This is a genomic window from Sphingobacterium psychroaquaticum, from assembly GCF_900177625.1.
Taxonomy (GTDB): domain Bacteria; phylum Bacteroidota; class Bacteroidia; order Sphingobacteriales; family Sphingobacteriaceae; genus Sphingobacterium; species Sphingobacterium psychroaquaticum.
Genome location: NZ_FXAU01000006.1, coordinates 173014 through 230684, shown reverse-complemented (window position 1 = coordinate 230684; position 57671 = coordinate 173014). Strand labels below are relative to the sequence as shown.

The 57671-nt window shown below is 44.0% G+C and carries 45 protein-coding genes (2 of these 45 only partly in view); 13 read left to right on the top strand and 32 right to left on the bottom strand.

Features of this window, described 5'->3' with window-relative positions; translation table 11 throughout:
* The 4 genes from B9Y69_RS15490 to B9Y69_RS15475 form a co-directional block, all read right to left on the bottom strand.
* On the bottom strand, positions 1-902 hold the 5' portion of the coding sequence (locus B9Y69_RS15490) for a RagB/SusD family nutrient uptake outer membrane protein (protein ID WP_085473882.1). 766 nt of this gene lie to the left of the window's left edge; 902 of the gene's 1668 nt are visible here — the first part of the coding sequence; the start codon lies at positions 900-902; its stop codon lies off the left edge, out of view.
* 3 nt (positions 903-905) lie between these two features.
* On the bottom strand, positions 906-4298 hold the full coding sequence (locus tag B9Y69_RS15485; protein WP_234991274.1) for a TonB-dependent receptor: 3393 nt from the start codon (positions 4296-4298) through the stop codon (positions 906-908).
* Between the two features lie 219 nt (positions 4299-4517).
* On the bottom strand, positions 4518-5675 hold the full coding sequence (locus tag B9Y69_RS15480) for a FecR family protein (protein ID WP_085473881.1): 1158 nt from the start codon (positions 5673-5675) through the stop codon (positions 4518-4520).
* A 92-nt stretch (positions 5676-5767) separates the two neighbouring features.
* Positions 5768-6373: an RNA polymerase sigma factor gene (locus B9Y69_RS15475; RefSeq protein ID WP_085473880.1), complete on the bottom strand. Its 606-nt coding sequence runs from the start codon at positions 6371-6373 to the stop codon at positions 5768-5770.
* Between the two features lie 230 nt (positions 6374-6603).
* Here B9Y69_RS15475 and B9Y69_RS15470 point away from each other — a divergent pair, with 230 nt between their 5' ends.
* Both B9Y69_RS15470 and B9Y69_RS15465 read left to right on the top strand, forming a co-directional pair.
* Positions 6604-6984: a (deoxy)nucleoside triphosphate pyrophosphohydrolase gene (locus B9Y69_RS15470; protein WP_085473950.1), complete on the top strand. Its 381-nt coding sequence runs from the start codon at positions 6604-6606 to the stop codon at positions 6982-6984.
* Positions 6985-7089: 105 nt separating this feature from the next.
* Positions 7090-7776, top strand: coding sequence for a hypothetical protein (locus B9Y69_RS15465; RefSeq protein WP_085473879.1), 687 nt, complete (start codon positions 7090-7092; stop codon positions 7774-7776).
* Between the two features lie 332 nt (positions 7777-8108).
* Here the strand turns inward: B9Y69_RS15465 and B9Y69_RS15460 are convergent, their stop codons facing one another.
* Complete coding sequence (locus tag B9Y69_RS15460) at positions 8109-9524, bottom strand: aldehyde dehydrogenase family protein (RefSeq protein WP_085473878.1); 1416 nt, start codon at positions 9522-9524, stop codon at positions 8109-8111.
* Positions 9525-9674: 150 nt separating this feature from the next.
* Between B9Y69_RS15460 and B9Y69_RS19300 the strand changes: the two genes are divergently transcribed.
* Positions 9675-9845 (top strand): hypothetical protein, encoded by a 171-nt coding sequence (locus B9Y69_RS19300; RefSeq protein WP_166785151.1) that lies wholly within the window; start codon positions 9675-9677, stop codon positions 9843-9845.
* 17 nt (positions 9846-9862) lie between these two features.
* Here B9Y69_RS19300 and B9Y69_RS15455 read toward each other — a convergent pair whose 3' ends face one another.
* The 3 genes from B9Y69_RS15455 to B9Y69_RS19225 form a co-directional block, all read right to left on the bottom strand.
* The gene (locus tag B9Y69_RS15455; protein WP_085473877.1) at positions 9863-10528 is read right to left on the bottom strand and encodes a response regulator; all 666 of its coding nucleotides are present in this window, start codon (positions 10526-10528) and stop codon (positions 9863-9865) included.
* 11 nt (positions 10529-10539) lie between these two features.
* Positions 10540-12156, bottom strand: coding sequence for a tetratricopeptide repeat-containing sensor histidine kinase (locus B9Y69_RS15450; protein ID WP_085473876.1), 1617 nt, complete (start codon positions 12154-12156; stop codon positions 10540-10542).
* Positions 12157-12339: 183 nt separating this feature from the next.
* Positions 12340-12486: a hypothetical protein gene (locus B9Y69_RS19225; protein WP_159451866.1), complete on the bottom strand. Its 147-nt coding sequence runs from the start codon at positions 12484-12486 to the stop codon at positions 12340-12342.
* Positions 12487-12901: 415 nt separating this feature from the next.
* On the opposite strand from B9Y69_RS19225, the gene B9Y69_RS15445 reads away from it, so the two are divergent.
* The gene (locus B9Y69_RS15445) at positions 12902-13516 is read left to right on the top strand and encodes a hypothetical protein (RefSeq protein ID WP_085473875.1); all 615 of its coding nucleotides are present in this window, start codon (positions 12902-12904) and stop codon (positions 13514-13516) included.
* Positions 13517-13607: 91 nt separating this feature from the next.
* Here the strand turns inward: B9Y69_RS15445 and B9Y69_RS15440 are convergent, their stop codons facing one another.
* The 8 genes from B9Y69_RS15440 to B9Y69_RS15405 form a co-directional block, all read right to left on the bottom strand.
* A complete protein-coding gene (locus B9Y69_RS15440) occupies positions 13608-14786 on the bottom strand; it encodes a thiolase family protein (protein ID WP_085473874.1) in 1179 nt (392 codons plus the stop codon).
* A 911-nt stretch (positions 14787-15697) separates the two neighbouring features.
* Positions 15698-16879 carry a DUF5009 domain-containing protein gene (locus B9Y69_RS15435; protein WP_085473873.1) on the bottom strand — a complete coding sequence of 394 codons (1182 nt, stop codon included), beginning with the start codon at positions 16877-16879 and terminating at the stop codon, positions 15698-15700.
* 9 nt (positions 16880-16888) lie between these two features.
* Entirely contained in the window at positions 16889-18238 is a 1350-nt protein-coding gene (locus B9Y69_RS15430; protein WP_159451865.1) for a glycosyl hydrolase family 18 protein, read from the bottom strand.
* Between the two features lie 26 nt (positions 18239-18264).
* Positions 18265-19248 (bottom strand): glycosyl hydrolase family 18 protein, encoded by a 984-nt coding sequence (locus B9Y69_RS15425; RefSeq protein WP_085473871.1) that lies wholly within the window; start codon positions 19246-19248, stop codon positions 18265-18267.
* Between the two features lie 18 nt (positions 19249-19266).
* Positions 19267-20850: a SusD/RagB family nutrient-binding outer membrane lipoprotein gene (locus tag B9Y69_RS15420; protein WP_159451864.1), complete on the bottom strand. Its 1584-nt coding sequence runs from the start codon at positions 20848-20850 to the stop codon at positions 19267-19269.
* 66 nt (positions 20851-20916) lie between these two features.
* Positions 20917-24468, bottom strand: coding sequence for a SusC/RagA family TonB-linked outer membrane protein (locus tag B9Y69_RS15415; RefSeq protein ID WP_085473869.1), 3552 nt, complete (start codon positions 24466-24468; stop codon positions 20917-20919).
* A 123-nt stretch (positions 24469-24591) separates the two neighbouring features.
* Positions 24592-25737 (bottom strand): FecR family protein, encoded by a 1146-nt coding sequence (locus tag B9Y69_RS15410; RefSeq protein ID WP_085473868.1) that lies wholly within the window; start codon positions 25735-25737, stop codon positions 24592-24594.
* A gap of 102 nt (positions 25738-25839) precedes the next feature.
* Entirely contained in the window at positions 25840-26412 is a 573-nt protein-coding gene (locus B9Y69_RS15405; protein WP_085473867.1) for an RNA polymerase sigma-70 factor, read from the bottom strand.
* 219 nt (positions 26413-26631) lie between these two features.
* Between B9Y69_RS15405 and B9Y69_RS15400 the strand changes: the two genes are divergently transcribed.
* On the top strand, positions 26632-27816 hold the full coding sequence (locus B9Y69_RS15400) for an acyl-CoA dehydrogenase family protein (protein WP_085473949.1): 1185 nt from the start codon (positions 26632-26634) through the stop codon (positions 27814-27816).
* A 5-nt stretch (positions 27817-27821) separates the two neighbouring features.
* Positions 27822-29930 (top strand): 3-hydroxyacyl-CoA dehydrogenase NAD-binding domain-containing protein, encoded by a 2109-nt coding sequence (locus B9Y69_RS15395; RefSeq protein ID WP_085473866.1) that lies wholly within the window; start codon positions 27822-27824, stop codon positions 29928-29930.
* A 321-nt stretch (positions 29931-30251) separates the two neighbouring features.
* On the opposite strand, the gene B9Y69_RS15390 is transcribed toward B9Y69_RS15395, so the two are convergent.
* The 11 genes from B9Y69_RS15390 to B9Y69_RS15340 form a co-directional block, all read right to left on the bottom strand.
* Positions 30252-31703, bottom strand: a complete 1452-nt coding sequence (locus tag B9Y69_RS15390) for a bifunctional 2-methylcitrate dehydratase/aconitate hydratase (RefSeq protein WP_085473865.1) — start codon at positions 31701-31703, stop codon at positions 30252-30254.
* A gap of 35 nt (positions 31704-31738) precedes the next feature.
* Positions 31739-32893: a bifunctional 2-methylcitrate synthase/citrate synthase gene (gene prpC, locus B9Y69_RS15385; RefSeq protein WP_085473864.1), complete on the bottom strand. Its 1155-nt coding sequence runs from the start codon at positions 32891-32893 to the stop codon at positions 31739-31741.
* Positions 32874-33773, bottom strand: coding sequence for a methylisocitrate lyase (gene prpB, locus B9Y69_RS15380; RefSeq protein ID WP_085473863.1), 900 nt, complete (start codon positions 33771-33773; stop codon positions 32874-32876). The genes prpC and prpB overlap by 20 nt, the downstream gene beginning before the upstream one ends.
* A 737-nt stretch (positions 33774-34510) precedes the next feature.
* The gene (locus tag B9Y69_RS15375; RefSeq protein WP_085473862.1) at positions 34511-35419 is read right to left on the bottom strand and encodes a sugar phosphate isomerase/epimerase family protein; all 909 of its coding nucleotides are present in this window, start codon (positions 35417-35419) and stop codon (positions 34511-34513) included.
* A gap of 5 nt (positions 35420-35424) precedes the next feature.
* Entirely contained in the window at positions 35425-36747 is a 1323-nt protein-coding gene (locus tag B9Y69_RS15370) for a Gfo/Idh/MocA family protein (protein WP_085473861.1), read from the bottom strand.
* 1 nt (position 36748) lies between these two features.
* The gene (locus B9Y69_RS15365) at positions 36749-38263 is read right to left on the bottom strand and encodes a RagB/SusD family nutrient uptake outer membrane protein (protein WP_085473860.1); all 1515 of its coding nucleotides are present in this window, start codon (positions 38261-38263) and stop codon (positions 36749-36751) included.
* 13 nt (positions 38264-38276) lie between these two features.
* The gene (locus B9Y69_RS15360; RefSeq protein WP_159451863.1) at positions 38277-41522 is read right to left on the bottom strand and encodes a SusC/RagA family TonB-linked outer membrane protein; all 3246 of its coding nucleotides are present in this window, start codon (positions 41520-41522) and stop codon (positions 38277-38279) included.
* Positions 41523-41703: 181 nt separating this feature from the next.
* The gene (locus B9Y69_RS15355; RefSeq protein WP_085473858.1) at positions 41704-42978 is read right to left on the bottom strand and encodes a FecR family protein; all 1275 of its coding nucleotides are present in this window, start codon (positions 42976-42978) and stop codon (positions 41704-41706) included.
* Positions 42979-43050: 72 nt separating this feature from the next.
* Positions 43051-43662, bottom strand: a complete 612-nt coding sequence (locus B9Y69_RS15350) for an RNA polymerase sigma factor (protein ID WP_085473857.1) — start codon at positions 43660-43662, stop codon at positions 43051-43053.
* A gap of 161 nt (positions 43663-43823) precedes the next feature.
* A complete protein-coding gene (locus B9Y69_RS15345; protein ID WP_159451862.1) occupies positions 43824-45062 on the bottom strand; it encodes an acyloxyacyl hydrolase in 1239 nt (412 codons plus the stop codon).
* 117 nt (positions 45063-45179) lie between these two features.
* Positions 45180-45539: a DUF4180 domain-containing protein gene (locus B9Y69_RS15340; RefSeq protein WP_085473856.1), complete on the bottom strand. Its 360-nt coding sequence runs from the start codon at positions 45537-45539 to the stop codon at positions 45180-45182.
* A gap of 151 nt (positions 45540-45690) precedes the next feature.
* Here B9Y69_RS15340 and B9Y69_RS15335 point away from each other — a divergent pair, with 151 nt between their 5' ends.
* The 4 genes from B9Y69_RS15335 to B9Y69_RS15320 all read left to right on the top strand — a co-directional run bounded on the left by B9Y69_RS15335 (position 45691) and on the right by B9Y69_RS15320 (position 48418).
* Positions 45691-46710, top strand: a complete 1020-nt coding sequence (locus B9Y69_RS15335) for an acyltransferase family protein (RefSeq protein ID WP_159451861.1) — start codon at positions 45691-45693, stop codon at positions 46708-46710.
* Between the two features lie 156 nt (positions 46711-46866).
* On the top strand, positions 46867-47145 hold the full coding sequence (locus tag B9Y69_RS15330) for a hypothetical protein (RefSeq protein ID WP_085473854.1): 279 nt from the start codon (positions 46867-46869) through the stop codon (positions 47143-47145).
* 33 nt (positions 47146-47178) lie between these two features.
* On the top strand, positions 47179-47367 hold the full coding sequence (locus tag B9Y69_RS15325) for a YqaE/Pmp3 family membrane protein (protein WP_085473853.1): 189 nt from the start codon (positions 47179-47181) through the stop codon (positions 47365-47367).
* Positions 47368-47542: 175 nt separating this feature from the next.
* A complete protein-coding gene (locus tag B9Y69_RS15320) occupies positions 47543-48418 on the top strand; it encodes a hypothetical protein (protein WP_085473852.1) in 876 nt (291 codons plus the stop codon).
* Position 48419: 1 nt separating this feature from the next.
* Here B9Y69_RS15320 and B9Y69_RS15315 read toward each other — a convergent pair whose 3' ends face one another.
* The 5 genes from B9Y69_RS15315 to B9Y69_RS15295 all read right to left on the bottom strand — a co-directional run bounded on the left by B9Y69_RS15315 (position 48420) and on the right by B9Y69_RS15295 (position 52093).
* Positions 48420-48851 carry a Dabb family protein gene (locus tag B9Y69_RS15315; RefSeq protein WP_085473851.1) on the bottom strand — a complete coding sequence of 144 codons (432 nt, stop codon included), beginning with the start codon at positions 48849-48851 and terminating at the stop codon, positions 48420-48422.
* A 139-nt stretch (positions 48852-48990) separates the two neighbouring features.
* On the bottom strand, positions 48991-49425 hold the full coding sequence (locus B9Y69_RS15310; protein WP_085473850.1) for a PepSY-like domain-containing protein: 435 nt from the start codon (positions 49423-49425) through the stop codon (positions 48991-48993).
* 190 nt (positions 49426-49615) lie between these two features.
* Entirely contained in the window at positions 49616-50071 is a 456-nt protein-coding gene (locus B9Y69_RS15305) for a PepSY-like domain-containing protein (RefSeq protein ID WP_085473849.1), read from the bottom strand.
* A gap of 72 nt (positions 50072-50143) precedes the next feature.
* Positions 50144-51421 carry a sensor histidine kinase gene (locus tag B9Y69_RS15300; protein ID WP_085473848.1) on the bottom strand — a complete coding sequence of 426 codons (1278 nt, stop codon included), beginning with the start codon at positions 51419-51421 and terminating at the stop codon, positions 50144-50146.
* Entirely contained in the window at positions 51422-52093 is a 672-nt protein-coding gene (locus B9Y69_RS15295) for a response regulator transcription factor (protein WP_085473847.1), read from the bottom strand. It abuts the gene before it with no gap.
* A gap of 124 nt (positions 52094-52217) precedes the next feature.
* Between B9Y69_RS15295 and B9Y69_RS19220 the strand changes: the two genes are divergently transcribed.
* The 3 genes from B9Y69_RS19220 to B9Y69_RS15285 all read left to right on the top strand — a co-directional run.
* Complete coding sequence (locus tag B9Y69_RS19220; RefSeq protein ID WP_159451860.1) at positions 52218-52382, top strand: hypothetical protein; 165 nt, start codon at positions 52218-52220, stop codon at positions 52380-52382.
* Complete coding sequence (locus B9Y69_RS19435) at positions 52366-52848, top strand: DUF6169 family protein (RefSeq protein ID WP_085473846.1); 483 nt, start codon at positions 52366-52368, stop codon at positions 52846-52848. Before B9Y69_RS19220 ends, B9Y69_RS19435 begins: the two co-directional genes overlap by 17 nt.
* 222 nt (positions 52849-53070) lie before the next feature.
* A protein-coding gene (locus B9Y69_RS15285) for a translocation/assembly module TamB domain-containing protein (RefSeq protein WP_085473845.1) crosses the window boundary here: on the top strand, positions 53071-57671 show its 5' portion. Its footprint extends 673 nt past the window's final position; only the first 4601 of its 5274 coding nucleotides appear in the window; the start codon lies at positions 53071-53073; its stop codon lies off the right edge, out of view.

The window sequence follows — 57671 nt, the reverse complement described above, 5'->3', positions numbered from 1 at the left end:
TTGCGCATCACGCCCAGAATACATTCCTTCGAGAATGGGCCTACCTGGTAATCGCCACGAAACAGATCCTGGAAATCTGGCAACAGGTTTAAGCCCCCGTTTTTAACCACATCGCCTGCCGCATCCTTAGCCAAGGTATATTCGGCTTTTGCATCTCCCGTGAGCACCCCTTGCTCCATCAATCCGCCTAAAAACAGTGCGGCTCTGGCCTTCAAGGCTAAGGCAGCATCTTTCGTGACGCGCCCTGTTTCGGCACTTGTCAAAGCAGAACTACGTGGTAGGTTGCTTTCCGCAATAGCCTCATCCAAGTCTTTATATACTTGCGCCCGGAGTTCGGCCAACGATGCTTTTGCTTTTCGCGTGGATGGATCTTCCACCTGGATGACCAAAGGCACTTCCTTGAAAACGACCAGCAGATCGAAATAATACCAAGCACGTAAGAACTTAACCTCAGCGATATAACGTTTTACCGTTTCTGCTGATACCGGCTTGCCGTCCTGGATGAGGTTGGCCCCTTCCTTCACAAATCCTTCTAATGCAATATTACAGTTACCGATTCCTTTAAAGCGATTGGCCCAGGTTTCAAACAACAAGGCATTGGAAGCCAAGGGACGACCGCGCCCCACTTCGGTCGTCTGCGGGCGATCCCCCGGATCGGACCCACCGGCTCCAGCATTATCGACCACCTCATCGCCGATCGCTACTTTATTGACCGTAAAGCCCCAGCCATCCATCATGGGCTGGTAACAGCTTGTCAGGAGTTTCATGCCGGCCCCATCGGTCTTAAAAAATTCACTTTGATTCAAGATCCCGTATGGATCTCTATTTAGATAGTCCTTTTTACATCCCATCGGTATTAATAAAGCCGATAGCACGCAGGCTTTTAGAATTCTTCTTTTCATTACTTAAAAGCTTAAGTTAACACCAAACATGTATGATTTTGCGACCGGATAGTATCCTTGGTCGACGCCCATGCTGAGCGGCGATCCACTACCAATTTCCGGATCAAGCCCCGTGTACTTGGTAAACGTAAACAGGTTGTATGCCCCTGCCCATACGCGTAACCGCTGTATACGTGCCTTTTGCAACCAAGCGTCGGGCAAGGTATAGCCCAGCTGCACACTCTTGATACGCAGGTACGAACCATCCTCGACCAACCAATCCGAAATCTGTAGGTTGTTCTGATTCGCTGCACTGATCTTAAACTGGCTGTTGGTCGGGTTCGTTGGAGACCATGCTTCAGCCATCAGGTCTTTTGGTGCATTGTACCATCCCACACCCGATTTCATATCGATCTTCGCAATATTCATGATATCATTACCCAAGGTTCCCTGACCTAAAATCTGAAGGTCAAACCCTTTGTAATCGGCCCCTAAACGGAAACCATAGGTCAGGTCTGGAAATGGATCTCCAATATCCGTCCGATCCAGGTTATTGATCTTCCCGTCTTTGTTGATATCTACAAAACGTAGATCTCCCGGACGCGCGCCCTCTTGGACGTAACCATCGACCTCTGCTTGGCTCTGGAAGATACCATCGGTCTTGAAACCGTAGTAGTAGCCGATAGGCTTACCTTCTTCGGTCATGGTGGTGGTATACGATATCCAGCCGCCACCCGTGATCGGCTCGCCGCCGCCTAAGCTTAGGACTTTGTTTTTCACGGTAGACGCATTTGCCGCAATGGTATAACCAAATTCACCGACTTTATCTTTATAGGCGATATCAAACTCTAAACCGGAGTTTTGTACACCACCGGCGTTGGACCACGGACTATTTGGGAAGCCCAGGTATGCTGGCAATGGCACATTAAGCAACATTCCATCGGTTGTCTTTTTGTAGTAATCGAAATTGAAATGAAGCTTATTTTTCAAGAAAGCAAGTTCCAGACCCACATCCAGTTGCTCGGTCTGCTCCCACTGTATACCGGCATTACCGATGTAATTACTACCACCGATCAACTGCGGATTGCGCGGCCCGAAGAGGTAGTATCCCATATTGCCTGAATAGGTGGTTAGGTATGCTCCACGGCTGATATTCTGGTTACCGATCATCCCCCAGCTTAAGCGTAGTTTACCGGCATCCAGCCATGGCATTGATGCCATAAAAGGCTCTTCAACGAAGTTCCAACCGGCAGAAACAGAAGGGAATGTTCCCCATTTTTTGCCATTCCCAAAATTTGAAGAACCATCGTGACGTAAGTTAGCTGTCACCATGTATCTATTTTTGTAGGAATAAAAAGCACGTCCAAAGTACGAGTTCAGGGCATTTTCCCATTTCGTACCCGATGCTTGCGGGTTGATCGATCCTGCATCGATAATCCACTGGCTTGGATCATTAGAAACTAAGCCCTGGCGCGAAGCACCTGAAGACTCACCTTTCCACTGTTCGGCCGAGGTTCCTGCCATCAACGAGAACTTATGGTCCAGAATCTGTTTTTCAAAGGTCAATGTGTTTTCCCAAACGTAGTAGTTGGTCAATGAGTTGGATGCACCAACGGTCGCATCGTTGTTAAACTGATTTCCGTTCAGGTAATATTTAGGTTGGAAATAGTTGGATACGCTTCTTCCCAGATCGAGACCCAAGCTACTCCGGTATTTTAACCACGGCATGATCTTGATATCCAACGCACCGCCAGCTTTGATCGCAATTCCCTTCCAACGGTTATTTTTATAGATATCGGTCTGTGCTACGGGGTTTTCCTTATTCGTCATCAGGATAGGGCCATACATAGACCATGGATTGTTAGGATCTATTTTATCCAGGAAGAATCCATCTTTCAGGAATCCCGGAATATCTTGTAGATCGCGGCGATATACCTGTGAAATAGGATCGGCCACGAAAGCAATAAATGCGGTATTGAAGCCCGGGCTTCCTTCTAGCACATTCCCACGCCCCTCACTGATCAACCCGAAATTACCGGACAATGTCATCCATTCGCGTAGGTTATGGTTGAAGTTGGTACGCCATGACATACGGTCGTAGTCGGAACCATTGATAATCCCCTCTTGATCCATATAGTTGAAGCTCGTTCTATAGGCTAAATCTTTGATCCCTCCGGACACCGCAAAATCATAGCTCTGTACTACTGCATCTTTATTATTGATTTCTTTCCACCAATTGGTACCTTCCTCGGAGCCCGTGTTGGTTTTTAAGAATTTCAATACTTCGGCTTTATTCTGCTCCGAGAAGTACGGATCCAAACCGGCATTTACATTCGCCAAGTTTTTATATTCCATAAACTCCTTGGCATTCATCATATCATAAGTTTTTATGGGATTCTGGAACCCTACGTAGCTATCGAAAGAGATTAGATTGCTTAGCTCATTGCTCCGCTGTGCACCTTTTGCGGTGGTGACCATAATCACCCCATTGGCCGCACGTGAACCATAGATTGCTGTTGCCGAAGCATCCTTCAGCACTTCCATGCTCGTAATATCGTTGGGGTTCAACCAACCGATATCGGTTTGAGGCAATCCATCCACCACGTAGAGCGGGTTGTTGTCATTGACTGTTCCGATCCCCCGAATACGTACCGCTGGAGGTGTCCCTGGACTTCCTCCGGTAGAGGTTACCTGCACCCCTGCGGATTGTCCCTGAAGCCCTTCTACGGCATTGCGGATCGGCATATTTTTAATCGCGTCGCCATCTACTTTAGAAACGGCTCCGGTAAGATCTCTTTTCAATTGGGTACCGTATCCCACGACGACCACTTCCTCCAAATCGCGTAACTGCTCTTGCAGTACAATGGAGATGTCGGCTTTTCCTTGGGTCGGTACTTCTTGAGATAAATAACCGAGGGCACTAAACACCAAGGTGCTGTTCTCGGTCGGTACTTCAAGCGCGTATCGTCCATCCTGATCGGTACTGGTACCTACCGCGGTCCCCTTTAGGACAATACTGATGCCCGGCAGCGGCTCCCCTTTGGCGTTGGTTACCCGTCCGCGTACCTGCTGCTGCTGTTTTACTTCTTCGCGCAACGCCGCGTTGGTCCCCGCTGTAGTGGCGTTGATCTCACGTAGCGTGATGACCTTCCCGTTCACCTGATAGGTAAAAGGTTGTCCCGCAAAAAGCAAAGGCAAAGCATCCACGATAGCCTTTCCTTTGAGCTTAATCGAAACAGGTCGCGCCTTACGCAGCAAATCTTCTTTTGCGACGAAGGAGTAATTGGTTTGTTGTTGGATCTGCACCATGATGTTCTTGAAAGAAGCATCGCGGAGATCGAGGTTTACTTTTTGGGCTAAGCTATTTGCACTTAGCTGAAAGGTAAACACCAACGTGAGGAAAAACGTTAATTTCATAATTAGCCACATTATATTTGGTCGGCCGCCGAACCAATGCACACGTAAATTCCTCATGCGCATAGGTATGGCATAAACAATATTATTCATACTTTTGTAGTGTTAGGTTTATAAATTAAGTGGTTACACAACTCTTCTTGCATTACCTAGCATCGACCGGGCGTGTTCGCAGCACCTCCGGTTTTTTTTATGCTAGACAATGGTTATCATTTTGTTTTGTTAACGTTTTGATACCATAATCCTCCTTCCGTTTATTTTGAACTGAATTGTATTATAATTGTCCTTAAGGGTTTGTAGCACATCATTGAGCGGCACATCACGCTGAATCATACCGAATACGCGATCGGATGTGATACCAGCAGGAAGATCACTGAACTCCACATCATACCAACGCTCCAACTGCCGCAAGATCTCAGGCAGGTCGTAGCTGTTGAGCATAATGATCCCATCTTTCCAAGATATATACTCCTGGGGATCGACCGTGCGCAGGGCTAACGCTTCGGTCCCCGTCGTGAAGGCTTGTTGTCCTGGTTTAAGTCGCAAACTGGTTGGATTATTCGGACTTTGAATCTCTACAGCACCTTGTTCCAAGGTGGTATGCTGCATCGCTTCATCGGTGTAGGCATGCACATTGAAACGGGTGCCCAATACATGGATCTGTTGCTTTTGGGTTTTCACAACGAAGGGTTGCAATGGATTGTGCGCGACTTCAAAGTAAGCCTCTCCATCGACCTGAACATGGCGTTCACGGCTATCGAAATGCAAGGGATAGATCAACTCGGATGCGGCATTAAGCCATACCTTGGTACCATCGTGTAATGTCACGGTATATTGTCCAGCCCGTGGTGTCGTTAGCCGTACCTGTTGTACCTCCCCTAGCCCTTCGACTGGTGAACCATCCGCATAAAACAAGGCATCGCCCTTATTTACGATCCCTTCTTGATCTTCGCGCAACACGACGACTTGTCCATTGTCCAGCGTAATCGTGGCGCGGTTACCACCGGGTTGTATAATATTCTCATGAACGACCTGCGGCGAGCTAGTCGTTCCTTCTGTATTCAGGTATCGATATGTACCAAAACCGATCGCTCCAAAGAGGAGTGCTGCAGCGGCATAGGCCAGCCAGCGCTTAAATTGGAAGTTGTTTGATGGTTTTGTCTGCTGAAACAGCTTCTTTGCAATTTGATCGCCCATAGCAGCCACGACCGTTGCATCCGCATCGGGTTCCTGATCCAGCTCCTGTAAGATAAGCTCGTGCAACACTTCGCTATGATCCGTCAGATGGAAATAGCGAAGTAACTCGTCCAGCTCGGCTTCACTCACCGACCCATCGAGATATTTTTTGAATAAATTGTTAATGTGCGCTTTATCTTCCACTGCTTTTTTCTAGGCTTATACACACGAAGGAAAAAAAGCAGCGGCTCCAGAAATAAAAAAAACACAAAAACCTCTATATCAACAGAATAATTTTAAAAAATTTGATTACAGAGATAGATGGCGAATAGGAAACCGATGCTATCAGCACTATTATGAAGCTGCCGTAATGTAAGGTTGGCTTTTCGAATATGGTCGTTTACGGTGTTCTCCGAAATATGCAACAGCTCGCTTACTTCTTTATATGATTTCCCTTCCAACTTACACAGCGTAAATACGGTACGTCGTTGTGGGGGTAATTTATCAAGTAGGCTATTCAGTATTTGTTTGTTCTCCGCCGAGCAGATATGCTCTTCGACATGCATATAAATGCGCTGCTCAATAGGCTGCAAAGCGGCACGCATCCGTTTATCGTAATACGCACGACGAATGACATTCTTCGCCATATTGGCTGCAATAGCGAAGAGGTAGGCTTTGAACGGTTTTTCGCAATCGATTTGATCACGTCCTTTCCAAATATTCAAGAACAGATCTTGTACCTGCTCCTCCACGAGCTCACGCGATTTTAGGATACGCAGCAAATTACCGATCAGCCGATCTTTGTAGATATGGTAGATCTGTTCAAAGGCATCATGATCCCCTTGTTTCAATCGATACACAAGCTCTCGCTCGTACTGATTGTCTGTTGGTTGCCTATTCATCGCTATGCATTTTAGCTATATGCTACTGAATTAAGAGGTTATCTAACAAGCTGCTTTTTTAAGCCGCCGCATGAAGGTTATTACTATTGTATAATTTAGTGTTTACGTTTCCTTACTGTAGCTTAACGCTTTTGAAAGCAAGTATCGAACGATCGACACCTGTTGTAGGGAATTCTTTCCAAACATATAAAAAAAATTACAAAGGGATATACTTTTGTTATCTTTATCCTATGCTCCATGTTACCTGCGCCCTTATCGAACACGAAGGAAAGATCTTGATCTGTCAACGCTCTGCTCAAATGAAGCTACCGTTGAAGTGGGAATTTCCGGGCGGAAAGGTGGAAACCGGTGAAAGCTATGAAACCTGCTTAATGCGGGAAGTGGAAGAGGAACTCGGACTGCGGGTTGTGGTAGGTGAACCTATGACGCCGGTTGAGCATCATTACCCTGAATTTTCACTCCTGCTATACCCTTTTCGTTGCCGGTTGGTGGGCGGCACCTTAGTGGTAGCAGAACATGCACAGGTTCGCTGGGCGGAACCGGAGGAACTCCTCCAATTCGATTGGGCAGCGGCCGATATCCCTATTGTACGCGCCTATCTTGAAGAGTAAATAAGTCTTATCCGACTTATTTCTTGGCTTTTACGGGCTGGATACTCCTGCCATTCCTCATACCTTCGCGCTTACTAAAATTCATACTTAGACACAAGAAAGCGCATGACAATCACCGTACGTAGAACGTATAAACCGCTGGCCCAAAGCGAACATTTTTTACATCATCCTTTCACAGGAAAACAAGAGCTTATGACCGTTGTGATCTACCAACAAGCGGTAGATAGTGGGGTAATATATCGGGTTACCAATCGGCTGAGTGGAACTTGGCACGGGGAAGACACCCATCAAATCCCGTCCTCTCGCTGGACACCCGAGATGAAAGCGATTCTGACGAAACAAAAACTGGAGGTTAACAAAAAACCGACATCGACCCAGATCTTGCTCTACGGTTGGGTATTGATCGCGCTATTCATTATTCCTGCCCTAGGCCTTTCCTACAACGAATACCGCAGTACGGCTAACAGCAATAAAAAGGAGGTACTGATGCATAAAGCAGCACATAACCCACAAGCTAATGACCTGTATTTCGGCGGCTATGGTATTACGCCAGAAGACGGCTCTATCCGGACAGGGTATGCCTGGATTAAAGTGGTTGATGTGCAAGGTGACAGTCTAACGGTACAGTTGGGCACCGATAACGGCTACAAAGAGGAAATTTTATCCAGAAACTACAACAGTAGTATCTTTGACGCGACTAGGTATCGTGTTGGAGGTAGGCTTGAACACGGCCTATTGCAGTTCACCTCTAAAAATAATGGCTTAACGTTTATTTTTATGGATAGTAAATAATTCCCGTAGATTTCCGTGTCTTTTTATACGATGGAATCATCTATGTATGATGTGTATCGAATTCCCGTACACAATGACAAAGCGTGAAAACATATGTATTTTAAGGACTTAATTTTTAAAAAGTAAATCTCGGATAATCGTGTTGTAAGGTTTACCCTTTCGGGAACGAAAGAAATATTAAAAAAAAGTGTTACCACATGTAATATTTGAACGCAAACTACCGTTATATAGGTAATTCATAATTTAAGTTAATAATTGGTTAGTAGTAAAAACCTGGAGCGCCCTGCTTCAGGTTTTTTTATTTTGAGTCACGATATGTTTCCTTGGTGGCACTATCCCATCAGTTTCCGTACAAAGCGTAGAATTTTTTGGGTTTTCTCACCGTATGGAAACCAAAACAGTTTGGACATGGGCTGTATGGTAACATCGGCCACGGCGCGTTCGTGGGAGAAGGCCTTAAAACCAAATTTACCGAGCGACTGCCCAATACCGGAATTATTCACCCCCCCGAACGGTAGGCCTGGATGCATCAAATGAATCAGCGTATCGTTGATACAGGTTCCTCCAGCTGTTGTATGGGCCAAAACGTAATCAATAAAGCCATCGCTTTTACTAAAAATATACAAGGCCAATGGTTTTTCTTTTTCTTCGATAAGCTGCAAGGCATCGCCTATATCATGGTAATAAACTAGTGGAAAAATGGGACCGAATATTTCGTCCTGCATCAGGCTATCGCTCGCTGCCACATCGGTAAGCACCGTCGGTTCGATATAATTTTCTGCCGCATCACTCCGTCCACCAGCAATCAGTCGAGCCCCGGACACCTGCGCCTGACGTAAAGCGTCCGTCAACCGCTCGAAGTGTGCCGCATTAATAATACGAGCAAAATCTGCCGACTGCTGTGGGTCTTCCCCAAAAGCATGCTTTAACTCCTCCTGAAAGACGCGTTCGATATCGTCCTTCAATGCGACGTCAACTAGGGCATAATCGGGTGCAATACAGGTTTGCCCCGCGTTGACAAATTTCCCCCAGATCAGGTTCCGAACGACCTGTTGAAGGTTTACATTTTTATCGATAATAGCGGGCGACTTCCCGCCAAGCTCCAACGTAATATCAGCGAGATGCTCTGATGCGGCTTTCATAACAATCTTCCCCACCGCCGGCGATCCGGTAAAGTGGATATGATCAAAACGCAAGCCCAGTAGATGTGACGTTTCAGCGACTTCACCTTCCACAACGAACACCTGCGTTTCTGGAAATACGGCACCGATAATTTTACGAAGTACCTGGTTGATATGTGGGGTATGCTCGGTCAGTTTGACTATAGCGGTATTCCCTGCCGCCACACTGCTGATCAGGTGCGCCATCGGTAAGTTAAACGGATAGTTCCACGGTGTAATAATTAGGGTGTTTCCTTTCGGCTCGTAGTGTAAATAAGGTTTCACATTGAAAAGTTTCCATACTCGTTTAACCGGTTTATCGCGCATCCACTTCGGTAGCTTGGTGATGGTTTCTTTAATCGCCATCTGAATCGCCATGATCTCGGTCACCTCGGTCTCGGTATGGCTTTTACGAAAATCTTTGTAGATGGCTTCTTTAATAGCAAAATCGTACTCGTCGATCACGGCGGAAAGCGCTTTCAATTTTGCGATCCGCTCATTGGCGGTCGTTTGTTTAAATAATGCCTTGCTGCGCTGTTGCAACGCATACACACGATCTATTTCTGGTATTGTAGTATAACGAGTCATAGAATTTCCTCCCTTTAGACCGTAAGATACAAAAAATAAAACCGTTTGATAAATAATGAGTTACTAACTTTCTATGGGGTATCCTCGTTTTTCTTTATCTTTAATTGAAATAAAATAACCCGATTTTTAAACTTACTTAATTACACGCTTATGTTTTTTTGGGCATCATTTATCTACCTCGCGTATTTGGCCGTTATCGCTTTGATTATCTATGTTACGTACCGCATTATCGATGGTTGGATTAGTCGAATTATTGCAGTTCGCAAGGAGCAGAACCAGGCTTTGCGCGACATTGCAGAGGCCTTGCGGGATCGAGATTAGGGGATATAAAGGCTGATTTAGATCAGCCCTACATCTTTGCAATAGGCAATCAGCTGTTCGTTTTTAGAAAACTCCATCACCTCACGCATGAGGTTGAGTCGTTTTTCTACGCTGCTCAAACCAGAAGGTTTAATATCGCGCTGCTGGAGATAACTCGGAATATTTTTTTGCTGTATACCTTGGGCAAGGAGGGCAATAATATTAAGATCCAGATTTGTAAACTCATGAGAGTTTTTCTCATTGATTGACTCTTTTACCTCAGGAGATTGGTAAGATTTCAGGCTATAAACTGCATCCAAAGCCTCTCTTAAATGTTGTGCGTCGCGCCGCGCCTTGCGGACATATCCATTGACCAACTTCTTGTTAAACAAGCTATCCACGACTTCTGACCGACTTTCTGATGACAGCACAATAACCTTAAGATCGGGTTGTAATTCTTTTACCGCACGAATCAGCTCGATACCACCGGTCAACTGTTGCGGCGTATTGTCATCTTCAAAAATCAAATCCGTAATCAATAAGTCGTAGGGTTCTCCATCACGAAGTGCATTTTTAAGCCAAGTATAGGCATGGTCGCAGTAATATACATATTTCGTGTTTTGAATCCCTAACTCTAGGAGAGTCTTTTGAACCGAGATATTTGCGATCTCGTGATCTTCGGCAATGAGAACTTTTTTGAACATCTATAATCATTTTAACGAAGCGGAATCGCAACCTCTACACGGAGTCCCTTTCCCCCTTCACTAGCAAAAGTAATAGCGCCCCGCATATTTTTAATACGGTTTCCCGTACTGGTCAACCCATTTCCATAGACCACATCGTCTGGTAACCCTATACCAGTATCTTGGTAATGGATCTTTAAGCAATCATCTGTCCTTTGGAAACGTACCACTACACTATTCGCTTCGCTATGTTTCTTCATATTGACCATCAACTCCTGTAACACGTGGCGGATCTCCTCTTTTACATTGGAGGCCACAGCTTGCCAAACTGTCGACTCATTTCCTGCAATCAAGACACGGTGACTACCTGATGCAAATGATTTAAGTAAATCTGTCACCTGCTCGTTAAATGGTTTTTGACTAAGATCTTCACCCTCTGCTTCGTATGATATGTCTCTTGATTTATGGTACATATCTTCCAGCTTATCCAATATACCCTCACGATCGAGCTCTTCTTTATGCTCAATCTCCGTCATTACCCGATAAATCCCGTTAGCGACGACATCATGTACTTTTCGCGACGTTTTAAGCTGATTGGCTTTAATATTATTTAGTGCATCCTGTTTTAGGCGTTCCTTACGCTTTTTGTAATATAGGATTCCACCTGTCACCACGAGTACCAATAATACACCAAATCCCATACTGACTATACGCTGACGGATTAGTCGCGTCGCCTTCTCGGCATTTTCCTTCTCTAATCTCAGGTTATCTGTGATATTTTTTTCTACTTCGTAGCGAATAAGGGCAAATTGGTTTTTTGCTGCCGCACGAACCTGTTGCATGCTATCACTAAGTCGGTGATAAGTCTCAAAGTGAACCTTAGTCGAATCGACTGATTGTAACCGAATTAATCGCTGTAGCGCTTTCACCTGATCATCAGCACTCTTGTTTTTCTTAGCCGTATTATACTGAAGTTGTGCGTAGTAGCTTGCGGAATCAGGCTTCGTCTGACTGTAGTAATCAGATAGCGTAGCATAGCTTGAATTTTGTCCCCAAAAGTCTTTGTTTTCTATTCGCATCGTCAAGGCTCTTCGTAAATCATTACTCGCATTATATCCGGGATCATCAAGCCACATGGCCTTCGAAAGATTCGTCAAAACGCGCGCATATGCATTGGTACCTACTTCCTCGCCCTTTAAGGCCTCTTTAAACGCAGCAATAGCGGAAGGAAAATCTTCCATATCGTGGTATACCAGTCCAATATTATTGGTATAAATACGAATATGAGCAGAATCGTCCGCAAAGCGAATAGCCTGTTTAAAGAATTGAATAGCCTTTGGATATTCCTTTAGCTCTCGAGTCGCTCGCCCCAAATTATTATAATTTGAACTGAGATAAACACGATGGGACGTATCTTGTGCCTTCAGGTAATTGAGCGCACTTAAGGCTGTCTCTTGTGCCCCAAAATAATCATTTCGCTCTTGTTGAACGATAGCCATATTGACCAAGCAGTTACCAACCCCTAGACTATCCTTTTGTTCCAAAAAAAGTTGTTTTGCTTTCTCAAAAAAGAGAAAAGCGCTATCCGATTTCCCATCTTCCAAATAGATATACGCTTGATCAAAGAAAGGATTGTTTAATGTCTTCACATAGGGTGTTTCCTTTTTATTCGAGCAGGCGAAAAAAAGAAAAAGTAAGACAAAAAGATAGCAATAATTCAAACCAGGTTAATTTTACTCGAAAATAGTAAAAAAAGCGTACATTGACTTTACACCTGATTCCAAAAAAGGAAAAGATAGCCCTTTAGCTACCTTTTCTCCTTATCTTTGATATTACGGTTTTTTCGGCGGAACTACGGCTCCACTATCACCTCCATCACCCTCCTGAGGAGCTGTCGGTGTTTCTATTGGACCTTTCGCACTGCTCGTGTTTGACTGTGCCGGTTGACCAAAAAGAAGAGCTAGAATAAAATACCACATATTTCAAAAAATTGAAAGTCAAAAACTAGGTAGGTCCGCGTGCCCCTTGCACGGGATTACTACATTCGTTTTCAGAAGGCCTTCTGAATTTTTTGGGAAGTGGGAGCTTCTATCGCGGGAGGCAGGAGCTGCTTCCCAAACCGGCTAATGACTACCGCGATATATTCTCTTTTGAAATCATCCTCGTCTCTCACCTAGGAGATCCGCGTTGTTCTTACCAACTGATTTCGGAAACAAACATAAATCAGATAAAAAGCTTACTATCAACAATTTCCAATCATTCCTTTTATTCCATATTCTTTCCAACATTTCCAATGAAATTCCAAACATGACATAAATGAGGGTATGGCCAAAGTGATTTTGATTTACGGTTTCCCGTAATTTCGACCCCTAGCGATGGTTTAATTTTGTGGTAATGTTTGAGCGATTCCAAGAAGCAGCACGTACTGCATACCTAGATTTAAAGAGTAACAACAAGCTTGATTTTAGTCGAGAATGGCCTTCGACAGGTGAGCTAAAGAAGTGGTGTTTGCGTACCTATGCCCGTGGTTTATCGCAGGATGATATTCGGGTATTTCATCTTTTTTTTAATGATTCTCATCATGATGATGACCTGGAAAGGGTGATCATGCGTTTTAGTTCAGATAAATTCAGACCACTCCGAAATTTTATCATTGGAGAAACACAGCAGCCCGCTGAGAAGGCCATTAAACTCCTTGCGGTATTAATAAATTTGGAGCCCAGACCCTACAAAAGTAGTGACTGGGTCCATATAGAACGGACGTGTATTGATCAGCACGAAGACGTGGTGCCTACCACCAACGAAAACACGATACTTCCGAAAAAAAAATCGATAATTCGACAAAGCAAACGACGGTTTTATTTGATCAGGGGGAGATTGCTGACTATCGCTTGTTCGGTTTCAGTGTATATGACCGCTCCAAAGGGAAATAAATCAGAAAAAATAAAGGGAAGCTTATGGCGTTCAATCGCGCGGATGAGCGCCTATACCATGAAGTTATTTCTTTGAAGAAATAGAAATAAAAAAAGAGACACCTGGCTTTCGCCCGATGTCTCTCGCAGGGACTTCCTTTACAGAAATCCCCATAATATTGTGTCTTTTACGCCTTTCTTAGGATCATCGCAGAAGCACCACCTCCACCATTACAGATGGCAGCCAAGCCATAGGTACCGCCTTCTTGCTGGAGAATACTCGCTAATGTGACTACGATACGGGCACCCGAACACCCCAATGGATGCCCCAAAGATACCGCACCGCCATATACATTTACCTTTTCTTCGGGGATATTTAAGATTTTGGCATTCGCTAGCGCTACCACAGAAAATGCTTCGTTGAACTCAAAGAAATCGATATCATTTATAGAAAGACCAGCTTTTGCCAGTACCTTTTCTGTTGCCAAACTAGGTGTTGTCGTGAACCATTCTGGCGCCTGCTCGGCATCGGCATAAGCCACTACTTCTGCAAGGGGTTTTAACCCGAGGCTATTCATTTTCTCTTCGCCCATCAGGATCAACGCTGCCGCTCCGTCGCTAAGTGTGGAAGCATTTGCTGCTGTAATCGTTCCTTCCTTTTTAAACGAAGATCTCAAATTTGCTATCTTATCGAAATTAACCTGTGTATACTCCTCATCGTGCGCGACGACCTGTTCTCCTTTGCGCGTCACGACCGTAGTCGGAACGACCTCATTGGAAAACTTACCATCTGCCCATGCCTTTGCACTGCGTTTATAGGAACGAATAGCATACGCATCTTGGGCGGCTCTGTCTATTCCATACTTATCCGCACACAGTTCACCAAAAGCGCCCATCGCATCTTGGCTATAGGCGTCGCTCAATCCGTCCTTTTGAAGACCGTCCAACAAGGGTTGGTGACCGTACTTCGCTCCCCAGCGCGCGGAAGTAACATAGTAAGGTACTTGGCTCATGCTTTCCATCCCCCCCGCAACAACGACCTCGGCATCCCCAAGGCGAATCGCCTGAACACCCTGCGACACAGCTTTCATCCCACTCGCGCATACTTTATTGATGGTCGTGGCTATCACACTATCCGGTAACCCGGCAAACTTCGATACTTGTCGCGCTGGTGCTTGCCCTAAATTTGCTTGCAACACACAGCCCATCAGCAACTCGTCCACCTCATTTCCTGATAGTCCGACACTACCTAGCGTCGCTGAAACACACTGACCACCTAATTCTGTAGCAGATAAGCTGGAAAGTACCCCTCCAAAACTTCCGATAGCGGTACGCTGTGCCGCGACAATAAAAACCTTTTTTGACATCTTAATTTCTTTCGTTTATAATAGGGAGTCGACTTGACTTCGCACAAAACAATAGCATAGTAGCCAACACCGATACAGGTTAAAGGTAAAGAAAAAAGAGCCATTTAACGAAAGAAATTCTTTTCAATTAGTTCGTAGTTGGTGGTGGGTAGTTGGTAGTTGGTAGTTTATAGTTGATGGTTTATAATGTCTTGCCCTTCTCGTCATATCGACGACAGGAGATATCTATCAACTATATAGGTAAACTAACCTGTAGACTAAGTACACTCACTTATAGACAAGTCTGTATGGCAATACCGCCCATATCCAAAGTATAGCTTGTAGATCCCTCCTCGTACCTCGTTCGGGATGACGTAAAGGGAGCGTAAACAGCAAGGAAGCCTATAAAAAAAAACGGCCCTTCTCGTCATATCGACGACAGGAGATATCTATCAACGATATAGGTAAACTAACCTGTAGACTAAGTACACTCACTTATAGACAAGTCTGTATGGCAATACCGCCCATATCCAAAGTATAGCTTGTAGATCCCTCCTCGTACCTCGTTCGGGATGACGTAAAGGGAGCGTAAACAGCAAGGAAGCCTATAAAAAAAACGGCCCTCCTCGTCATATCGACGACAGGAGATATCTATCAACGATATCGGTAAACTAACCTGTAGACTAAGTACACTCACTTATAGACAGATCTGTAGGCAATACCGCCCATATCCAAAGTATGGCTTGTAGATCCCTCCTCGTACCTCGTTCGGGATGACGTAAAGGGAGCGTAAACAGCAAGGAAGCCTATAAAAAAAACCGGCCCTTCTCGTCATATCGACGACAGGAGATATCTATCAACTATATAGGTAAACTGATCTTGAATAGTGCTTAGACCTCTACAAACTAAAAACTATAATCTGTCAACTAAAATCAAATTTTCAATTTCCATGATCGCTTTTCCATCCAGGCGGTTATTTGTATGATGAGCCACGCAAACAATAACGACTTCGCGAGTCCGATCACTCCTGTCGTCATAAAGGCTGGAAGCTGTGTATACACCGGAGCCAGCAGCGCATAGAACACATAGGGCACCAGATAGCAGGTAAGCGTACTGGAAGCCGCCGCGCGAATCGAGTTATACCAGCCTATGTGAGTCTTTCCTTTGGTGAGATAAACCGTAACAAGAAACAACAGTATCCCAATCCCTCCACACAGCATCAGCCAGGAAGGTGTTGCGTGAATCTTAGAGATCCCCCATATGGGTCGCGTTAACATGCCTGCGACCAAAAGCACGACAGCTACCGCTGTTCCGCCAGCATAGAACGCCAGCGGTTTATCCTTCAACTTATTATAAGCAACAGTGGAAAGAACACCTAGCATACAGAAGGCAGCCATCGTGCTATTTTCGGCCAACCACAGATACGGGCGCAGTGCACCAAACTGCGCCCAAAAATCATATTCTCCAGCAACTGTAAAGCCGAAGAAAAGTAATGTCGATACCACCAATACCCAAGTATGACGGTAGAAAAACAGATAAACCAATGCCGCGCAGAGGTAGCCCCAACCAATAAGACCTAAAATACCCCACCAGTATACCCCCATTGCAGGTATACCACGTGCACCGTCGTTTCTTTCAAAAATAAATGCTAAACCAAGTAAAAGGACCACGCCAGCAATACGGTACCAGAAGACATGCTTCATATCCTTGGGATAGACGCGCCATAGGAGAAAAAAACTAAGGATCAACAAACAAACCCACCACGATTTATGGAGGTACGCCCCTTCGTTATAGCTTTCTGCATTGACCAGAAATACCCCCATCACCAAGAGCGCGATGGTGCGTGTTGCAATATGCTTTAACACAGCATATGTAGACGATCCTTTAGCTATTTTATTCGCGATCGCGTATGGAATAGACAACCCAACAATATACAGAAATAGCGGAAAGATTATATCCGAAAACCCCATTCCATCCACATCCGCTGCAACATGCCCAATCCAACTCGGAATATTGGAGAGGGTCCAAATATCGTTGACAAAAATCATGAAGAACATCGTTGTTGCTCGAAGTACATCTATCGCTAGAAACCGGTTTACTGTAGTTGTCGCCATTTTATTTATTTACTTGAGGTTCGCTTTAATTGTTGCCATCAAAGAGCGACTATCCTTTACATCGTAATCGCCTGCCCACAGGTATGCCCCCTTAAAGCCTTCTGCTTTAATGTAATCGGCCTTTTCCTTGACGATTGTTGTACCATTATAGTACACCCCTTTTCCGATATTCGCTATATATTCTTTTTTATACGCGTCGGGGTCCTTACTCTCGTTCAAGATATCTGCAAAACTAACACTCGAATAAGATCCCCATCCCAAGTTGTTTCCATTGGCATCCAATGCGTCATAACGAATACCATAAGCCGGAATCCCAAGCACCAACTTGTTCTTCGCATACCCTTTATTAACCCATGTTGCCGCCGCAGTCTTTAGGAAAGCGAGCGATGAAGACTGTCCCAAAGGTGCTCCAGGCCCAACATGTGCTCCGTCGTCATAACTCCGAACATGTATCCAATCGGCTTTAGAAAGATCCGTATAGTTCCAGTGTAGATAATTGGTCGTTACTGTTGCTGTCACCAGAGATCCAGGTTTTAACGCAGCCTTTAAAGCATTGATAAATGGCCCTACGGCTGCTGCATTGCGACCAGAAATAGCCGCATCATCATTACTTAGGTCGGTCATTAAAATATCGATTCCATCTATATTTTTGCTATTGACATAAGCTGCCAACGTGCTGACCAACTTTGGCATCAAAACAGGATCGGAAATTACACTACCGAAATCATTGTTATTGTATAATGCCCATCCATCCACGCCTGAGAGGCGTCCCGACACACTCAAAAGAGTTGGAATACCTTTGATATGCGAGCGAGCGACCAATTCATCCATGATCTGATTGAGGTCACCTTTCGAAAAATCAACGCCACCTTCAGGCAAGACGCGTGCACCGTTAAAAGCGACATGCGTTACTTGACTCCAGTCAACAAAAGAAGCATTTCCCTTATCTGTCAGATAAGATAAAGCGACCTGATCGAACGGTTTCGGCGTATAACTCCCAGGGCTAACGAGCACATTAACGATACGGGTGGATGTATTCCCTTGAAACGATGCTTCCAACGTCACCTTAAACTCGCCCCCACCACTTGGCGGGGTAAAAGTAAAGGAGGTGTCGCTCGACACATGTTGCCCATTGACTTTCCAACTGATATCCATCCCTTTGCTTGGAGATGGCGAAAACACCAGTTTTCCAAAATGTACCGTCTCCCCTTCTTTCAATATTCGATTAGGGGAAGTAAAAGTATTGGCGTTATCAAATATCCGGGGGTAAAAATTACCCTCAAACGTATTATCTTTATCGGAACAGCCGAGCTGAAATAAACAGATCACCAAGGCCACAGTTGCTACAATTTTTTTCATTTTTTTTATTTTAAAATCCATCGTCCTCATCTACTTGTCGTGGGGTATAGGTTATCTTGAATAATCTGGAGCAACGCATGTGGTGCATCCGCATCGCCCAGAAGATGCCACACCATTACACCACCTGCCCCTTGTTCCCTAGCGTAGATCGCTTTGCTTGCTATGGTCGCCGCTCCATTGTAATAAAAAGTACCCTGCTGCGGAATTACAATTTCATCGGTATGAACCGCCTCAGGATATTGCGCAACCAAAGCTTTATAGGTGATATCATCCGCGATACTGGGACCAAAGCCATACCCATAAAATGGTAGTCCGATAACTAATTTCTCAGGTGCCACCTGACGTACATCGCGCCAATGCGTAAAATCTTTTACCATATGCGCATAGGTCGCATGTGGGCCTGCATTCGATTTATTCCATGGTCCGGTATAATCGTAAGACATGATATGCACTAAATCATAACGCGCCAACGCCTTATCGGTTATCCGGTTCGAGGTCCATGTTGCTACAGCTGCGGTCATTAGCTTTTTCTTTGCCCGCAATAGGTCCGATAGTCCCACCACAAAGGATTCATAGTTCTCATCGATAAAGTCTCCTTCCAAATCCACATCAATACCATCCAAGCTATAGGTATCCACCAATTTTCCGAAATTCACAATCAAAGCTTTTTGCTTCGCCGGCTTCAATAAATCCTTAAGGTGTTCGGGCGGACTTCCACCAGCAAAAGAAGCAAATACCTTGACATCATGCTGATGCGCTAACTTGACGGTCTCGCTCAACCCTAGAACAGTCGGAAATGTGCCTGTTGCATCTGGATTGATAAACGCAATATTAAGGTGTGTAATTTTCGTAAAATCTAATTTCTTCGCTGCTTCAAGCAATCCGGTGTTGGCGAATAAATACCCAACAACAAAGGCCTTACGCGGCGGGTTCTCTGTGGTTGTATGCTCTTTGCCACAGGCCGTAAGCAAATGCAAACAACTGATCAAAAGCAAGATATATCTTTTCATTTTTTCTTTCTTTTAGGTTTATGGCTTATCCCACCAAACACGATTTGTCCATGTATCTCCTCCTGGTCCAAGCGCTTCAATTGCTGGAGCAACATTCGCCCGATTCTGTTCAGTTTCATTGATCGGGTATTCCAAACGACGCGGAATCTGATTTGTCGTAGACTCTCCCGTAAGTCCAGGCGTCAATGCTGGAAACCCAGTTCTGCGCCAGTTTGCAAACGCTTCTGTACCGTTCATTAAAAAAGTAATCCACAACTGCTTATTGATCAATTCTATTTCACGCCCCGGGATCAGACTATTGCCCTGAATGAAGGTGTTGATCTGCTGATCCTCAATATTCGGTCCGCCTGGATACAGACTTAGGTGTTTGATGGAAGCCCGCATTCCGTTGGCGTAATGTGTGGCTGCGGTCCCACCCCAATTACCTCCCCAACGTACACTTGCTTCCGCCAATAAAAATGACACCTCCGCATAGGTCATATGCAGGAATGGTGCATTATTACGGATCAAGAAATTAGCTAACTGTACTTTTTGGTCGTTGTTTACGATTTCAATCGTTTTGCCATTCGGGAGTTGAATCTTCATCGGGTTTAACCAATCATCCCAAATATAGTCGGTTGGCTTCACGCCATAGTATCCAATCTGAGCTTTTACCTGTTCGGTAATATCAATACGATCAAATGGGCGATTGATGATATCGATGTAGTAGCGTAAGAAGTGCGGCATGCGCGGGTCGTTTGTACTTTGGAGCTGCTCCACTAAAGTACGGCTCACGCGCGGCAATACTTCCGACTGTCCGATGGCCGCGGAGAGTCCATTTCCGCGCATATCGGCATAGGTATTTTGGATATCTTCATGATGCAACAAACAGATGTCTGCATTGCTTGTAAAAACACCCGCCTCAAATGCAGCAGCGGTTTCTTGACGTGCTTTATCGGGATTGATCTTCACCAAGCGCATTGCATAGCGCAAACGCAGAGAGTTCGCAAATTTTTTCCAGGATTCGATATCTCCTTTATAGAAGAGATCACCACGCACCTGATCTTTAGATGGATCTAACTGCTCCGCTGCAGCCTTCAACTCCGTAAAGAAATCGTTATAGATATCCTCTTGGCGATCGAATTTAGGACGCGTCACCCGGTCGATATACGCCTTTCCTGCCTCCGAGTACGGAATATCACCATACATATCGGTAAGTCTCGCAAACTCATACACCTTCATAATACGGCACACCGCATTCAGGTTGCTTTGTTCCGGATCATTGGCCGTTCTTTCTACCGCGGAAACCATGTTCACCACACCACTGCGGTAGGCGAAATCCCATAACGACGACAGATACTGCCGATTATAAATATACATCTGTCCCCAACGGTTCGCCCAGATTCCCCCCACATGTTGAACAATGGGCATGGTAAGACAAAGGTGAACTTTCTCATTTGACTCCAAGTCACCGGAAAAGCGCAGTTGCGTATTAGTCAACTGTAAGGATGGATCCAGATCACTGGAGCGTGTCGGATCAATATTGGTATCACCAAATTTATTGCAGGATACTGTTGTTAAACAGCACGCTATAAAAACAGTTATAATTGATTTTGCTTTCATTTTCATAACATTTAAGCGCCGATATTTCATGCAGAAAAAGCAGAAGTGCGGACGCAATACATAGACCTAAAACCTGAAATTTAAATTTACCCCCCAGCTCTTACGTGTTGGCAAAGAACCATACTCCAGACCTTGTCCGTTACCGTTATTATAATTGGAATCTGGATCGATATTCGGCACATCCTTAAACAAAATAAACGGATTTCTACTCACGACACTGACCTGCATCCCCTGAATGCCCCAGCGCTTGGTCAGCGTACTTGGGATACTATAGCCGAAAGTAATCTCACGCATTTTCACATACGATGCGTCGTAGATATATGGGCGAGCCACACCACCGTCCTGAACAATCTGTGCCCAGTATACCGATGGATCTACCGCTCGTGCATTCTCGGTAAACACTTCATTACCGTTTCCGTCAATCGTGCGGATTACCCCTTTAGGGACGAGTCCACGAACCATACCGGCCTTCGCCCAATCGTCACTCGTCATATGGGCAGCTTGACGATCTTCTTCTGATTTAATCCATTCATCACGTCCTTCCAAGGTAGTTTCCAAACTACCGCGGCTAGCAGCGAAGAGGTTTGTCATAGAAAACATATCAGCGCCATATTTGACATCAATAATAAACCCAAGACTAAAGTCTTTATAACGAACCGAACTGTTTATACCGCCTGTCCAATCAAAAATCCCTTTCCCGACCAACTGACGCTCCGTGGATTGCAAAGGCAACAGCGTAATAGGGTCCAAGATCAAGTTACCTTGCGGATCACGCTGTTCATCGAATGCCAAAATCGATCCATAAGGTGCATCTGGCTTAGCGACCACGGCCACACTCATCCAGCGGGCATCCGATAAGGTTAAGAATGGAACCCGATCAGAAAGGGATTCAACCACATTCTTATTTCGTGCAAAGTTGACACTGAGGTCCCATTGAAAGTTTTCCTTTTGAATGGGCGAACTATTCAACATAATCTCTACACCTCTATTGGATACAACACCGGCATTGATTAACTCCCGATCAAATCCCGAAGAAAATGCGATAGGTACCGCATTAATCTGGTCTCTTGATTTTTGGGTATAATACGTTACATCCAACCCTATACGGTTATTCAAAAACTTCAGCTCCGTACCAACCTCAAAAGAGCGAGTCCGTGTAGGGAGCAAATTTTTAGGGGGCAGATTCTGCGTATTAACACTCCCAAAAGCCTGCCCTTTAAAAGAAAGTGGGTTGATGGAATAATATAGATCCAAGAGGTAAGCCTCCGTATCTCCCCCAACCTCTGCGGCCGATGCTCTAAGCTTACCAAATGAAAGGATACGCTTATCAATTTTAAAAGCATCGCTAAACACAAAGCTGGAGGAAACAGATGGGTACACATAGCTATTGTTTTCTACCGGAAGTGTGGAAGATGCATCACGACGGATACTGGCATCCACATACAAGAAAGATTTATAACCTAACGAGAGGAGTCCGTACATCGAGTTGAGGTGTCTCACATAGCTACTTGGCACAATACTTTTATCGGTAAAGCTCGTCGGTGTAACGGCATCTCTCGCGGTCATATTCGTGAAAAGCATTTGCTGACCTTTGTTATTTACGCGTGAAATACTCCCGCCCAGACGTGCTGTTAGGTGTAAATCAGGCGTCAGCTTCTTTTGTGCCGTGACCAACACATCCGCTTCGGTGGTCACAAATTTACGATCCATCTGCTCTAGCGCTCCTGTTACAAAACCAGGGGTCGTCCGGGGGTTAAATCGCTCAAAATCAAGAAAGGTAATATCCGTAGAAGCGCGTCCCTGGAGATTCAACCAAGAGGTCGCATTATAATTAAGTTGAGCCGCCCCCATTAGACGGTCTTTATCACTTTTATTATACATCTCATTAAGCACCCAATAAGGGTTTAAACGATATGCGCCTCCGCCCCACTCAATGTAGGATCCATCTGGATTCTTAAATGTGTTTGCAAAAAGCGACTGATCCACATTACTTGCCAAACCGATAAAGGAGTTTCCGATATTACTCGGGCTATCGGCCAATGCAGGGCGATTTTTAACATGCTCATTTAAATACATAGCACGCGCTTCCAATGTTAGTTTAGAACCAAACTTGGAGGTACCATTCAAGGTAAATGTATTGCGACGAAGTCCGCTCGAAGGAATAATATCATTCACCCGAAGATCAGCCGCTGAAAAGCGGAATGAAGAATTTTCATTGCCATTTGTAAAAGACAAATTATTGCTAAAGGTCGATCCTGTACGAAAAAAACCGCCGATATTATCCTTGATATAAGCATATGGACGCTTTACACCGTCGTAGGAGTCGACCAACACATCGGGATCCAAACGTGCTCCAAAATTTTGGAACAAGGTGGTACGAGCTTGCACTACGGAATTTGGTATATTTTGTTTTGTTCCTTGTCCGTATAAATGCTGATATCCATCATAGGTTGTCAGCTGTGTTTCAAAGGAAGAAGTGCTATTAAACTCAATGCCCAGCGCTTGGTTTCTGGTTCCCTTCTTTGTGGTGATGAGGATAACCCCATTAGCGGCACGGGTACCATAAAGCGCCGAAGCAGAAGGGCCTTTTAGCACCGATATTTTATCGATATCATCTGGATTAATCGCCGATATAGCATCCCCCATATCATAACCCTCCGCAAATTGTCCAGACCCTGTGCTTCCATAATTGGAGTTATCGATAGGCACCCCATCTACCACGTAAAGCGGTTGGTTATTTCCGGTAACCGTTGTATTTCCGCGGATAATAACCCGCGCCGAACCGGCCGGACCACCCGCCGTACTGTTGATGATCAATCCCGGGACTTTACCGGCGAGTGAGTTGATCACATTCGTTTCACGCGCTTTCTTAAGTCCCTCTCCACTCACTTCCGACACGGCATACCCTAGTGCCCGTTCTTCGCGACGGATACCGAGCGCCGTAACAACAGTCTCATCGATTTCCATAGCGGCAATACTCAGCGTGGCGCTCAACTGCGTCTGTCCAGGTGCAAGTGTTAATAGTTTGGGCGCATACCCAATCAGCGAAAAACGAATCTGGTCTCCAGGATTTCCTTCTAAACTATAGCTTCCTTTCGCATCGGTGCTTGTCGTCTTTTTGGAAATCAAATTGGTAACCGTCACACTCTCCAATGGCTTACGTTCATCGTCCATAACAGTTCCTCTGATCTGCTGCTGGAAAATTTCGATGATGGGTTCTAGTATTTTGGTTTTCTTTGGCGCGGGAGCCTCTTTCTTTTTGAGAAGTACAGCCTTTTCTTCGATCTTAAACGAGATCGGCTGTCCCTTCAAACAAATAGTAAGCGCTTCCTCGATTGTTGCATTGTTGATTTTAACGGAAATCGGTTTGATATCACGCAGCAATACATTGCTGTATAAAAAATCATAACCACTTTGCTGGCGGATTTCATTGATGATCTCCACCAGCGAAGTATTGGTTCGGTTTAGGGTAATCTTTTGTGCGTACGAACTAGCGTGCGCTTGTACGATGGCCAAGGCTAACAAGACAATCGTTAACTTCATCTTGGGGAGGCTAATTCGTGAGAATAAGCGTTGTTTCCCTTGTTTAAACCACAGAGAAAGTAAATGTGTATTCATAACTTTGTTTATAAGGCTGTTATAGTTGTTTTTTTACGGCTATAGCGAACGTTTTCCGATGTAAGGGCTAAAGAAATTGGTTGTACCTTTAGTCCTTTTATTCGGTTTCCACGTGTTTGATTCTTATTTTGAAACGATAATCCTCCTTCCTTCAATTTTGAAATGTAAATTAGAATCATACTCCAGCATCTTCAGGAGACTTCCGATATCGCGACTGCGTGATATTTTTCCAGAGAATGTACTCTGCACATCAGGCTTCACGGTATAGACAATATCCACATCATACCACCGTGCAATTTTGGTGAGTATACTTTCGATATTTTCATTGAATTTAAAGTAACCGTTCTTCCATGCGATCGCTGCTTCGGTATCGACTACAGATTTAGTGATGCCCTGTTCATTTACGACCGCTTGCTCGCCCGGGACAAGCAACATTGGCTTTTTGCCTGCCTGGATAGCGACCGATCCCTCGATCAGGGTGGTCTTTACATCGCGCTCTTCGGGGTAAGCCTCTACGTTGAACTGAGTGCCTAGTACTCGAATCTGTTGCCCCTTGCTTTGAACAATAAATGGCGCATGCTTGTCGGGAGTCACGTCAAAAAAGACCTCGCCTTCAATTTTAACCTCTCGCTGCCCGCCACGGAATGCCGTTGGGTAGCTTATGCGGGATGATGCATTTAACCAAGCTTTTGATTTATCCGGCAGAATAACCAGCCACTTGCCTCCGACAGGCGCCTCCACGGTATGATACTCATTCCGACTTCCTGTTGCAGCACCATCGGCCTCATAGATTAGTTGTCCGTCCGCCGTTTTTAATATCCGCACACCATTTGCTTGGGCAACGGTACCATCGGCACTTTCGGATAGGTTGATCTGTGTTCCGTCGGCCAGCGTCAGTGTTGCACTATTGCTTCCCGGCTGTATTGCGGCGATATCAGCGGCCTCTTGACGCTGACGGAACTGTTGAAAAATATGGGTAAAAAGTAGTGTGGCTAAAATTAAAGCGGCAACCGCAGCTATTGGTTTCCAAAGACGCTGTATTGGTGTACGTGGTTGCTCTTTGGCAATCTGTTTTTCAATACCTTTCAGCATACGCTTTTTGAGCACCGTACGGTTTTTGGCAAAGGTCGAGTCGATATGCAGCACGCCTTGGCGCTGCTGTTCATACCACGCATCAAAGTAGGCCATCTCTTCGGGAGTAATGGTTCCTTTTTTGATCTTGTGTGCCAGCTCTGCTAGGTATGTTTTTTCTTGGTTTGCGTCCATCATAAGATTAGGTATATACACTATAGTCTCAAGACCGATAGGGTATACCTAGTCTGTTGTGATTTTTTTTTAAAAAAGTTGAAAGAATCTGTAGGAGAATAAAAATTATAGCATCGGAATCACCGAAGTAATACTGTCTTTTATATCGCGCAGCGCACGTACTAAGTGGTTATTGACTGTTTTCTCGGAAATCTGGAGCTCTTCGGCAATTTGTTTATGGGATCTCCCTTTTTCTCTACTCAGTTGGTATACGATACGACACTTTTCTGGCAGCAGGGCGATGGTTCGTTCCAGTTTAACCAAAAGCTCCTTTTCTAACAAATAGCTTTCCGCACAAGGTGCATCGGTTACCATAAACTGGATCGCCTCGGCAAGCATCTGTTTATTTTTATGCTTCTTATTGAGCCGATCGATCACCTTATATTTAACTGCAACACTGAGGTAGGTGTGTATACTATGTTTTAGCTGTAAAGCTTCCCGACGGGACCATAAACTATAAAATATATCTTGCACGCACTCCTCTGCTTCCTCGGCACTATCCAACGTCTGTGCGGCCACATGAAAAAGACGCTCCCAATACCGCTCGTACAGTGCCGTAAAAGCGCGCTTATCGTCCATCCGCAAATGCTCGACAAGTACCTCGTCTGGAAGTTCCTTATATTTCTGTAACGTTTTCACCGGGATTAAAAGTCGTCAATCAGTTAGTTTCGATAAAACTAATAAATTCTTTTGACACTAAACATAAAAGAAATTTCATCAAACCGAAAAATGAAGAAAAAATATTCTGATTTTTACAAGGAAAACAAGTGATTTTTACCTATTTTGGGCTAAATCCGACCGGAAAATCGAACCGGTTCATAAGCGGAAAAAGCAATAACCAATAAAACTATAATGCATATGCAGGCAACACAATTGACGGCAGAGCACCAAACATTTCGAGAAACGCTTCGCACTTTTATTCGTAAGGAAATCCTCCCCTATATTGATCAATGGGAGAAAGAGGGTAAAATAGACCGATCCATTTGGAAAAAGATGGGTGATATGGGCTTTATGGGGCTCAACTATCCGGAAGAATATGGTGGTTTAAATCTGGATTTCTACTACTCCATGATTTTCTGTGAGGAGATTTCCTACTGCTATTCGGGTGGATTCTCTATCGCAGCGCTCGTTATTCAATACATGTCAGCCCCCTATCTGCTCAAGCATGGTTCAGAATCCCTGAAACAAAGGTACCTCCGGGGAGTAATTGATGGGGATCTGGTCAGCGCGGTCGCCATTACGGAACCAGGTACGGGTTCGGATGTACAACAAATCCAGACCACAGCCATTCGGCAAGGAGATCATTATATCGTCAACGGTTCCAAAACCTTTATTACCAATGGGTATTACGGCGATTTCTTTATCACAGCGGTGAAGACCGATCCTACGCAGAGAGCACGAGGCATCAGCCTGCTACTTATCGACCGGAATGCGCCTGGAGTGAGCGCCAACAAGATCGATAAAATGGGTTGGCACGCTTCGGATACGGCAGAACTCGCTTTCGATAATGTTGCGGTTCCTGTAGACAATCTAATAGGCCTCGAAAATGAAGGCTTTAGTTACCTCATGGGGGGACTTCAGCTGGAGCGTCTCACTGCGGCAATCCACAGCCTAACGACAGCCGAATCGGCCCTGGAGTATACCTTAGATTATATGGGAACGCGGGAGGCTTTTGGCAAGAAACTACAAAGCTTTCAGGTATTGCGCCATAAAATTGCGCAGATGGTAGCGGAATTAGCGACGACGAAAGCTTTTATCCAGCATTGTTGTGACCTACAGGAGCGTGGGGAATATGCGGTACAGGAATGCTCGATTGCGAAATTACAAGCGAGTGAGCTTGCTGTTAAAGTTGTGGGCCAGTGCTTGCAACTGTTTGGCGGTTATGGGTTTACCGAAGATTATAAGATTGCACGCCTTTACCGCGATGTCCGCGTAGGTACGATCATCGGCGGAACATCGGAGATTATGCTCGAAATAATAGCTAAGACCGCGATTGATCAAATTAATTATAAGGAGCAGAATAAAACAAAAAGCCAAGTGTAACGGGTATGGAAAATTTTAGAGACAAGCAGGAACAACACTTCGATACAATTCGTAATGGGATGGGATTGGTAACCATTGCCCCCCGGCCAGCGGCAACACAGTCTACCGAAGGGGATATCCTCCTCACCTTGGAATCACTCGTGCATCAACTCGAAAGCACGCTGAAAGAGGTCGATTGTAGCGGTATCCTGTACCACCGTCCCTTTTTAAGCAATGAGCCCGATTACCGGACACTTTTCACGGAGGTAACAGGTACAACAGATTTTGAAGGGCGATTGGCCGGACTATTTGAACGTGCCCTAGCAATCAAGCGTCAAGGAAAGCCCGTGATCGGGTTGCTGAAAGGCTCCTGTTCGGGGACGGCATTGGCTGCTATGCTTTGGGCGACTCATCGCATTGCCCTGAAGGGAACGTCTCTTTCTTTTCCGGAAGCAAACTATGGCTTATTCCCTGGCTTTGGGACGACCGTGTTTACGTCGACAATCATCGGCAGTGATAAAGCGATTCCACTGCTAACGCAAGGACGTGCCATTGGCGAGGGTGCTGCTTTAGAAATCGGCTTGGTTGATGCCATCGCAGCATCTCCAGAGGCGGCCGCGTTACGGGCTACGGAAATTATAAATCAAGGGGCCAAAAGTTTAGCCGGCCGACAGCCGACACATTTTGATGAACAGGCACTAGAAACGGCTGCCGCAGCGGTAACAAAAAAAACGCGCGGATTAAATACGGGTATCAATTTATGTTTGGATATCATTCGTCAAACGCAATTGCTCCCCATTTCAACTGCTTTACAATTAGAGGCACAACATTATCTCAAGGCCTGGCAATCTCCTATCGTTGTTCCGATGCTTCGCACACAATATTATGGGGTGCGCGCAGCAAAAAAGCCGAACGAAACAGATAATTCGCTCGCGTATAATCCGCAAAAAATAGGTGTTTTAGGTGCAGGTATGATGGGATCGGGTATTGCTTTTGAAGCGGCACGTGCCGGATTAGAAGTGGTCTTGAAGGATGTGGATATAGCGCAGGCCATACGGGGCAAGGGGCATGCCGAGCAAATAAGTGGAAAATTGGTCGAGCAAGGTCGCTTATCGGCGGATAAACGGGAGCAATTGCTGTCTCGCATTCTACCTAGTGAAGAGATCGAAGACCTTGCGGGTTCTGATCTGATTATTGAGGCGGTATTTGAAGATAAGGAGCTAAAGGCGAAGGTCACGAGGGAGAGCTTGCCTTACTTACAACAAAATGGAGTCTATGCCTCCAACACAACTTCTTTACCGATTACCGAACTAGCGACCGTATCCGCACACCCAGAGACCTTTATCGGTATGCATTTCTTTTCTCCTGTGGACCGCATGGCTTTGGTAGAAGTAATCCGGGGCGAAAAGACGGATGAAAAAACGTTACAAAAAACATTAAAGATCATACACTTACTCGGTAAAATTCCGATCGTGGTAAACGACGGCCCTGCATTTTTCACCTCACGGATCTTCTTTCATTATCTATTGGAGGCAATTACCATGGTACTGGAGGGGATTCCCGCCGCCTGGATTGAAGAGGAAGCATATGCGGCTGGGTTCGGGGCAAGCCCACTAGCGGTGCTCGATGAAATATCCTTACCCCTGATGACGCATGTATATGATCAGCTACCGGTGCTCCACTCTTCGCAGCAACGCTGCTATGACTACTTGCACGCGCTGATCGAGGCAGGTCGGCCAGGTCGGAAAAGCGGAAAAGGTTTTTATGATTATAATTCAAATACCGGAAAGAAAACGATATGGCAGGATCCTCGCATAAAACCAGCGGAATCTATGCCTGCACGCGAAGTGATCCGTCAAAGACTACTTCATGTGGTGGCTCTGGACAGCTATCGTTGTTTGGATGAAGGTATATTAAATCGGGCTATCGATGGCGATATCGGTTCAGTTCTTGGAATCGGATATCCGGCGCATACGGGGGGAGTATTCGGGCATATCGATCAGGTAGGACTTCGTAGATTTCTACGGGAATGTACCGCTTTCCGCGCACATGGTGAGCAATGGGAAATCCCAACCTCGCTGATTGTGCGTATGGATCGGGACCTTTCCTTTTATTCGGGGTTTGAAGCGAATTAGATGAGGTTGTTGCCTTGGGCTATATCCGTCATTTCTTCTGTGCACGATAATCTGTAGGAGGACAAGACTTTTATAAAAAGACACTAGTTATCAAGAAGATAGAAATGATCAAGACGACGACAAGTTGAAAGAAAGGACACGAGTTGAAAACTCGCGCCAGCAGGTAGGCGTATGTTCGAAGGTTCATTGCTTTTGCCTATGGAGGTTTGAAGGCTCGCGCCAGCCTTACGGAAACTATTCGCTGGCGCGAGCCTGCCTGCAGTAGGCAGGCCTTAGGCTCGTGTCCCTCCTATCCTCTTCGAGACTTCAATAACGACGCCTTTATCGAACCATGATATCTACCAGATGGTTAATATCGGCTGCGACAAACGTATCGTAATCCAGTGTTGCTTCGAGAATTTTCTTCTGCTGTGCATCGTCGAATATACGCGATACATTGAGCTTATATTTTTCTATGAGTTTAGGAATACCTTCATCACGGCGACGTGGATGACCTATTGGATACTCCACCACGACTTCTTGCAGCACCGTTCCATCTTTCAGTTCCACGGTTAGGGCATTGGCAATAGCGCGCTTCTCTGGGTCGTGGTAATCTGTCGTAAACTGCGCATTTTCATAGCAGGTTATCTTATCGCGCAGTGCATCGATCCGCACATCTGCGGCTACTTCATCCTCATAATCGGCAGCCGTTAAGCGGCCTAGAATCAAAGGTACAGCCACCATGTACTGAATGCAATGATCGCGATCAGCGGGATTGTGCAACGGCCCTTTTTTATCTATAATTCGAATCGCTGCTTCGTGCGTGCGGATGCTTACTTTCGCAATATCATCGCTCGTTTTACCGATTTGCGCCAACTGGTGGTGTAAGGTCATTGCTGCTTCCACCGCGGTTTGCGCATGAAACTCTGCCGGAAAAGAAATCTTAAACAAGATATTCTCCATCACATAGGATCCATATGGGCGTTGGAACTTAAAGGCTTGCCCTTTAAAAGATACATCGTAGAATCCCCATACTGGTGCGCTAAGTACCGATGGATAGCCCATCTCTCCTGTCTGGGCGATCAACGCCAAACGTACTGCACGTGAGGTAGCATCCCCCGCGGCCCATGACTTCCGACTTCCCGTATTGGGTGCATGTCGGTATGTACGTAACGCTTGTCCATCTACAAAAGCTAAAGACACCGCATTGATCAGCTGCTCACGGTCCAATCCGATCAGCTTCCCGACAACCGCAGTCGAAGCTACTTTCACCAGAATAACGTGGTCTAATCCTACTTTATTGAACGAGTTTTCGAGCGCCAAGACGCCTTGAATTTCATGGGCAAGTACCATCGCTTCCAACACTGTTAACGCCTTAATGGGCTCGCCACCTGCAGCAACACGGCTTCGGCTCAACCAATCGGCTGTCGCTAAAATTCCGCCCAGGTTATCTGATGGGTGCCCCCATTCTGCGGCCAGCCAAGTGTCATTAAAATCAAGCCACCGGATAATCGCTCCGATATTAAAAGCCCCCTGTACAGGATCTAACTGATAATTCGTTCCGGGAACTTTTGCCCCATTGGGAACAACCGTACCGGGAACAATAGGCCCTAACAGCTTGGTACATGCTGGATAGGTCAGTGCTTCAAATCCACAACCCAGGGTATCCAAAAAACAGTAAAATGCAGTTCGTAGTGCCGTCTTGCTTTCTACTTTATAATTCAATACGTAATCTACAATATCGGTCAGCACCTGATCGGGCTGTGGTCTTTCGTTTAAAATATGTGAAGACATTTTTTATAAGCTTAAATAATTAAAAATCCAATTCTCTAGCGTTCTCCCACGGGGACATACGGTCTATTCTCCGGACCGATATAATTGGCACTCGGACGAATAATCTTACCATCTTGCCGTTGCTCAAAGACATGTGCCGACCATCCCGTGATGCGGGAAAGTACAAAGAGCGGCGTAAACATTTCTGTGGGAATCCCCATCCGGTGATACGCAACTGCCGAATACCAATCCAAGTTCGGGAACATACGTTTCTCCTCCCACATAACCGTTTCTAAACGTTCCGCAATATCGTACAGGGTCATATCCCCGGCTTCCTCCGATAGCTGCCGTGCAATGCCTTTGATGACTTGATTCCGCGGATCGGCAATCGTATAAACGGGGTGCCCAAAGCCTATGATGACCTCTTTATTGGCAAGGCGCTGTCGAATATCCGCTTCTGCCTCATCGGCATTGGCATAACGACTTTGTATCTCGAACGCCACCTCGTTGGCTCCTCCATGTTTAGGTCCCCGCAGGGCTCCTATTGCTCCTGCAATACAGGAATATATATCCGACCCTGTTCCGGCAATAACACGTGCGGTGAAGGTGGAGGCGTTAAACTCATGCTCGGCATATAGATTTAAGGAAACCTGCATCGCACGAACCCATGATGGTGGTGGTGGGGTGCCGTGCAACAAATGCAGGAAATGTGCGCCAAGCGTACTGTCATCTGTCTCCACGGCAATCTCTCGTCCATTCTGGCTAAAGTGGTGCCAATAGAGGAGCGCCGACCCCATAGAAGACATCAGGCGGTTAGCAATATCGCGTGCCCCCGCCAGCGGGTGACTTTCTTTTTCAGGCTGTAAGCTCCCAAACACGGAAACGTAGGTCCGCAATACATCCATGGCATGGGCTGTCGTAGGCAGCTGCTTGAGCACATGTTGAATGGCAATTGGTAATCCGCGTTGGCTTAAAAGTTGGTTTTGGTAACTGCTAAGTTGCGCCTGTGTGGGTAAGCTTCCGTATATCAATAGGTAGGCGACTTCCTCAAAGGAAGCCTTTTCGGCCAGTTCCAAAATATCGTATCCACGGTAGTGCAGATCATTTCCTGTTTTTCCAACGGTGCTAAGCGCCGTATTCCCTGCCGCAACACCGGAAAGTGCTACGCTTTTCTTAGGTTTAAAACCTCCTTCATTCGTTTCCTTCATCATGCTTGTTGGTATTGAATAATTGATCTAATCGGTTTTCGTATTGATAATAGTCGATACTTTGGTACAATTCCTCTCGGGTCTGCATGGTATCGATGACAGCGGCTTGGCTACCGTCCTTCCGGATATGGCTATACACATTGGCCGCAGCTTTATTTGCTGCACGGAAAGCCGATAGTGGATATAATACAATAGAGACGTCTGCTTTTTCAAGTTCCTCCACGGTAAAAAGTGGCGTCTGTCCAAATTCTGTGATATTAGCGAGCACCGGTAGACCTGTGGCTGCACTAAACCGCTGATAATCTTCCAACTTGGTAACCGCTTCGGAGAAAATAAAATCGGCACCGGCTTCTTTATAGGCCACAGCACGTTCCACAGCACGCTCGATCCCTTCCGTTGCAATCGCATCGGTACGGGCACCGATAACGAAGTGAGCATCAGTCCGCGCATCAACGGCGGCTTTTATACGATCGACCATTTCCGCGCGGGATACCAGTTCTTTTCCGGGGCGATGCCCGCAGCGTTTTGCACCGACCTGGTCTTCCATATGTACGGCAGCGGCTCCTGCCTTGATCAGAGACTGAATCGTTCGGGCGACATTAAAGGCCGAAGGACCAAATCCGGTATCAATATCGACCAATAAAGGTAATGGGCAAATATTCGTTATCCGCTCGACATCGATCAATACGTCCTGAAGCCCCGTGATCCCGAGGTCAGGAACGCCTAAGGATCCAGCCGCAACACCACCGCCGGAGAGGTAAATTGCTTTAAAACCCGCCTGCTGTGCCAAGAGCGCATGGTTGGCATTTATTGCCCCTACCACCTGCAAAGGCTTTTCATTTTTGATTGCTTCTCGAAAGAGAAGTCCTGGAGACTGTATCATATAATTGGAGATTTAAAAGCACACAACACACCCGTTGCTACGAATCTGCAACCGATATATTGGTATCATAATTAAAGATAGGCGTTCAGCGAAAGTGCTGATTCTCATCCGCTTTTTGTTAAATATACGAATATTTTTTGAGGATTTTAGGTAGGTGGTAGTTCAGAGTTGGTAGTTCGTAGTGTTTGTAGAGCCACAAACCCCGAAGGGCTCAGCGTCGCTAAATCTTGTGGCCTCTATGCAGGCCGGGCATCTTACTTTTGAAGATAAAAGTAAGCAAACCGAACGTAGTGAGCTCATTAACTTGTTGATAAACCTTGTCGCTAGGAATTCTTGCAGGGATGGCCTGTGCAGCAGAAAATTTCTACAGATCGCAATAATTCCTCAGGCGACATTTGCTGGTTAAAGGGAGCTAGAAGCAGTACCGTAGCTACCGACCTCTTCGTCATCTCGAACGAGGTACGAGGAGAGATCTATAAACTATACAATTTGAATTTATAATTACAATACAAGAGGACACGAGCCAAAGGCCTGCCTACCGCAGGCAGGCTCGCGCAAGCGTGTAACTTTACCAATGTGCAACTCTACTGGCTTGTAGTTCTAGTTGCTAGATGATGATTAATCGTGGTTGGTCGTTTATACTTTTGGAAAAGAGGAAAATGGGAGGATACGGCGGTTTGAAAACCGTTGTTGGAATAAAAAATCCCCACAGTACCAAAACTACTGTGGGGATGAGATTAAAAGCTTAGGATTTCATCCATCTGCTTCGAAATATTCTGGAGGTATGTGCGATCTCCGGCACCGAGTTCAACCGTCAGCCAGCCTCCCTTGTACCCGACCTGCCGCACCGTCTTCATCACCGTCCGCCAGTCGATATCACCCTTAAGCAACTCGACTCCAAACCCTTTCCGCAAGCCTTCATCGTTCATGATCTTCCGACTAAACTCTTTGGCATGTAACTTTACTATACGGTCGCCTAACACCTCAATCCAATGTTCAGGCCATCCGTAGCGAAGGATATTTCCGACATCAAAATACCAGCCAATCAAAGGATGATTAATCTCATCGATAAAATTTTTGGCTTCCACCGGACTTAAAATAAAGTTATTCCATACATTTTCAAGTCCTACCTTCATGCCCGTTTTTTCGACATGCGGAATAAGTTTCCGGACTGAATCCAGCGCATTCTTGTACGCCACACCATACGATACCTTTTCATTGACGACACCAGGTACGACCAACACGGTATCGCCACCTAGCTCCTTCACTTCCTGCAAAGACTTAGCGACGGAGTCGATCGTAAATTGTCGAACCGAAGGATCGGGATCAGAGAGTGGCTTCGACCAGTGGTCTTTATTGACCAAACTCGGAATAGCGATACCTGTGACCGCCTTAGCTTTCAGGAGCTCCTTAACGGAAATGGAAACCGGACTATTAAATTCAATACCATCATAACCCAAATCTTTCACCAGTTTAAACTTATCCAGCAACGACAGATCTTCTTTGATCATATCAAAGCCAATTCCTTTTTTTAGTCGCGCTGCACCCGCCAAAACAGGCGTACTTCCCACCTGCCCCATTAAGGGAGAAGCCGCGGCTGCGCCAGCCATTATAGATGCTGTCCGTATAAATGTTTTTCTATTCATTGTTTTTAAATCGTTACGTCAATTCCGGGTATAGCAATCGGTAAATCATATTTCGTATCCCAAGACACCGCCCCTGGAAACAAAACCTGGTTCGAAGCAAGAGCGGCCTCCAAAGATACGGTCTGTCCGCTATAGGCCGCCATGCGTCCTGCCAATGCGACTAAATTAGATTTAACCATCCACTCGCCATCATTCTTTGGCTTGTTACTTCTGATCGATGCAAAAAGTTCATCGTGCTCCTGCTGATACATGCTGCGCGCATTTGTTTTCTTATAGGCATTCTCGTCCGTAAATTTAGTTTCATCCGCATACTTCCACGGGTTCTTGCCAACAATATCATGGCCTCCGGTACGACAGTCGACAATACACCGACCTGTATCACCGATCAGCTCCACGTCGTAAGATGGCGCCGTGTTATTCTGCTGCCGAGAAGAGAAATAACCTTTTACCCCGTCTGGATACTCGTAAACTACGGAAAAATGATCATATACATTCCCAAATTTTTTGTCTACGCGTTTCTGACGCCCCCCAGATCCCGTTACTCGTAACGGCAATTGATCCCCCATTGCCCATTGCATCATATCGATACTATGGATCGCTTGTTCGATAATATGATCTCCGGAAAGCCAATTATAATACAACCAATTTCTCAATTGATACTCAAAATCAGTCCACCCAGGCTGTCTCTCTTTATACCAGAGTTCCCCTGTATTATAACTACAACTCGCATTCAGTACCTCGCCAATCTGACCATTTAACACCCGACCAAAGGCTTCTCTTTTCGGTACGTGATAGCGCCAGCAAAAACCAGATACCAAGGCTAAGTTTTTACTTTTCGCCTCTTTTGAAGCGGCTATTACTCGCCTTAGTCCGGGACCATCCACTGCGAATGGTTTTTCGCAGAAGATATGCTTGCCCGCCTTTACCGCAGCCTCCAGATGCGCCGGTCGAAACGCTGGTGGAGCAGCGAGCAAGACCACATCAACATCTAAATCGATAAGCTTCTGATAAGCATCCAATCCGACGAAACGATGCTCCTTGGTGACTTGCATCTTCGCACCCAACTTCTCTTTTAACGAAGCGTAAGATTGCTCCATATGATCTTCAAAAGCATCCGCCATCGCATAAAGCACAACATTAGGATCCGCATTTATTGCCTCCACCGCAGCGGCAGAACCGCGTCCACCACAACCGATCAAGCCTACTTTCAAAGTATTTGTATTATTTATCCATAAAGCATCCGATGCAAAAGCATGGTTACTTGCGATCACGCCCGCAAGCGTAGTTAATCCGGCATTTTTTATAAAATTTCTTCTTGAAAGGCTCATATTAAGGGTTTTGTGTTAGTTTAGGATTTCTGTTAATTTCTGCTTGTGGAATATAGAATACAACCCGATTATCAGTAGGATTTACTTTTTGATTTAGGTTTGTCGTCGGCGTGTTATTCAAGGAATGCGTGCCGGGATAATCCCGTTCCATCGCGCGATTATTACGATACAAATCGTACGCTCTATGGCCTTCAAAAGCTAATTCCAAGAAACGCTCCTCCAAAACGATGTCTAAGGCCGATTTGTTCAACTCTTGCAACTTACTTGGGGTATACAGTGCTTCACCTACCAAACCAGCTCGCGCCCTCAAAGTATTCACATCTGCCAGGGCATCCGCTGTATTTCCTTTTTTCGCTTCAGCTTCCGCACGAATTAAGTATATCTCCGCCAGCCTTAAATAAACGGGCGAACTGAGATTGATTTGCCCTTCCTGAAGCGAATATTTGTTCACATAGTACATCGGCGTAACGGGTGTCAGTTTTTGATTATAATGCAACGTACCATCTACGAGATAAGGCGTTAAGAAATTACTTCGAAGGTCCTGCGGATTTTGTTTGATAAAATCATAGTATTTTTTTGACGCATAAATTTCAGCCCATCCACTAACACCTTGCCCCATCGGGTTTCCGGAAAGGTCTCCACTGAAATACATCGACCCTATGGACGACATATTTCGATCTTCTACTTTTGTATGGCGAATACAGAAGATGGTCTCTCGGTTGCTCTCGGGGAGCGTCCTGAAATACCCCGTATATTCACTGCCCTGCAACAAGGAATACCGATTTGAATTAATCACTAAATTGGCATACTTAATCGCATTATCATTATCTTCCTGATACAAATACACCCGTGCCAGCAAGGCATAGGCTACCTCTTTGGAAGCAAAAGCATTACTTTTCTCCGTTGTCATCAAGTCGGCCGCTTTGAGTAAATCTGCGATAATAAAGGAGTAAACATCCTTAACAGAACTGCGCAACAATGAAGTGGCCTCCTCATCGGTCAGTCCTTCTTTTAGAATAGGAATACCGGGGTTGCTTCCTCCATTTTGCGGATATGGACGACCAAAAATACGGACAAGGTTAAAGTGCATCATCGCCCGCAGGTATAGATTTTCGCCTTTCAACTGAAGAAGCCCTTGCGCAGCATTATCTGGCACAAATTCGATAATCTTATTGGCGGCGGCTATCACTTTATAGGCTTGCGACCAAAAGTTCGTACAGTGATCCGAAGTATTGATATGGTTGTAGCGATAGGCACGCGTTAAGTCATCGCCTGAAGATTGCCCCTGACTCACGGCATCACCGGGGTATTCCATCAAGAAATGTCCGCTACGAACATACGCAGCATTCTTGAGTACGGCATAGGTACCTATGGTAGCCGTACCCACATCCGCTTCATTCTTTAATGCTGATTCTTCGTCAATAAACTCTGTAGGTTCATAATACTTCTGACAAGAAACCTGTATTAAAACAAACGCAACAGATGTTAATAAGGTATATAAAGATGATAATTTCATATCTACTGTTGTATTAAAGGGTTAGATTTAAACCGAAAAGGATCTTTTTGCTAATAGGGTATTTAAAGTTCGAAACACCAGAAACTTGATCCACCTGACTCAAAGAAACCTCCGGGTCCGGTCCGGAGAATTTTGTCGCCGTCCACAGGTTATCGGCGCTCACAAAGAGATGGACCCTTGCAATTCCCATTCGCGTCAATAGATGTTGTGGTAAATTGTATCCTAAACGGAGATTGCGCAAGCGGATGTAACTTCCATCCTCCAGATATCGTGACGAAGACTGATTCGATTCCTTATTTCCGCCTACAATAGGTTTCGGGTGGGTGGCATTATCTCCCGCTTTCTCCCAGCGTGTCCATCCTTCCTTCAAGACCATCGAGTTGAATGCTTCATACAAACCGTCGTTGTCAAAAGAAACGCGCGTCTCGTTATACACCTCATTACCATATACAAAATTGAAAAATGCGGACAACGAGAAGTTTTTATATTTAAGCGTATTGCTTAACCCTCCTGTAAACTTAGGCGCGGCTGAAGTTCCCGTAAATCGGCGTGACGTAGAAGAAGCCGCTTCACTGTATTTATTGGTCGTTGTAATCGTTTTATTGCCTTCCGCATCAACCGTTACTTTTTCCCACAATGGATCACCGTTGGCCGGATCTACACCGACCCAGATTGGAAAACTAAAAGCATCCATATCATAACCAACCGTGATCGGTTGTCTGGCACCTGCGTTGAAAACAGCCGATCCGTCACTTAATTCTAGCACCTTGTTTCTGTTAAATGCCATATTAAAGCCTGTTTCCCACGAGAAGTTCTCCTTGGTAATATTTTGCGATGTGATATTGAACTCTATTCCTCGGTTGCGCACCGACCCTGCATTTACCCAGACATAGCTATATCCTGTCGTAGCCGCCAAAGGCTTTCTATACAATAGTTCGCTCGCTTTCTTCTCGTAAACATCCACGCTAATGGCCACCTTATTCCATAAGGTTACATCGGCACCAATATTGGCTGATTTTATTTTCTCCCAACTTAAATTAGGATTTCCCTTTTGGTAGGGTGCCGCACCAGGCAGCCCGGTGTAGCTCGCTTCCTGGGTGATACTATACAGGCCTAAGGATGCAAAATTTGAAATCCCATCCGCATTCCCTACGGTACCGTAACTGGCTCTCAATTTAGCAAAGGAAAGTGCCTGGCTTTCTTTAAGGAAAGCTTCATTAGTCAAGATCCATGAAGCGCCCAACTGGTAGAAATTAGCCGTTGAATTATTACGTCCAAATTTAGACGAGAACTCATTAACAAAGGACCCTATTAAGAAATATCGGTTATCAAAACTATAATCCGCTTGCGCCAAATACTTGCGAAAGCCGACCTGCTCCCTGGCTCCTTTTGGGCTTTGCAGGATATCTGTCGCAACAGACATTACATCTCTACCCGCAGGCAAACCTTTCCCCGACACTTCAGACGATTCGGAGATGGTTGTTTCGACCTCCGCAACACCGAGTAACACCAAGCTATTGCGACCAAAATCCTCCGCATATCGGATTCGATTAGACGTTAAAAATCGGCTCGAGTTATTGGCATCATTATAAAGTTCTCCGATGTTTGCCCCTCCCTGCTTCGTCCGTCGATCGAAATATCTAGCCGATTTACCATTCTGCAGCTGCGTACGGTTGTAACTAGATAACAATACCTTACTACTCAGTTTATAATCCAAGTTCAAATCACCACTAACCTGCCAATTATTGTTTCTGTTGTAGTTGTACAGCAATGAATGTAGAAAGTTTTCCTTTTCACGGCCGAGCCAGTTCGGATGAAATCGTGCGTCGATAGGTTCCCCATTCGCATCAAAAGCTGGATCAAATGGAAGGTTGATGTATGCATCATACATGGTATTACTGTTTTCTACGGTATTCTTATTCACCTTACCATTAATGAAAACAGAGGCTTTGAGTCGATCTGTGATATTCGCTATTAAATTGTTTCGAAAATTGTACCCGGTATGTCCTGTTCCTTTTAGGGTACCCTCTTCGCGATAAAACACACCAGAAGTATAATACTGTACCTTTTCGGAACCACCCGAAACAGATAGGTTGTGGTTGTTTACATATCCGGTACCAAAGGCAAGATCCCACCAATTGGTATTGTTATCCACAACGGAAGGATCTCTATTGTAGAACGTTTTTTGAAAGTCGTAGAGTTCCTGCGAATTCATCATCCTGAAATTTCCGGTCGTTGGGTTTGCAAAACCAAAGGAATTATTGAACTCTACTTTAGTCTTCCCGGGTCTTCCCATCTTGGTGTTGACAATAATAACGCCATTGGCCGCTCTAGAACCATAAAGCCCTGTAGCTGCTACATCTTTCAAGATGGACACAGACTCAATATCAGCCGGATTATAAGAACCGCCAATATTGCCATCAACCACGACTAGCGGAGCGGTACTAGCCGAGATTGTTCCGGCTCCACGAATCAAAACTCGGGGCTCACTAGAGGGATCTCCAGACGCCGTAGAGACAACAACACCTGGCGCTTTACCCTGAAGCATAGTCGACAGATCATTCGCCGTCACATCTTTTAATTTTTCTGCCGAGATATTACTGATCGAACTCGATAGATACCTCATTTTTTGAGAAGAATAGCCCACCACGACGACCTCATCGAGGTTATCGATATTCGATTCGAGGACAACATTTAATACGCGTTGGTCACCGATTAATACCTCTTGTTCTTTATGCCCGACTACCGAAAAGACAAGCGTGCTCCCGTTCTGCGGAACATTCAGGGAAAAAGAACCTTCGTTATCTGTGGAGGTTCCCACTGTGGTTCCTTTAACCAGGACCGTGACTCCAGAGATCGGGTTATTATTGGCATCTACGACCTTCCCCGTAATGGTACGTTGCTGTTCCCGCTTAGCCGTACTAGAACTTCCGGAAGGTTGATGCTGGTTTTTGGATACACTATTAATTTCCCTGATCAGGACAGCGTTCTTATTCACCTCAAAATCGAGTCTACGGTCTGCTAGGATTGTTTTAAGCGCCTGAATAAAGTGTACCTTTTTTACATTAATGGAAACAGTCCTTTTACTTTCTCCAATAACCCGACTATTGTATAGCAGTTCATAGCCTGTTTGTTTTTGGATATCATCCAAGACATCAGCTAAGGGTGCATTTTTGAAATTCAGTGAAACATGTTGCCCATAGGAAGCCGCATGCGCTTGTACGAGCGTGGCGACTAAAAAAAACGTTAATATCTTCATTACGACGAAGCATTGATTTAGGGTCTTTCGTACGGTCGCACGATAATAAAAATAGAATTTATACATTTGTAGTTGTTTGGTTGATCAAAGTTTATTTTGTTAACATCAGCTAAAATTGTATCACTAAACAATTTGATCGGGAGTGTTGCGAGCACTTCCGATTTGCTTTTATCTTTCCTGACTATCTCATAACATATACCCTCCTATCTTTAATTTTAAATTTGTAAACAGATATTTTTTCCAACTGATCGAGCAGATCCGACAACTTATGTGTCCGCAGAACAAGCCCCGTAAACCGATCCGTGGAATGTGCTTCAACTTGATATTCCTCAATATCGTACCAGCTCTTTATTTTTTCCATTACCGCATATATATCGTCTTCTCTAAATCGGAAATATCCATCCTTCCAGGCCAATACATCGTTTGTATTTACCAATCGCGCGTTAATTTCGCCTGTACTCTGATCGGATACCGCCTGCATACCCGGCGTAATGCGTGTTCTGTGCTGGGAGGTTTCCACTTCGACCGATCCCTCGACTAGTGTTGTTAAGATTGCGTTTTTCTTTAAATTGGCTGCTACATTAAATGCGGTCCCCAAAACGTTGATATGGGTATTTTTCATCGAAACGGTAAAAGGATGATGGGCATTATGAGTGACCTCAAAATAGGCTTCACCATCCAGCTCTACTGCCCGCTTATTTTTAGCGAAATGTGAGGGATAGCGTAATTTAGCATCTGAATTTAGCCAAACCATTGTGCCGTCGGGAAGCATAAGTCGTGACAACGTTCCTTTGGGTGAATGAAAAGTCTGGTATGTAGGTCGCATCGCATTAACATCCGATATCTTGAATAAGTATCCCCCCTTGGCTGTCCGCGTAATATGTATACCGCGTGCGGCAAGTACTTTTTCATCGGTTTGAAGCAACACATAAGACTTACCATCGTCAAAGGTGATAACCGCTTGACTATGATTTGGTAATTTCACATCATCGACATAACCGTAAACTTCATTAGAATCTTGTTTATAGAACTTATAACAGATGGTAGCTAGCCCTCCAAACAGGAGCAATGAAGCGGCTATAGCGATCCACTTTTTGAACGTAAGATGATATGGTTTAGGTGGCGGTTGTATGGTACCATTTACGTCTGAGGGAGATTTCTGTCCCATGCGACTCTGAAGCTCTTTAAGCTCTTTTTCGGTGATGGTTTCATTCGCATATTTCCTCAGCAATTCTTTATGACGGATTTCCGACAATTTATGGAGTACTCGATTCGAAATATCTTGATACGGACTGGAGGCCTCCGCAACATCCTGTTGCAGCTCTTCGAGAATACATGCTTTTAATAAACTTCCGTCTTCTTCTTGAAATAGCTTGACTAATACGGCTAAATCTTCTTGGGTAGCGGAGCCATTAAGGTATTGCTTAAAAATATTGTTTATAAGTTCGCTTGGCATCAAAATTTTTTCAGGTTTTATAAGCTATTACGGACAATAGCTAAATACTACCTACTCCAAACGAAAAAAAAATTAAAAAAACTTAAACAACAATAAACTTACGATAACGAGGTGAGATTGATAAAAGGGTAATTCTTCCTTAAGAAGACCATTCGCCTTTGTAATATGGTTATTTATAGTGGATTTAGAAATTCGCAGCATCTCTGCTATCTCGGCATAGCTTTTTCCTTCTAGTTTAAAAAGAATGAATACACGTTGACATTGGGGAGGGAGTTTAGCGATAGCCTGCATCAATTGTTCTTGACTTTGCTTAAAAACGAGTTCCTCTTCAATATGCGCGTAGTCTTCATGATAATTTTGGATAAACATGGATCTAAATTTATCATCCAACGAAACCCTACGGAAATGGTCATATACAATATTCTGTGCAATAGAAAAAAGAAAAGAACGAAATGATCGGTTAAGATCAATCTGTTCACGTTTTTCCCAAACTTTTAAAAATAGCTCTTGCAGCACCTCTTCGGCAATATGTTTGGATCGTACCAATCGAATTATGCGACCTAAAATTCGAAGACTATAGTTGTGATAAATCGATTCAAATGCAGCGTAGTCCCCCTCTTTCAAAAGCGATAGAAGATACTTCTCTTCGGAATCAAAGGGCAAGGTTGCGGTATCGGGGGACATGTAATTAGTGCTTATCGGTCATCAAGGTAACAAATCAAATATAAAAGAAAATATCAGCAAAGCAAAAAATGGCAAAAAACTACTTTCACAGCTTTTATCTTCATGGTAACGCCCTAAATAGTACGCTAAGCTTGTTAACAATGGATAGGAACACGGAGGTCTTAATGTAACAAAGAAGGACGTTGATTGTTAAACCGGAACCCTAGTCCGATCATCAAAAAATTTGGTTCATGAAAATCCTTTAGATTATATCCAATATGTAGAAACGAGCTTTTGGTAACCCCAATCTTCAGTGCAAAAGTCTGGTATGTTCCCGTGAGATCGCCTCCTTTATGTATAGCGTTTGCACCAATTCCGACCCCAATCGAAAATAGCGGCATGACATATTCAGCGCGTCCAGAGAAGCCTATCGCCATCTGGCGGTTAAGCGCAGGTTTAAAAAACTCTTGCTCCGTTCCCACAATATAATCTTCTGTATACACATTGGCACTACCATCATATATCCCATCGATAGAAACACCGGCACGGAATCGATAACCGAAGTTATACATCGGCGCAAAATATGCACCCACAACTGGATAAGCATGCGGAGAAGCAACAGGCTGTCCAAAAAAATCAACTCCTTTGCGCCGCCACGCACCGAAAAAGACCATATCATAACTGATGTGTTTAGGAAATGGGCGCAAGGCTAACAAGGACTGTCTTTGCTTTCGTAACTGTTCATCACTATTATTCACATGATATACCATCCCCACCTTAGTACCAAACATGTTGAGCCCTGCGTTCGGGAATGCAGTGTTGCCGTTTGAGAAGTGAGAGATATCTGCTCCGGCTTGTATTTCAACAGACCGACTTGCCTTCCAATTGAGCAAAAGGCCCACGTTGATATAAGCATTTAAACGGGAACCGATAACAATATTATAAGGATTTTCATACTGATCGTAAGGCTTCCATCCGGTAGACAATCCAAAATTCCATTCGTAACCCAAGGACAAACGTGGAGCCAATTTTGCAATGGGTGCCCCTTGAAAGAGATAAACCGCAACGGGGTTCCCTAATTCTTCTTTATTCCCGAAATGAAAACGAGCAACACCAATTCCCTGATAACTATCCCCATACACCTGCCGCCCAAGGGATCCCTCCGGTAGCCTTACGGCGTATTTAAGATGACCTGTAAAAGCGTTACGAATGGGTTTACTCATAGCATTATCACCATCAAAGAAAGGTAAATTCGGAATCACCCTACTATACCGAAACTCAGCGCCTAAACTATGTACAAATCGCCCTGGTTTGAAAATCGATACTTGCGTCGAAGTATCACCTTCCATCGCAGAATCCTGTGCTATGACCGGAGATATTACATAGCAACAAAGGCAGGTGACAACTGCGGTTCTCCACACAAAAGACTGTATGTGTAAAATCACATATAGGTATACGCTCTTAAAAAACATCATTCAAAATCATACTAACAATTGGTTCCTTTTCTTTCAGCTGTATTTTAAATTCAACAGCGTATGTTACCGCACGAGCTGCGCTAATGCTTCTTCGAGCGTTTCCGCGAAATAGATCAACCGACCTTTATTACTCTCTCGAATAAAGTCTTGTAGACTCTTTGAAGAGACCTGTTTAAAATCCCCTACAATAGCAAGTTTCATCCTGTAATTAGAAAATTTTTGCAATATCTCACCGGCTACCTTTGTCTTTAGATCAAAGAAAGCATCAGCGATGTGTTCCGTGTAAAGAACCATAGCATCCGCTTGATTGTAATACATATTTCCAAGCAGGTCTACAGCTTCTTCGACACTGCCTAGCAACATATTATCACTGTGTAATTCTGCAATTCGAACGCCCTGTATTATATGTTCTTTTATTTCCATTGGTCTTATCTGGTTATTTTGTCCCTCGTCTATATATTATACACAGTCGTTAAGGAAGATAGCGCAATATAACAAAAGCTAGATGAAGCGTCAACCTCCACAGAATCAATTTAAGTTAAACATTTTTAACTATGTTTGCATCCGCAAAACAATGGACAACGGAAAAAAGACACGTGATGGCTCGATTGATGTTCTCCGGAGCATTGGTCTCCTTTGCATTGTCTTAGCCCATGTGGTACCTCCCAACTGGCTTTTTCAAATTCGTAATTTCGATGTACCATTAATGGTTTTCATATCGGGTTATCTCTATGCTGGTCGAGCAAATCAGATTCAGAGCTTTACATCGCTTTTAGACTATTTAGGGAAGCGTTTTGTTCGATTGGTTGTTCCTGTTTGGATCTTCTTGTCGTTATTTTATCTTATTCAATATTGCTTCCCATCCGTTTTTCCAATCAACTACACCCTGTTTCCAGATGTTATGCGCTCCAGCTACCTGCTGTTAGAAGGCTTCGGTTATGTATGGATTATCCGTGTTTTCCTGATGATGGCAATCTTAGGGCCATTAAGCATGGTCTATTTTAAGAAACCGATTTCTATCTTATACTACTATATCAGCTATGAAGTCGTTTATCTCCTAGTCCAACCCTACTTGGGGGATGGTATCGGAAAGCAATTCAACGAGATATTGCTCTATACGGCAGGATTTTTAGTTTTTTTCCTACTAGGAAGTACGTATACATCCCTTACAAAGAGCGCCAAAACAATATTATTCACTGTCACCATAGCGCTCACTGCACTGGGCGGGTTGTACTTCTACCTGTACGAAAAAGTAGCTTTCAATATCGGATCATTTAAATATCCACCACGGCTTTTCTACATGTATTATGCCGTAGCCATTTGTCTCTTTTTATTTCATCTGAGACCTTGGTTTGCTCCATTCAACAACAGGCTTATCACCTTTATTGGTTCATCCACCATATGGATATACCTGTGGCATATCCTATTGCTCTTGATACTTCCTATTGAAAACTGGGGAATCCGTTTTCTAGTGGTCTTGATGCTTGCTAGTACGCTAACTTATGTACAGCAGTACCTTGTGGAAATGTTTATCCGCCTTTCCGGTTGCTCTTCAGCTGTCTCGAAGCAGCTCCGTATCATCTTTTGTAGTTAACTGGATAATTTCCGACTACATTCACCGAAAAAACTACCGTATTCACCGAATTGTTGCTTGAGCTCGCCTAATGCACGTAGGTCAGCCTCAGCATTCCCCCTATCTTTGGAGTATACAAACAGAAACAAACATTTAAAACACTAAAAATTAAACATCATGAGCACAAAGAAAACATTCAACATGGACAGCGAAAATTTAACAAATGGCTTTCAGAAAGCATGCGATGCAATCCAACAATCAACGGTAAGAATCACCGCTAAAAGTGGTAAGGAATACATTAGTTTACCGTTACTATTTGCGATCGTTATTGGTATCATCTTCCCGGTTGCTATTATAGTCGCAGTGATTCTTACATTAACTTCTTTCATTAAGATTGCGGTAGAGCGTGAGGTGAAAGATAATGAGTCGGGTATTAAGGTTATTGGACACAAGTAATTTTTTATACAAAAACATTAAAACAAAACGAACATGATACTTATAGCGGTACTTTTCCCTTGGTTTTCCTTTTTCTTGCGCGGTCGATTTTTGTTAGGATTTATCTGCTTGATTTTGCAGATCACCTTGATCGGATGGTTGCCGGCAGCGATATGGGCCGTAGCTTCTCACCTGGATGCGAAAAACAAAAAACGATTTCGCGCAGTACAGAGCGGCTATTAAAAGAGTACACGCATAAGTCGTCTGCTATAGACCTTATTTCATGATTGGCTACCGCTAACTACCGGGCGGTAGCCGCATACCTCTAGAGAAATTCGTCTCCTTGAAAACTCCCTGTTTTCAGCCATTTTCAAAGTAAAACTTTTCTTTCTATCCATTTTTCTGTTATTTCGCTCTCATGATAAGAAGCCTTATAGCTATATTAATATGTGTATGTTCCCTGTCGGGACATGCTCAACAGGATGAACCTGCCGCGTATGCAGTGAATGAAGAGTTTAACCTTTGGAACAAAAACAAAGGAGATATGGCATATGTCTTTGCGGATGTTGCCTACATCCGCGACAATCCGGGACTCTATGGTAAGGTAATTGATTCCTTACAAGTGGGGGCACCGGTAATCATTCGCAGTGAAGGATACAACACTATGATGATCAAGGATTTTTATGCCCCTTGGCATAAAATAGAATACCTCGTTGGTTCCAGCAAAAAGGAAGGTTTTATTTGGTTAGGTTTGCTTGCTTTCAATATCAACAAGGATAACGAAGGAAATATCTGGTTGTATGGTTTCAATAAATACATGAACCGCTCCAATGATGAATCGACAGTGAATCTCTGCGAGGTTAAACTATTAGACAAAAACACTAATTTGATTGCTAAGACCTCCTACCTGGTAACTATGGGTGGGCAGACCTATACCGATGCAAAAGTATTCGGCAACATGGGATTAGAAGGAATTCGGGCCATTCACCGCGTAGGCTTCCACGGTGAAGCCTGTGGCATCTCCACCGAATATTATTATATAGGCTGGACGGGAAGCGACTTCGTGCGACTGCCTGGAAAGAGCAGCGTAAGCGATGCCGGTGTTTTCTACTATAATGAAAAGCTGCTATTCCCTTCCGAACATAATCTCGATCCAACATTAATCATTAAGGACATCGAAGAAGGTGAAGTGATCGATATCGATGCCGAAGAACTGGAATACAAGATCAAGAAAAAACGCACCAAATATCTGTGGAATGGACAGGTGGCCAGCGAAATAATAGAAATGAAATAGACTACGCCTCTAGGACGGTATCCATCACAAGAACTTTACTCCAATACTTGCTGTATTTATCGGCAGCGGCCAAATGGTCGGGATGTTTCTCGTAGGTGTTGATATCGTCCATGCTTTTAAAGGTGACTACCAGGTTGTAGCTAAAGGAGTTGTCGACCACGGGCCGAGGCGTTGTGGAGGCAGGCTTGCCATATTGAAAACTACGAATGCCAGGAACCTTACGGAGGGCTTCAAAAAAATTAAGGAAATCTTTTTTGTCATCATCCGTTAGATCTTCCTTTAACCAAAAATATACAGCGTGAACAATGGTTCCAGCAGGATGCAGTCCTTCTGATTCATGTTTACTTGTTTCAGTTTGGCTTGTGCAAGCACTTGCAAGAGGAGCTGCTAAACTTGCTAACGCAAGCGATTTAATAAATTGATTTCTTTGCATGGTTTAGATTGTTTACCGGAAAGATAAGTATTTTTTCTGTAAGTAGAGACAAGGCCAGCCCCTACAGTACACGACAAACTACAAGCCAATACTCCAACTAAAAGGGCGGCTCTTACTGCCGCCCTTCTTTATAAATTTGTTATGGATCAATACGCAGGAAATTGCCGTCTTTATCAAAAACAAGATCAATATCACCACGTACGAGATCGACGTCAAAACCGTGGAGCTTTTTTTCAATTCCATTAAAATCGTTATCCTTGTATTGATCGTCTACATAGGCTACGATCTTAGGGAGGATAAAGCCCGTTGGAATCACTACTCCATCTTCACCATCCACTTCTATCCATTCTCCTTCTTTATTAAAATCGACTTCAATTCTGTTCGCCAGGTGTACGGAATAATTATCACGTTCTTTCTCGATGCGATTAACATTTACACCACTAAAATGTGTGGATAGAAAAGTTTTCGATAATGCCGGTAAATCTGCTTCGGAGATAACCTCATCGTCATCACATGACATGAAAACCACAGCACCAATCAATAGCGCAGAAAGTCCTAAAATTGCTTTTCTCATCTTATTATATAATTTGTTTTGTTTCTTCTTTTGTTTACCAAGACTCTGTATGGCTATCTAACATGTTAGGATCATCTTGTTCCCGTTAATCAGTGGCGAGATTCTTCCGCAGGCAGGATGACGTACCGTTTAAAAACAATTTCACCGCACTTCGACAAGCTGCGTATAACAGTCCCTCCTCTCTTATACCTTAGTCATCAATACGCAGGAACTCGCCTTTCAAGTTAAACTCGAGTTCCAATCCATTGGATATTTCAAGCTCATACTTATTTCGAGATTTTTTAATTTCCTTGATATAGGTATTAGGAAAGCTTTTATGGACATGCTGTACGATATTTGCCGGAATAATCTTGTTGGGCACAGACTTTCCTTTCATCTTAACCGCATCCCACTCACCATTCCCATCAAATTCCACCTTACTTCCATCTTTTAGATAAATACTGTATTCCTTCTTCACTACATATTCCGTAAAAAGCATGACACTGGAAATATCCGTCTGCGAAAAATGAGCTTTGAAAAACGTTTGGGCTTTTGCAGGTAGTTGCGAAAAAGGAATAACTTTCCCACGATCGTAACTATGTGCACTTGCGACAGCAACTGTAAAGACTATCAGTACAGCTGTAAGAATTTGAGATAACTTTTTCATAATATACTAAACCTGTTGTTTTAACTTATACAACAAATATGACACCCGAATTAGGAAAAAGTTGGGAAAAAATTATTTTTTAATAAAAAACATGTGTTTTTCATTGGCGTATGTATATCCCACAGAAAGAATAGGATAGCTATCCACAATAGATTTTACGATGGCCAGCCCTAGCCCTGTCGACCCTTTATCCTGTTCGCCCTTATGAAAGCGATTAAATACAATATCAGGATCCAGTGCTGGTCCTATCGCTGTATTAGTTACAGAAAATCTATCCTGTACGTGGAACACATTTATTTGTCCGCCCTCAGGCGTATACTTAATTGCGTTACGCAATAGATTTGAAATTAAAACAGTGGCTAAATATCGGTCCATTTCTATTTCGAACGTAGATTCTTCGTGCAACAAAAGTTCGATATGCTTAAAATCGAGTAAATCTTGAAATTCATTTACCAACTCTCGACTGATGTCATTAAAACTCACGCGTTCCACGTTTTTATATTGCTTATTCTCAATGCGAGACAGCATCAATAGCGATTTATTGAGATTGACCAAACGTAATAGAGACGATTTTGACTCGGCAATCTGCGTCAACTGGCTTTCATTCAGTGTTTCATCCTCCATCAATAAATCCAATTTATTAATAGTGATCGCGAGCGGGGTTTGCAATTCGTGTGCGGCGTTTTCAATAAATCGTTTCTGCTCGTCGAATAGTTCTTCATTGCGTCGCCACATGCGATCGAGCTCGGTATGGAGCTGATTAAACTCGAGCACATTCGTATCAATAGGACGTAATTTATCTTTGGTCCCAAAACGGTAGTGATTCAAGTTATCCAGAATAATCTTGAACGGACGCCACGCTCGCCCCAGAACGAATGTATTGATAAGGTATAAACTAAGAACAAGCACAGCATACAATACCATGAGCGCGGTTGTCAGATCATAGATCAGATCATCTTCTTCGACCGTTGAGGTACGAATCTCCAAATGGTAAGGTTTATGGTCTCGTCCGTAAAAACCTGTCCGTAAAACGCGATAGGGTTCCTGTTCATCGTCGTATGGCATATAAAAGAACTCCCTGCTCAATCTATTTTCTTCTGAAAACTCTTCATCTCCTTCGGCCGGACGTATACGGAATTGATTGATCCCATATTCGGAAGTTTCCAAAAGCTCGGGCTCTTCATACACCCCGCGCAAAATCTCTATCTTCTGGTTCTTCAGCCCATCGTCGACATTATCATACACCTCGTCCAAGATATACGCATAAAACAATGATGCCCAAACAGCCATTATCACCAAAAAGGCGATAATTAAGTAGCGTATCGTATAATTCTTGAGTGAAATTTTCATTTAAACCAACTTATATCCCACCCCATAAACGGCCTGTAAGTCAATACCTGCCTTTTGATCTTTCAGTTTTTTACGCAAATTTTTAACTTGCGAATAGATAAAATCGAGGCTGTCCGCCTGATCGGCATGGTCCCCCCAAACGGCTTCCGCAAGGGTTGTTTTCTGTACTAATTTTTCCGGGCGGATCATGAAGTAATAAAACAAATCGTATTCTTTTCTATTGAGAATCAATTCCTTATTTCCAACCAACACCTTACGCTCATCAGGGAATAGAGAAACGCTTTTATAATGAATAATATTCTCACCATGTTGATTTTTACGCCGGATAATAGATTTAACTCGTGCATGGAGCTCGGCCAGGTGAAACGGCTTCGCGAGGTAATCATCAGCCCCTAGCTCTAATCCTTGCACCTTATCTTCTACGGCGTCTTTAGCCGATATAATAATCACGGAATCGCTCTTCCCCAAGGCACGTAGCTGTGCGAGGAGCTCCATACCTGAACCTCCTGGCAGCATAATATCCAGAAGAATGCAGTCATAGTCGTAATTGGAAATTTTGTCCAGACCGCTCGCATAATCAAAAGCCGTTTCGACCAAAAATTTCTCCTGTTCCAAGAAATCTTGGATAACAGCACTTAGCTCAACTTCGTCTTCAATGATTAAAATCTTCATACTTATACTTAAAGCTACAATTTTAGAAACAGATTTAGGAAAAAAATGGGAATGTTCTGTTTTAAGCGCACAAGAAACCAACTAACACCTTAATTATCAGTATTTTTTATTATATTCGTATACGATGAAAGCAGAAAAAGAGAAAAGAGGGAATATAAAAAAAACTGCCGACAAGAAAGTAAATCCTTTCAAAAAATTAGCAGATGATAAACGGCGGATTACCAAAGCCATTGATGACGGTCATGACCTATCGACTATAGAAAACATCGAGTTTGTTCGCCCGTTATAAGGTATATCGTCATAAAGACGGCAAATCTTACTTTTTCCGAACCAGATCGGGAAATACATACTTTGCATATTTTACGGCATTCGTACTCCAAGATAAATACGGATCGGAGATCAACCTACTCTCATTCGGTTTTTCCTGTCATCTGGCGGACAAAAGAAAACCACAACACTACGACCAAAGAATAAAAAACACGATTATTTCAATTATTGAAGAATATTTCACTCAAGAACCTCGCAGTGCATTGTTATTTTTCTGTACGAACCTAGACGGAAAAGCCCATCATCGTTTTTATACTTTCGACCGATGGTTTAAAGAATCCTCATTTAAGCTCGAGAAGTTCGACACACCGAAGAAAAGCGCTGAAAAAGACTTCTACGGTTCACTATTAGTCAAACCTGACAATCCTGAGAAACAGAAAATCATGGATGCCTTTTACTTTACCATTGATTTTTGGAAATTAAGTTGACATATCTTGCGCCACATATTCATGTTCTCGCACCTAGATTTAGGAAAAAAATGGGAACATAGTTAATTTTCATCGACAATCCTTTAAGTGCTATGCAAATACTATCTTTGTGATGCCTTTACACAAAGAATTATTTTATTGTCGATATAAACATTTAAACTTTTTTTACGTTCTAAGGTAAGACTATCATTTATTGAATTACATACAAAAAGTGCACAGATTTTGAATAAATTTGGACGAATAGCTTTAAAAACTATCCTGTGGATCGTAGGTTCGCTCATTGCGCTCCTACTATTGGTTATATTCCTGATCCGAATCCCTTCCGTTCAAAACTATGTTGTGAACAAAGTAACCAATTATGTGGAACAGAAAATTGGAACTCCTGTTTCCATTGGTTATGTAAACATTACCTTTCCGACCAGTGTCGTGTTGGAGAACATCTACATGGAAGACCAATCCCGTGACACCCTCCTGGCAGGCGAAAAACTAAAGGTCGATATCAGCATGTGGAAACTCCTAAACAGCACGGTGGAAGTAAAGTCTATTGCGCTCGAAGGCATTACAGCAAAAATAAACCGTACCCTTCCTGATAGTTCATTCAACTTCGATTATATTGTTAAAGCCTTTGCTTCACCTCAAAAGAAACCAAAAAAAGAAGATACATCAGCTCCGTTACGTTTCAATCTCGGAGATATAGACCTCAAGCGGGTTCATTTTGTATATAAAGATGACGTAATCGGTACCAAAGCTGATATTAACCTGCGACTCTTAGAAACAAGCATCAAGAAATTTGATCTCACAAAAAACATGGCCTTCAGCCTTCCGAAGGTAGTCATTGATGGTTTGCAGGCTGATGTTGAGCAATGGCAGACCGCTCCGGCAACAGCGGGACCTAAGGCTGAAGATTTTGGTATTGTCCAGACAAAGGCCGACGCAGCTAACGACCTCCTTCCGGATATTGATATTCGAGATCTCGATTTACGCAACATACGAGTTGGTTATAAGGATGCTGGTTCGGCTATGGATACCAAGTTCGATATTAAAACACTGCTTGCGGAACTCCATAAGATCGACCTGAACAAGGAAGTGGTAGAGGTTGGCGAAGTAATCTTGGACGGAGCCGATGCTCAGGTATTATTTGCTAAAATAGCAAAGAAAAAAACATCAACACCTAGCGCAAGCACCTCCGAAGCACCTGTTAACTGGGTCGTCTCCGCAGAAAAACTATTGGTCAATAAAACCAATGTAATCTATCGCGACGACAACCAGCCCCGCATGAAAGGATTTGATTATTTCAACATCCGCATCAGCGACCTTACCACCGATCTCGAAGACTTATACTACGCAGCTGATTCTATATCCGGGTCTTTGAAAGCTTTAGTCGCTAAAGATCGTTCTGGCTTGACAATAAAAAAACTACAGGGTGATTTTGTCTATACAGACACAGGGGCTGAGATCAAAAATCTAATTGCTCAGACACCAAATACCGTTATCCGCGATTACATTAAAGTACGCTATCCATCATTAGACGCTATTGCAAAAAATCCGGGGCTCATGGTCATTGATGCCAAAATAAAAAGATCGACCATCGACATGCGTGACATCCAATACTTTGCGCCCGACTTAGCGACAATGGAAGTTATGAAGCCTCTTATGACGCGTAGCTTTTATATCGATGGAAATGTGCGTGGACGTGTAGACAACCTCACTATTCCCCATATTGAGTTTAAAACACTAGATAAAACACATTTGATTGCCAGCATGAACATCAAAGGCTTGCCTGATGTAGACAAAATGGCTATAGATCTGAATCTAAAAAAATTAACAACCGGACGTGCAGATATAGAGCGCTTAATTGCTAAGTCGCTCCTACCCGAAAATTTTGCTCTTCCAAACTCGATCAGCCTAGCCGGAACCTTCAAGGGAGGTACAAAAGGCTTTGATGCGAACCTAAGTCTCATCACTGAAAAAGGTAATGCTTCTGTAAATGGAAACCTAAAAATGGGTCGTGACACGACTTACGATGCGTATGTCACCATTGATAATTTCGATATCGGTAGTCTTTTAAAACAAGACTCCGTCTTAGGTAACCTTTCGGCTGAAGCGCAGGTGACAGGAACCGGGATAAGCCCCAAAACCATGAATGCCCATATTGTTGGCCAACTGAATATGTTGGAAGCAATGGGATATACCTACCGCAACGTGGATCTTGATGTGCAGGCCCGCGATGGTGATATTGCCGGAAAAATCATTAGTCCGGATCCCAACGTACAGTTTAACGTTGATTTTGCCGCCGACATGCGTAATAAGTATCCGAAGATACACGCGGAAATGATGATTGATAGTATCAACCTCAAAAACCTGAAGTTGATGGACGATGATTTCCGGTATCACGGAAAGATTCTTGCTGATTTTGAGACAGCCGATATCAATCACCTGAATGGTTCCATCATTGTTTCCAATTCCTCCATCGCCTACAATAACGAACGTTTTACCCTGGATACTGTTTCATTGACCGCTAAAGCAGATACCAACAGAAATACCTTGGTACTACGCTCTGAGTTCCTGAGAGCCCACTTAGTGGGTCGATATACCTTAACGGAGCTACCGATGGCCATGCAGGATATTGTACATATGTATTATAATCCCAAAGGAACACCTCCATCAAAAATGGAGTATACCCCTCAAAACTTTGAATTTAGTGCCAGCCTAAGCAATACGCGGTTTATCCGGGATTTCTTCCCGAAGCTAGAATCCATGCAGGATATTACACTCGATGGTACGTTTAATAGTACGAATAAAAGTGTAATGGCAAAACTTCTGGCTCCCAAAGTACAGTACGATGGGATGATGTTTGAGGATATAGGGGTAGATATCACGACCTCCGATAGTACCCTTTACTATTCAGCGCTGATAGAAAAAATCAAAGTCAATAATATCGAGCTGAGCAACACCGTATTTAGTGGCAGTGTGTTCGAAAACAACATGGACTTTGGACTATGGGTGAAGGACAGTAAAGATAAAGAACGCTACCATTTAGGCGCGAAGATGCGGGTTACCGAAAGCAACTACATCCTAAGCCTCAACGAAGATGGGTTGATGTTGAACTACGATAACTGGCAGATTGACCCGACCAATGCGATTAGCTTTGGCGAGGCAGGGATATTGGCACATAACTTTAGGTTGAAAAACGATGGCCAACAACTGTTGATCCAATCGCAAGATAGTGTCATGAACTCACCGATCGACCTCACATTCAATAATTTTAGAATCGAAACATTCACTGAAATCCTCGATTCAGAAATGTTGAACCTCGGCGGTGGAATTAATGGTACGGCCACCGTCTCACGCCTCGAAGGAAGTCCTGTCTTTGTATCTGACCTTACTATAGATCGTTTTTACTTCGGTCAAGATACCATTGGTAATGTGATCGTGAAAGTAAATAATGTAAAAGAAAACACCTTCTCGGTAGATGTTCGTGTCACTGAAAATGGAAACGATATTCAGTTGGTTGGTGATTATGTACAACCGCCAGATGGTAAGGGATCCATTGATGCGACCTTATCGCTCAGTCCGATGAAAATGTCTACAGTTCAAGCCTTCAGTATGGGATACCTTCAAAACTGTGAAGGCGACCTGAGCGGTGTCTTGAAAATAACAGGTCATCTTGACGAACCTCGGATTAACGGTAATGCCACCTTCCTGGATGCCCGGTTGAACATTGATATGTTGAATGCTGATTTATTGATGAATCAACAAACTGTCTATTTCAATGACCAAGGGATCCAATTTAAGCAATTTGAGATTAAAGATGCACGGGGAAACCTGGCGAAGTTAAACGGGACTATAAAAACGAAAACATATACAGATTTTGATTTCAATCTGAATTTAAATACCAACGATTTTGCGGCAGTAAACTCGACGCGAGAAGACAATGACTTATTCTACGGTAAACTGTATGTTACGTCCAACCTGCGCATTACCGGAAATTTGGACAAACCACGGATCGATGGTAACGTAAAGGCGAACAGCAAAACTGACTTTGTATTTATCGTACCAAATGACGACCCTGGGATTGCACAACGCGATGGCGTAGTAAAATTTGTGAACCGTAGCGATACGGCGAGATCCAACGTCTTTGCACGCTTAGACTCCATGACCACTGCTACGCATTTATCGGGCTACGATATTGCCTTGAATCTTACTACCGATCGAGACGCTAAGTTTAAGATTGTGTTAGATGAAGGAACCAAAGATGCGCTATTGATTCAAGGTATTGCAGAGCTGAATACCACAATCGATGCCAGCGATAAGATTACCATGTCGGGAACCTTTACCGTTGAAAAGGGAAAATATACCTTCTCTTTCGGTCCTATCGCCAAAGATTTTGGTTTCCAAAAGGGAAGTACCATTGTCTGGAACGGCGACCCACTTGATGCGCAACTGGATATAACGGCGCTCTATTCCAACAAATTTTCTTCCTTGGAACTCGTACAGTCACAGATAGGCTCCGAAAATCAGAACCTATACAAACAGCGAATTCCATTCGATGTGAAACTGATCCTGACAGGCGAGCTGTTTAAGCCAACCATTAATTTTGATATCGATCTGGATGAGAACAATGCTATTGCTTCTCAAGATGTCATCAGTAAAGTAAATATCGCTTTATCCAACTTACGTGAAGATCCAGCCGAATTGAATAAGCAAGTGTTCTCACTTATTGCATTAGGTAGATTCATGTCTGCTAATCCATTTGAAAGTCTTTCCGGCGGTGGCACAGAATCCATGGTACGAAGTACAGTAAGTTCTTTGTTGACCAACCA

Excerpts from the sequence above, each read along its gene's own strand:
- B9Y69_RS15485 (WP_234991274.1), bottom strand. The coding sequence starts at position 4,298 with ATGAAATTAACGTTTTTCCTCACGTTGGTGTTTACCTTTCAGCTAAGT.
- B9Y69_RS15475 (WP_085473880.1), bottom strand. The coding sequence starts at position 6,373 with ATGAATAGGCAACCAACAGACAATCAGTACGAGCGAGAGCTTGTGTAT.
- B9Y69_RS15470 (WP_085473950.1), top strand. The coding sequence starts at position 6,604 with ATGCTCCATGTTACCTGCGCCCTTATCGAACACGAAGGAAAGATCTTG.
- B9Y69_RS15465 (WP_085473879.1), top strand. The coding sequence starts at position 7,090 with ATGACAATCACCGTACGTAGAACGTATAAACCGCTGGCCCAAAGCGAA.
- B9Y69_RS15460 (WP_085473878.1), bottom strand. The coding sequence starts at position 9,524 with ATGACTCGTTATACTACAATACCAGAAATAGATCGTGTGTATGCGTTG.
- B9Y69_RS19300 (WP_166785151.1), top strand. The coding sequence starts at position 9,675 with ATGTTTTTTTGGGCATCATTTATCTACCTCGCGTATTTGGCCGTTATC.
- B9Y69_RS15455 (WP_085473877.1), bottom strand. The coding sequence starts at position 10,528 with ATGTTCAAAAAAGTTCTCATTGCCGAAGATCACGAGATCGCAAATATC.
- B9Y69_RS19225 (WP_159451866.1), bottom strand. The coding sequence starts at position 12,486 with ATGTGGTATTTTATTCTAGCTCTTCTTTTTGGTCAACCGGCACAGTCA.
- B9Y69_RS15445 (WP_085473875.1), top strand. The coding sequence starts at position 12,902 with ATGTTTGAGCGATTCCAAGAAGCAGCACGTACTGCATACCTAGATTTA.
- B9Y69_RS15440 (WP_085473874.1), bottom strand. The coding sequence starts at position 14,786 with ATGTCAAAAAAGGTTTTTATTGTCGCGGCACAGCGTACCGCTATCGGA.
- B9Y69_RS15435 (WP_085473873.1), bottom strand. The coding sequence starts at position 16,879 with ATGGCGACAACTACAGTAAACCGGTTTCTAGCGATAGATGTACTTCGA.
- B9Y69_RS15430 (WP_159451865.1), bottom strand. The coding sequence starts at position 18,238 with ATGAAAAAAATTGTAGCAACTGTGGCCTTGGTGATCTGTTTATTTCAG.
- B9Y69_RS15425 (WP_085473871.1), bottom strand. The coding sequence starts at position 19,248 with ATGAAAAGATATATCTTGCTTTTGATCAGTTGTTTGCATTTGCTTACG.
- B9Y69_RS15420 (WP_159451864.1), bottom strand. The coding sequence starts at position 20,850 with ATGAAAGCAAAATCAATTATAACTGTTTTTATAGCGTGCTGTTTAACA.
- B9Y69_RS15415 (WP_085473869.1), bottom strand. The coding sequence starts at position 24,468 with ATGAATACACATTTACTTTCTCTGTGGTTTAAACAAGGGAAACAACGC.
- B9Y69_RS15410 (WP_085473868.1), bottom strand. The coding sequence starts at position 25,737 with ATGATGGACGCAAACCAAGAAAAAACATACCTAGCAGAGCTGGCACAC.
- B9Y69_RS15400 (WP_085473949.1), top strand. The coding sequence starts at position 26,632 with ATGCAGGCAACACAATTGACGGCAGAGCACCAAACATTTCGAGAAACG.
- B9Y69_RS15395 (WP_085473866.1), top strand. The coding sequence starts at position 27,822 with ATGGAAAATTTTAGAGACAAGCAGGAACAACACTTCGATACAATTCGT.
- B9Y69_RS15390 (WP_085473865.1), bottom strand. The coding sequence starts at position 31,703 with ATGTCTTCACATATTTTAAACGAAAGACCACAGCCCGATCAGGTGCTG.
- prpC (WP_085473864.1), bottom strand. The coding sequence starts at position 32,893 with ATGATGAAGGAAACGAATGAAGGAGGTTTTAAACCTAAGAAAAGCGTA.
- prpB (WP_085473863.1), bottom strand. The coding sequence starts at position 33,773 with ATGATACAGTCTCCAGGACTTCTCTTTCGAGAAGCAATCAAAAATGAA.
- B9Y69_RS15375 (WP_085473862.1), bottom strand. The coding sequence starts at position 35,419 with ATGAATAGAAAAACATTTATACGGACAGCATCTATAATGGCTGGCGCA.
- B9Y69_RS15370 (WP_085473861.1), bottom strand. The coding sequence starts at position 36,747 with ATGAGCCTTTCAAGAAGAAATTTTATAAAAAATGCCGGATTAACTACG.
- B9Y69_RS15365 (WP_085473860.1), bottom strand. The coding sequence starts at position 38,263 with ATGAAATTATCATCTTTATATACCTTATTAACATCTGTTGCGTTTGTT.
- B9Y69_RS15360 (WP_159451863.1), bottom strand. The coding sequence starts at position 41,522 with ATGAAGATATTAACGTTTTTTTTAGTCGCCACGCTCGTACAAGCGCAT.
- B9Y69_RS15355 (WP_085473858.1), bottom strand. The coding sequence starts at position 42,978 with ATGCCAAGCGAACTTATAAACAATATTTTTAAGCAATACCTTAATGGC.
- B9Y69_RS15350 (WP_085473857.1), bottom strand. The coding sequence starts at position 43,662 with ATGTCCCCCGATACCGCAACCTTGCCCTTTGATTCCGAAGAGAAGTAT.
- B9Y69_RS15340 (WP_085473856.1), bottom strand. The coding sequence starts at position 45,539 with ATGGAAATAAAAGAACATATAATACAGGGCGTTCGAATTGCAGAATTA.
- B9Y69_RS15335 (WP_159451861.1), top strand. The coding sequence starts at position 45,691 with ATGGACAACGGAAAAAAGACACGTGATGGCTCGATTGATGTTCTCCGG.
- B9Y69_RS15330 (WP_085473854.1), top strand. The coding sequence starts at position 46,867 with ATGAGCACAAAGAAAACATTCAACATGGACAGCGAAAATTTAACAAAT.
- B9Y69_RS15325 (WP_085473853.1), top strand. The coding sequence starts at position 47,179 with ATGATACTTATAGCGGTACTTTTCCCTTGGTTTTCCTTTTTCTTGCGC.
- B9Y69_RS15320 (WP_085473852.1), top strand. The coding sequence starts at position 47,543 with ATGATAAGAAGCCTTATAGCTATATTAATATGTGTATGTTCCCTGTCG.
- B9Y69_RS15315 (WP_085473851.1), bottom strand. The coding sequence starts at position 48,851 with ATGCAAAGAAATCAATTTATTAAATCGCTTGCGTTAGCAAGTTTAGCA.
- B9Y69_RS15310 (WP_085473850.1), bottom strand. The coding sequence starts at position 49,425 with ATGAGAAAAGCAATTTTAGGACTTTCTGCGCTATTGATTGGTGCTGTG.
- B9Y69_RS15305 (WP_085473849.1), bottom strand. The coding sequence starts at position 50,071 with ATGAAAAAGTTATCTCAAATTCTTACAGCTGTACTGATAGTCTTTACA.
- B9Y69_RS15300 (WP_085473848.1), bottom strand. The coding sequence starts at position 51,421 with ATGAAAATTTCACTCAAGAATTATACGATACGCTACTTAATTATCGCC.
- B9Y69_RS15295 (WP_085473847.1), bottom strand. The coding sequence starts at position 52,093 with ATGAAGATTTTAATCATTGAAGACGAAGTTGAGCTAAGTGCTGTTATC.
- B9Y69_RS19220 (WP_159451860.1), top strand. The coding sequence starts at position 52,218 with ATGAAAGCAGAAAAAGAGAAAAGAGGGAATATAAAAAAAACTGCCGAC.